Below are 41,732 nucleotides of genomic sequence, written 5' to 3' on the forward strand. Positions count from 1 at the left end.
GAAAATACGTTGGTGAAAATGGTGAAAAATATATTGACGCTAACAGGTGGCTGTGGGCCCTCGGCACGATGTGCCGGGAGGGCGCGGAATAGACATAAGCCCCCGTCCCGGCGAGCCGGGCAGCCTTCGGGGACACCCCCGTTCTCGCTGTGCGCGCGGCGGCCGCCGCATGCGCGAAGACAGACTAGGGGAACCCCGCCGAAGGAGAGGATTGCGGGCCGCCGGAGCGGTATCCGCGGATATGAGACTGAGCCGAAGGCGTCGATGACATGCCGGGGGCGGACCGGGACGGGTTTAACGGCAGGCCCCGCCGACCGATTGCAAGCGGTCGGCGGGGCCATTGTGGCCCTTGACAGTGGATTGGGTCATATGAGCGAGCGGGCTGCATTTGAGACAAGGTGACGTGAAACGAAAGGGCGCTGACCTTCTGGTCGCGCCCTTGAAGTTGAACGTCAGATTGTCCAAATGCGGCCCGCGCAGCGTCGAGCCGTTACGCGGTTCGTAGAACCGCGTAACCCCCTAGTACATCTTCGCGCCGGCAGGGATGGAAGCGTCGAGCTGAATCAGGTTGAGGCGCTCCTCGCCCTCCTCCTCGTGGATGGCGCTGATGAGCATGCCACAGCTGGGGATGCCCATCATCTTGCGCGGAGGCAGGTTGGTGATGGCGAGCAGGGTCTTGCCGACCAGGTCCTCGGGCTCGTAATAATCGTGAATGCCGGAGAGGATGGTGCGGTCGGTGCCGGTGCCGTCATCGAGCGTAAAGTTCAGCAGCTTCTTGGACTTCTTGACGGCCTCGCATGCCTTGACCTTCACGGCGCGGAAGTCGCTCTTGGAGAAGGTATCAAAGTCGACGAACTCCTCAAACAGCGGCTCAACGGCAATCTTGGAATAATCAACCGTGGGCTTAAGCGGCTTGACGAAGGGGCTCGCGGCGTTGCCGGCCTCGGCGGCCTTGGCAGCAGCGGCACCGGACTGGAAACCCTTCTCGGGCTTCATGTGCGGGAACAGCAGCACGTCGCGGATGGAAGCCTGGTTGGTGAGCAGCATGACCACGCGGTCGATACCGATGCCGATGCCACCCGCGGGAGGCATACCGTACTCGAGGGCGCGCACGTAATCCTCGTCGTACTCCATGGCCTCATCGTCGCCACCGGCCTTCTCGGCCATCTGGGCAGCGAAGCGCTCGGCCTGGTCGACCGGGTCGTTGAGCTCGGAGAACGCGTTGGCGTACTCGTGACCGGCGATGACCAGCTCAAAGCGATGGGTCAGGCGCGGATCATCCTCAAAGCGCTTGGCAAGCGGGCTAACCTCGATGGGGTAATCGCACACGAAGGTGGGGTTGACGATGGTGTCCTCGCCCAGCTCGTCATAGATCTCGGCGATGATCTTGCCGGCGGTCCACTCGGGCTTGATCTCCAGGCCCTTCTCGCGTGCGGCGGCAGCAAGCTCCTCGACCGGCGTATCGATGGTGACCTGCTTGCCGAGCACGTCGGAGACGATGTCGGTCATGGGACGGCTGGCCCACTCACCAGAAAGGTCGATGGTCTGGCCCTGGTACTCAATAACCTCGGGGTTGCCGATAGCCTTGTTAGCGGCCTTAATGACACCCTGGGCGAGCGCCTTCATGCCCTCGAGATCGGAGAAGGCGCGGTAGGCCTCCATCGTGGTGAACTCGGGGTTGTGGGTAAGGTCCATACCCTCGTTGCGGAAGATGCGGCCGATCTCGAAAACGCGCTCAAAGCCGCCGACGATGCAGCGCTTGAGGTGCAGCTCGGTGGCGATACGCAGGTAGCACTCCTGATCGAGCGCGTTGAAGTGCGTGATGAACGGCTTGGCAGTAGCTCCGCCCTGGATGGTCTGCAGGATAGGAGTCTCGACCTCCATGTAGCCATCGGACTCCATAAAGCGGCGGAACGTGGAGAGGATCTGCGAGCGCTTGCGGAAGGTCTCGCGAACGTCGTCGTTGGCGATCAGGTCGACATAACGCTGACGATAGCGGGTCTCCTTGTCGGAGAGACCGTGGAACTTCTCGGGCAGCGGGCGAACGGCCTTGGACAGCAGCGTCGCGCTCTTGGGGGCAACGGAAAGCTGGCCACGCTTGGTGCGCACGACCACGCCGGTCACGCCCAGGATATCGCCCAGGTCGAGGGCCTTGAGCGTATTCCAGGCGGCCTCGTCCATATCGTTGATGCGGCAGAACAGCTGGATCTCGCCGGTCGCGTCGCGCACAACGATGAACATGATCTTGCCCTGACCGCGCTTGGCGACCACACGGCCGCCGATCTTCACGACGTCCTCGGTGTCCTCGCCATCGGTGAGCTCGGCGTACTTAGTCTCGATGTCGACGACGTAGTCCTCAATCTCGGAGTGCTCGGGATAGGGGTTCTGGCCCGCCTCGAACAGGGCGGCGCGCTTGGCCAGGCGGGTGGCGCGCTCGTCGTTGAGCGTCGATGCCTGATCGGCGGCGTTCTGGTTCTCTGCCATAAGTTAGCTCCTCAAATTAAAACGCTCCCCAGGATTCGGTCCCAGGGAGCGAAAACATGCCTTTACGCGGGACCGTGGTCTAGCGTGCGATCTTTGCGATGGTGTAGACGCGGGTCTTGCCCGAAGGCGTAACAACCTCGACGGAGTCGCCCTCGCCGTGACCGATGATGGCATGGCCGACCGGAGACTCGTTGGAGATCTTGTGCTCGAGCGAGTTGGTCTCGGTGGTACCGACGAGCGTGACTTCCATGACCTCACCGTTGGGATCGATCAGAGAAACGGTGGAACCGATGGAGACGGTCAGATCGCCCGTAGTGGCAGCAACCTGAGCGTTGGCGAGGATGGCCTGAATCTCGGCAATGCGAGCAGCATTCTGGGCCTGCTTGTCCTTGGCGGCGTCGTACTCGGAGTTCTCCGAAAGGTCGCCGAACGCGCGGGCTTCCTTGATGTCCTCGACGATCTCCTTGGCGTAATCGCCCTCACGCCAAGCGAGCTCCTCGACGAGCTTCTGGCGGCCCTCAGCGGTCAGTACGATCTGGCTTGCGTCCATACGGATATCTCCCCAACTATGATGTAACGATCAACTGTCAACAAAACGAAAAAGACCGGCTAGCCTGCGGGCAAGCCGGTCAGGTGCTCACCCCAAAGGGATGGGACTACTCTGCGTCCGCGTCGCTGTCCTCTGCCTTCTTTTGCTTGGCAGCAGCGAGCTTGGCCTCGAGCTCTGCGATCTCCTTGTCCTCCTTGGACTCCTCGACCACAACGTCCTCGGCCTGCTTGGTTTCGCCCTTATCGTCGCCCTCCATACCCTCGCGGATATTCTTGACGGTAGAGCCGAGGGACTTGCCGAGCTTCGGCAGGTTCTTAGGCCCGAAGATAATCAGGACAACAACGAGAATAATGATGAGCTCAGGAGCCCTCAGTCCAAACATGTAGACCTCCACAATACAGCGAGACAAGCTCGAATGAGTATACCGCGGGTATCGCGGTATCACAACAATAGCTAAAAAAAGGGACCGCAAGAAGCGGTCCCTCCTCATGCTCTGGTCGGGTTGACTGGATTTGAACCAGCGACCCCTGCGTCCCGAACGCAGTGCTCTACCAAACTGAGCCACAACCCGTTAGCTCGACTATATTAACAAAGATTTCCGTCGTGTGCTAGAGAAATTTTTACTTCTTTGGCACTTCGATGCGAACCGTGTTGGGAATGAGCTCCGTCGCGCAGGACCACCAGCCGTTTTGCTGGGCAGCGTCGGCAAGCCTTTCGGCCGTGGCGGCGGTGTCGCAAATGGCAAACGAGCAGGCGCCCGATCCGCACACATCTACAGCAACGGTGCCGTCTTGTTTACGCAGCCAATCGAGAACCGTTTGTATCTGCGGCTCCATCTGTGCGGAAATGACACCCAGGTTGTTATGGATGAGCGCATATGCCGTCTCGGCATCACCAGCATGCAAGGCAGAAGCTATCGCGCCGGGCTTGTCTGCAGGCACCGGAGCCTCGTCAAAACGTCGATAGGCTTCAATTGTCGAAACGCTTGCCTCGCGCGGCTTGACCAACACGACGGGCGTTGCGGGCAGCGCGGGATACTCAGTTGCCAGCACGTCTCCCCCACCTACGTAGAACGCAGGGCTCGCGTGCAAAAAGAACGGGACGTCAGCACCAATACCCCGCGCAATGTCGTCGAGCGCGGGGTCGGTGTGATCAATTCCCCAGAGCTCCGCCAAGGCGACAATGACCGCGGCCGCATCCGTCGAGGGGCCGCCCAAGCCGGCGCACAATGGAATGCGCTTCTCAATCGTCACGCAGATGTTTGCCTCGCGACCATAATGCTCGGCCATAGCAACCGCAGCCCGATACGCCGTATTCTTTTGCATGGGAAAATCTGATGCCGGAACCGTCTGGACGGTCAGCGCCTGCGCCGGCGCGACCGTCACGGAATCGGAAAGACCGACGGCTGCCATCAGGGAATCGACCCTGTGGTAGCCGCGGTCATCGCGCTCGGTATGAACCCCCAGGTAGAGGTTAATCTTTGCCGGCGCGGAAAGAGTCAGGGACCGATCGGTCACCGTTAGTGCTCCTCGAGCTGATTGCCGAGCGGGGTAAAGATATGCTCGCCGCTCTCGGGGTCGAACAGCTCGACCTGACCGGTGAGGACATCGATATACTGGTAGGACTGACGCGACTTGCGCCCGCGGCGCTCGTCGACCTCGACGATAAAGACGGCGGGGTGGACGCTCTTGATGGTGCCCATGCGCTCGACGACGCGGGTGCGGCCCATGTTGGCCTTCACCTTGACGCGATCGCCCACCATATCGGTCAGCTTCTCGTGGATGTCGTCGACGTGATTGACTTCCATCTCTTCCATGAACAGGGCCTCCAGAAGGTGCAATTCAAAAAGGGGATAATACCCCTAACATAGACAAAACTCTAATACTATAGCACCCTGCTGCCGCCATACGCAAGTAGCTAATTTGGCTACTTACAGATTGTCGGTATCGAGGACGATGGTGAACGGACCGTCGTTGACCAAGTCGACTTTCATATCGGCGCCAAAGATGCCGTGCGCCACGTGTTCGACATCTTTGCGAACGAGCGTCAAGAAGTACTCGTAGAGCTCGTTGGCAACATCGGGGGCGCCGGCATCGGTAAACGATGGGCGGCGGCCGTGACGGCAATCGGCGAACAGCGTGAACTGCGACACTACGAGAACCTCGCCGTCGACATCGGCAAGTGCCAGGTTGGTCTTGCCGTTCTCGTCCTCGTTAATGCGCAAGCCGCGGAGCTTGCCCCACAGCTTATCAGCCTCGGCGCGCGTGTCGCCGTGGCCCACGCCCAACAGCACCAGATAGCCGCGCCCAATTTTGCCCACGTACTCGCCGTCGACCGTCACGCCGGCGTTGAGCACGCGCTGAACCACCGCACGCACGGCCTACTCCTCGCCCGTCAGTTTGGCGGATAGGTGCTCGAGCGCATGGAATCGATGGCTGATGGCGTTCTTCTCGTCCGCCGTGAGCTCGGCCATAGTCTTGCCCGGCGTATCGACCGGCAGGAACAGCGGGTCGTAGCCAAAGCCGTGATCGCCGCGGCCCTCGTGCGCGATAACGCCCTCACAGGCGCCCTCGCCATAGGTGACCAGGCCGTCCGTATCGATGAGCGCAACGACGCTCATAAAGCGCGCGGTGCGGTCCTCGTCTGCCACGCCTTCCAGATTCACGAGCAGCTTGGCATTGTTGGCGGCATCGTCGCCGTGAACGCCCGCGTAGCGCGCGCTATACACACCGGGCTCACCGTCCAGCGCGTCGACGACCAGGCCCGAATCGTCGGCAATGGCCATGAGCCCCGTCTCTTCGACGGCAGCCTGCGCCTTGATGATGGCGTTCTCCAAAAACGTCGTGCCGTTTTCCTCGGGGTCCTCAAATTCGCCCAGCTGGCCGAGCGCCACAAAGCGCACCTCGGGCATGACCTTGCCCAAAATGGCCTCGATCTCGGTGAGCTTATGGGCGTTGCCCGTTGCCACGACAATGGTCGCCGCCGGGTCGAGGGTGTCGATGTCGATCTTCTCAAGTGCCATGAGTGGTCTCCTTGTCTCTATAGCAATGCCGCGCCGAGGGCGACGAGGGCCTCCGCCTCTCCCCTCTCAATCAACGGCAGTCTTATACTTCGACGTTTTCCCAGATAAAACCTGCCAAAATAAACCTGTCCCTTTTTGGCAGGTTAGGCGATGGCTTGGCGCTGAAGCTCGATGAGCTCGGCGATGCCTTTGTCGCCCAAGTCGAGCAGGGCGTTGAGGCGCTTACGGTCAAAGGGCGCCTGCTCGCCAGTGCCCTGGAGCTCGATCATCTCACCGGTGTCGGTGGCGACGAGGTTCATGTCGACTTCGGCATGGCTGTCCTCGGAATAATCGAGGTCAAGCAGCGTATTGCCGTCGACAACGCCCATGGAGATGGCGGCCACCTGGCCGGTAAGCGGGATGCGCTCGATCTTGCCCGCCTCGACCCACATGGCGAGGGCGTCGTGCAGCGCCACCCAGGCGCCGGTAATGCTCGCCGTACGCGTACCGCCATCGGCCTGAATCACATCGCAGTCGACGGTGACGGTGTACTCGCCGAGCGCTTTCATGTTGACGACGGTACGCAGGCTGCGGCCAATGAGGCGCTCGATCTCCATGGAGCGGCCCTTGCGGTTGGCGTGTTCGCGCTTGCAGCGCTTGCCGGTCGACGTCGGCAGCATGGCGTATTCCGCGGTCACCCAGCCGGCCTTAGCTCCCTTTCGCCAGCCCGGCACGCCCTCCTCGATGGTGGCGGCGCACAGCACGCGCGTGTCGCCGAACTCGGCCAAGCACGAACCGTGGGCGTGCTTCATGACGCCACGGGTGAGCTTAACGGGACGCAACTCGTTGGCGGCGCGGCCGTTGGCGCGGTTGACCTGCATGTACTCCATAGAAATATCCTTTCGGCAAAAGATGTGGCGAAGGCTTTGGCGGCTGCCTTACATCTATTCCAGCTCATCGATATCGATATGTTCGATGCTCTTGAGCGGCTGACCAAAGATAAAGCTGCCCGCCACCGCAAACTCGGCAATGTTATCGGCCGTCGTGGCAAAACGATGCTGCGGCTCGGCGGCGTCACCCGCCAGCTGCTCGCGGCGCGTGAGGATATCGGTCAGCTCTCGTGTGGTCTCCTCGGCGGAACTCACGACGCGCACCCCAGGCCCCAGCGCATGACGGATAGGTCCCACCAACAGCGGAAAATGCGTACAGCCGAGCACCACGGTATCGATACCGTGGTCGCGCAGCGGCTCAACCGTGGCACCCACCAGCGCACGCACGGCAGGCGTATCGAAGATGTCCTCGTTCTCAAGCCACTGTTCCTGCAGATGTGCACCCGAGGCGAGCTCGTGTTCGACAACCTCGACAAAGCTCGAGGCAGGACAACCGTATACATCGACGCCGGCATCCAGGTCCTGGATGGCGCGCGTGTAGGCGCCCGAGCGAATGGTGAGGTTGGTGGCGAGCACGCCCACCCGGCGCGTGCGAGTGCTGTTGATTGCCGCGCGTGCGCCCGGTGCGATCACACCGATGACGGGAACGTCGAGCACCTGCTGGGCCAGACGCAAGGCCGCAGCGGTCGCCGTGTTGCAGGCGATGACCATAATCTTGACGTCGTGCTTCGACAGCCAACGGCCCGCCTGCAACGCAAACGAGCGCACCTCATCCTCGGTGCGCGTGCCGTAGGGGCAGCGTTTTGTGTCGCCGAAGTAGTAGACGGACTCGTGCGGCAGCGCCGTCGCGATGGCGCGCGCAACCGTCAGACCACCAAGACCCGAGTCGAATACGCCAATAGGGCGCGTGTCCCCGGCCAGATTCTTGATATCGGACATTACCTCACCAGATTCTCTCTCGAAAAGACATATCCAAGTGCGGCGACGCCGCGCTACGAACGCGCCGTGACCAGCAGCTCTGCCGTCGCCGCCCAACCGTCGACAATTTTGCCGCGCGTAACGAAAGCGTTCTCGCAAGCAGCCAGGAACTCGGGCGCGCCGGCGCTCGTCAGGCCATTCTCGACCAGGCAGAACGTGCCCACGTGATCGGCCATGTAGAAGTCGGACTCGGAATCGCCGAGCGCGAGCGTCTCCTCGCGCTCGATCCCCAGGTGCTCGCAGAAGCGCGCAATGGCGACGCCTTTGTTGAGGCCCGCGGGGTTGATGTTGAATGCACGACCGTCCTCGACGCGATCGAGCTCGAGCGTCGTCGGCTTGGACAGATGCGTCAGGTGACCGTTACAGGCCCACACCAGGCCACAGCCGGCCTCGTCGAGGATGGCCTGCGCCTCGTCATCGGGGATGTCGCCGCGCATGCCGACGGTAACCTCGCGGTACTTGTAGCCGGTCGACATGTCGTTGTGATACTCGATCTTGTGCGGCCAGCGGGCGAGGATCTTCTCGCACACGCCAGTCTGCTCGATCACCTGGTGCGGCGTGAGACCGCAAGATGGGTCGTAGGGCATATCGCCGGTCAGATACTCCCAATCGTTGGCCTTGAGATCGTACATGACCAGGCCACCCATCTCACCAATGTAGGAGTTGAGGCCGAGCACGCGCGCATCCTCGTGGATCATGGTGCGGTTGCGGCCCGAGGTGGGAACCACTTGGATGCCGGCGCGGGCAAGTGCCACGACAGCCTCGACGAGCTTGGTCGAGGGGTTGCCGTCGTTGTCGCGCAGCACGCACGAGCCGGGTGCGAGCATCGTAGCATCCAGGTCGGTAAAGACGTACTTAACCTTGGCCAAGCGCTCGCGCATCTCGCCCGAAAGCTCGGCGACGGTCGGCAGGGTGTTGTGGGACATGGTTACTCCGTTTACGTAGAAGGGTTTGGGCTTGGACGGCATGTTTTGATTGAGGGAACACGTTTATGGCGACAGCGCACTCAGGGCGCCTTCGCCATCATGGTTCATTAGTCAAACTGAGTAACATCGATCAGGCGATTGGCCAACGAAAGGTCGCTCTCGATGGGCACGAACTCGTCGCCCACGTGCATGAGCTCCTCGTCACCCTTTGCCAGCAGCAAGACAATGGTGGGAGCATTGGGGTTGACGTACTCCTCGCGCGCCGCCTTGAACGCCGCATGCACAGCGGCTTCACGGTCGAGGATGATCTTGTTCGGCGTATCGTCGGGAACATGCTCGGCAAGCTCGCGACAGACCTTCATCGGGTCCTCGTGAGCCGGGTCCTCGTTGGCAAAGATCATCAGGTCGGAATATGGTGCGGCCTCGCGCGGAAGCTGCTCGCGGCGCTCCTGCGCCTTGCCGCCGGCAGCGCCAAACACTGCAATGACTGGACTAGTGGGAAACGCGCGCTTGACCGACGAGAAAAGCGAACGGAACGAAAGCTGGTTGTGCGCATAGTCAACGACGCAGATCACGCGGCCATCCTTCGACTCCACGACCTCCATACGGCCCGGCACACGCAGTTTGGAGAGGCCCTTCTTGATAGCCTCGATACCGATGCCGATCTCGTGCGCAGCGGCGATAGCGACCAGCGCGTTTTCCACGTTAAAGTCGCCCGCGATGCCCAGCAGGACCTTCTCCCCCGCCTCGGACTCGTCGGCACACAGGCCATGCAGGTTAAACTCGATGTTAAAGCCGACCACGCGGACATCGCTTGCCCACAGGCTTGCCTCGGGATGCTCGACGCCAACGGTCACCAAGCGCTCGGCCGTCGACGCTGCCTCCAGCACACGGTCAACCTCTTCGGTGCCCAGATTCACCACGGCGGTCTTTGCCTGGTCAAAGATCCTGAGTTTGCTCTCAAAATAATCCTCAAACGTGGGGTGTTCGATCGGTGAGATGTGGTCACGGCCGATGTTGAGGAAGCACGCCACGTCAAACGGCAGATTCTCGACGCGTTGGTACTTGAGTGCCTGGCTCGAGACCTCCATGACCATGGACTGGCGACCGGACTCACGGCAGTTGGCGATATGGCGCCAGACCTCGGGGGCCTCGGGCGTAGTATTGGTGCTCTCGTAGCACTCGATGCCATCGTCGGTACTCACCGAGCCGATCATGCCGCAGGATTCGCCCGCTGCCTTGATGATGGACTGGAGCATGAAAGCGGCCGTGGTCTTTCCCTTGGTACCGGTGATGCCCACGATCTTGACGTCGTGGTCGGGACGGTCGTAGACCTCCGGCGGCAACAGGGCCATGGCCGTGCGAACGCTATCAACAACCAGCATCGCAGCACCGCTCTCCTGCGCCAGCGGCTCCAGAGACTCGACCAGCGACTCTTCGCACACAAATGCGACGGCGCCCGCATCGAGCGCCATGCTCAAAAACGCGGGCTTAAAGGCAGCGCCTTTGCAAAAGAACACGTCACCTGCCGAGACCGCACGCGAATCAAACGAGCAGCCGGTCACGGCACGCTCGTCAACCTGCTCTGATGCGCGCAGCTCGCCGCACACATCGAGAAGCTTGGCAAGCGTATCGACCGTGGTCACGGTCGCGGAATCCGAATGGTGCATCTTTCGCCTTTCTCAGCCATTTGGCAGGGACGGTTTTTATAGTAACTGAAACGCACCCACGCAAAAACGGCTCCCGGAGGAGCCGTTACGCGCAGGCGTTCGTAAGCCGAGGCTAGGCAGCCTGAACAGCGGGCTGGTCCTCGTCGATAAAGAAGCGCTTGTACCACACCAGGAACACGAGCGGCGTATAGATCTTGCGCTGGAAATCGCCCTTGCCCGCAAAGTGCAGATCGAGCAGGTGCATGAGCTCGTCGGTATCGAAGAACTCGCTTGCCCACGGCGCGGTGAAGTACTCCTTGACATAGTCGTACCACTTTTGCTCGCGCAGCCAGTAGACAATCGGCACCGGGAAGCCCACCTTGGGACGGGTGGCCCACTCATCGGGCAGCGACTTGTTGGCAGCGTGGCGGAGTACCTGTTTGTTGCCGTTCTCGTTGATGCGGTAGCGGTCGGGAATGTGCTCGGCGAACTCCATGACTTTGCGGTCCAGGAAGGGCACGCGCAGCTCCAGCGAGTGCGCCATGCACATCTTGTCGGCCTTGAGCAGAATGTCGCCCGGGAGCCACATGTTCATGTCCAGGTACTGCTTCTTGACCAGCTCGGGCTGACCTTTCACGCGCGCATAGATGGGAGCGGCAAGCTCGAAGGCGCCATCGCCGGTGTTGTACTCGGGCTTGAGCACGCCGTCGACCTCGCGCTCCGGCCATACCAGAGCCTGTCCCAGGAACGACTTCTCGGGGATCTCGGCACCCTTGACCAGGAAGTTATGTCCCTTGAAGTACGGCATATGCAGCGCCAGGTTACCGAGCGCGCGACGAATGGGCAGCGGCACCATCTTTTTGTATTTGCGGACCGGGACCGTGTCCTCGTAGTAGGCGTAGCCGCCAAAGAGCTCGTCGGCGCCTTCGCCCGAAAGCACGACGGTGACGTCCTTGCGGGCCATCTCGGCCAAGAACCACAGCGGCACGGAAGACAGGTTGGACTGCGGCTCGTCCATGTGATACTGGATGTCCTCGAGCGCACCGAAGAACTCGTCGGCGGTTATCATCTTGCGGACATTCTCGACGCCGAGCTTGTCAGAAAGTTCCTTGGCGTAGTTGGTCTCGTTGAAGTTCTTGTAGTCAAAGCCCACCGAGAAGGTCTTGTCGGGCATGAGGCAAGCGGCGATGTAGCTGGAGTCGACGCCGCCGGAGAGGAACGACGCGACCTTAACGTCGGCGATGCGATGGGCCTCGACGCTCTCGTGCACGACCTCATCCAGCTCGTCGACGTACTCCTCGAACGGCTTCTCGACGGCAGAGTAATCGCAATCCCAGTAGCGCTCGATGTTCATCTTGCCGGTCGGGATGTCTGCGGTAAAGTAATGCGCCGGCGGCAGCTTGTAGACACCCTCGAAGAAGGTCTCCTCGGTTGCCGAATACTGCAGCGTCATGTACGGACGCAGGGCCTTTTTGTTGACCGCCTTGTGGAAGTGCGGGTAGTCCAGGAAGCTCTTGATTTCGGAGCCAAAGAGCACGCCCGGCGCGCCGTCGCCCGCATCGGCCATGGGATAGTAGTAGAGCGGCTTGATGCCAAAGATGTCGCGGGCGCCAAAAAGCTTGTTCTTCTTCTTGTCCCAGATGACGAAGGCGTACATGCCGCGCAGGCGATCGAGTACGGCCTCGCCCCACTCCTCGTAGCCGTGCAGGAGGCTCTCGGTGTCGGCTCCACAGTGGAACTTATAGCCCTTGGCCTCGAGCTCGGAACGGAGTTCTTGGAAGTTGTAGATCTCGCCGTTGAAGACAATGACGACGCTACCGTCCTCATTGGCCATGGGCTGAGCGCCGGCCTCGGTCAGGTCGAGGATCGACAAGCGGCGGAAGCCGAGGGCAACGCGGCCGTCGATAAACTGGCCGCCCATGTCGGGACCACGATGGACGATGCGGTCCATCATCTTGGTGAGCACCTCGGATTGGTTATCCGTCCCACCGACAAAACCGACAAAACCGCACATATACTATCCCCTCTGCTGTTGCTGGGTATCAAATCGAATCAGTAGCTTTTGAGTATACCCGAGGGCGTAAAGAGGGGCGGAATGTTCAGGCAATCTCAACTGAATCAGCTCCGCGCCGACACGCGCCGGTTACCTTTAATGGATATGAGATGAATGAGGCGATTGTTTTGCTATACTCTCTCCGCACGGGCGATTGGCGCAACGGTTAGCGCAGGTGCTTTACACGCACAAGGCTGGGGGTTCGAATCCCTCATCGCCCACCATTGAATTGGAAACGGTCCTCGCAAGGGGACCGTTTTTGTTTGGGCCCAGCGCATGGGATTCGAACCCGACAGGGTGCGAAGCTGAGGAAACGCGAAGCGTTTTCCAGCGCAGCACGCGAGGGCCGCAGGCCCGAAGCGAAAGCGGGCGGCGTCAGCCGCACGCGACATCCCTCATCGCCCACCACTGATTTGATAGGCTCCCAGCAATGGGAGCCTTTCTTTTTTGGGCCCATTTCATGGGATTCGAACCCGCCAGCACGACTGTCACAAAGGCCGTGGCCAGAAAATGGCAAAAATGAGTACTGCCACCTTGCTTACAACATATCAAAAGATAGTATTTGCTTAAGTTACGAAACATATGTCCATTATAAGGACTAGCAATTGGATCAAAATCGTGCATTCATCGCCATTTCGACTTGCCATCTGGTCTTATTAGTCCAAAATTGCTGCGACCAAATCGGTAACAGTACTCATATTTAATGTTATTTGACCAGCAGGTCTCCCCGCCTTAGCAAATCTAAGGCAAAACGGGCTCCAGACCGCTGAATCATGCCACATAGGGCACGTCCGCAGTCCGGAACCCGGTCAAAGTTAAGTTATTTCGCTGTGTTAGGCCAAAACGTCCGACAGGATCTCGATCAGACTGTCCACGTCGGCTTCCTCGCAGACGAGCGGCGGCAAGAAACGCAGCGTATGGGCACCCGTAGCGTTAATCACGGCACCAGCCCCCAATGCACGGGCCACAACGTCGTGTGCATCACCCACAGTATCGTCCAGATCGCAGCCGAGCATCAAGCCGCGGCCACGCACCTCGGTCACGTTCGGCAGCTTGGCGAGCTTTGCCTCCATATAGGCGCCTACCTTGGCAACATGGTCGGCATAATCGCCGTGCACGAGCGCGGAGAGCGTCGCGGCACACGCCGCGATGGCCAAGCAGCTACCGCCAAAGGTCGAGCCGTGGTCGCCCGGCTTAAACACGTCGGCAATCTCCTTCTTTGCCACGACGGCACCCATGGGCACGCCATCAGCAATGCCCTTGGCAAGGCTCATGATGTCGGGTTCCACGCCATAGGTTTGGAATGCAAACGGCTTGCCGGAGCGGAAGATGCCGCACTGGACCTCGTCGGCGATAAGCACGGCGCCCACTTCGTGTGCCAGGTCGCGCGCTGCCGCCATAAACTCCTCGGTCATGGGGTGCACGCCGCTCTCACCCTGGATCGGCTCGAGCATCACGGCACAAATTTCGCTCCCCAGCTGCTTAAAGATCGCACGCAGTTCATCGATATCGTTGGGCGTGCAGGCCACAAAGCCACCCGGCAGCGGGCGGAAACTATCCTGCAGCCAATCCTGCATGGTGGCGGCAATGGTCTCGAGCGTACGGCCGTGGAAGCCGCCGCGCATGCACACGATAGTGTTGCCGCCGTTACCGGCACGTTTGGCGTACAGGCGCGCGAGCTTCATCGAGCCCTCGTTGGCCTCAGCGCCGGAGTTGGCAAAGAAGGTCTCCCAAACCTGCTCATCCGCAGCCGGGGCACCAAGAGCAGCTGCCGTGGTCTCATCGCCGGCGGCAATGGCATCGGCAAGCACGCGCGCACCATCTACGTCGTCGTTAGCAAGCTTGGACAGCAGCGCCGCGACCTGTCCGCGCTGCTCAATGTAGAAGTAATTGGAGACATGCATGAGCTTTTTGGTCTGTGCCTCGAGCGCCGAGAGCACGGCCGGGTCACCATGACCTAGGCTGCACACGCCGATGCCGGCAAGAAAGTCGAGGTACTCACGGCCATCGTCGCCGGTGAGCTTCATGCCGTGACCCTCGACAAACTCGACCGGAGAGCGGCCAAAGGTATGCATAACGTAATTGGATTCAAGCGATTGCTGAGCTGCAAGTGACATGGAATGCCTTTCGTTGAGCGCCGGACGGCGCAGGCCTATGGGTGCAGGAATTGGGCGGCTGCGGTCAGCTAGACCGTCTGGAGCTTCTCGACCTCGTCGAGGTTCTCGGCCAGACGCGCCGCAAAGGTCGAAAGCGGATGCGGATGCGTATCGAACTCGTAGGCCGTCTCGGTGGAATGGATCACGGTGCCGACGCCGGCATCGGTCAGCAGCTCCAGCAGCAGCGAATGCGGCGTGGTGCCGTTGATGATGTGGGCACGAAATACGCCGCCGGCAAGCGCATCGACGGCCGCGCGCAGCTTGGGAATCATGCCCTTATCGACCTCGCCGCCGTAGAGCATCTCATTGACCTCGTCGAGTGTCAGGTTGGAGATAAGTGAATCCTTATCGCTAAAGTCCTTGTACAGGCCGTCGACGTCGGTCAAAAAGATCGCCTTGTGCGCGTGGAGCGCTGCCGCAACGGCACCGGCGGCGGTATCGGCATTGATGTTGAAGAAACCGCCGTCCTCCCCCGCCGCGACGGTAGCGATGACGGGGATGTACTCGCTATCGAGTAAGCGCTCGATATAGTCGGTGTTAACGTGCGTCACTTTGCCCACGCGACCGAGCTCGGGGTCGAGCGGCTCGGCGATGAGCGTGCCAGCATCGCTGCCCGACACGCCCACGGCCAGGTTGCCGTGGTGGTTGATGGCGACAACCAGCTCCTGGTTAACCTTGCCGCCCAGCACCTCGCGCACGATATCCATAGTCGCCGGCGTGGTCACGCGCTGGCCGTTCTTAAACTCGACGGGGATGTCATAGTGGCTCAGCGCCTCGTTGATAGCCTTGCCGCCGCCATGCACGATAACGGGGCGCATGCCGATGATCTTAAGCAGGACGATGTCGCTCATCACGTCGCGACGCAGCTGCTCGTCGACCATGGCGGCTCCGCCATATTTGATAACAACCGTCTTGCCGGTCAGGTTCTTAATCCACGGCAGCGCTTCGAACAGCAGCTGCGCGGTTGCTTCGTTGGATTCGCTCGAACGACAATCGCGTGCGAATTTCATAGTCTGCCTCGTCTTTCGTATCGTTATCGCGCCGTGCTCCGCTGTCCGCAATCGCGGCAAGATGCGCAGCGTGCCTGGAATCTAGGAACGGTAGTCGCCGTTGATGGAGATGTACTCATGCGTGAGGTCGCAGGTCCACACGGTCGTTGCCGCGTCGCCTGCGCCCAGGTCGGCCGAGATCACGATCTCGGGCGCCTCAAAACGTCGTAGAGCCTCGTCCTCGTCAAAGGGAACAGTCAGACCGTCGCGACAGACAGGCATGCCCATCATGTCGATGGAAACGTCTTCCTGATTAAACTTCACGCCGCACTTGCCAAGCGCCATGGCAACGCGGCCCCAGTTGCAGTCGTGGCCGGCGATGCAGGTCTTAACGAGCGGCGAGTTGGCAACGGCACGGGCGGCGATATCGGCCTCCTCGTTGTTAGCGGCGCCGGTAACGTTGACCGTAACAAGCTTGGATGCGCCCTCACCATCGGCGGCGATATTGCGCGCCAGGCTCTCGCACACCTCGTGCACGGCAAATGCCAACTCGTCAAAGGCATTGGAGCCCTCAACGATAGGCTCGGCATCTGCGGCAGCGGCGCCGGAGGCAAGCATGATGCAGGTGTCGTTGGTCGAGGTGTCGGAATCGACCGTTACCTTGTTAAAGGTCTGCTTGACGGTCGAGAGCAGCAGGGCATGAAGTGCCGCAGGCTCGACGGGGGCATCGGTGGTGATAACTGCGATCATGGTGGCCATGTTGGGCATGATCATACCCGAGCCCTTGCACATTCCGCCTACCGTATAGACATTGCCCGCATGACCCGCAGCCTCACTGACGTAGGATACGGCGTACTCCTTGGAGTGCGTGTCGGTCGTCATGATGGCGCGAGCGGCATCGGCGCCACCGTGGGCGGAGAGCGCCTCGTAGGCAGCAGGAATGGCGGTCTCAAACGTGTCGATCGACAGAATCTGGCCAATCACACCCGTGGAGGCAACCAGAATCTGCTGGGGCTCGCAGCCGATGACCTGCGAGGCGATGTTGCACGTCTCGCGCGCGCATGCAAGGCCGGTCTCACCCGTGGCGGCGTTGGCATTGCCAGAGTTGACCGAAATGCCGGCGATGATACCGTACCCCTTGTCGGTACCGCCCAGGTTGGCACGGCTCACCTGCACGGGCGCCGCGCAAAAGCGATTGGTGGTAAACACGCCAGCACCGGGACAGGGTTTATCGGGCACGACGAGCGCGTAATCCAGACGCTCGGGGTTCTTGCGGAACCCAGCGTGGATGCCTGCAGCCTTAAAACCAGCCGCAGCCGTAACGCCACCCTCGACGGCGCGAATCTTGATATCAAACAGCTCGGTATTCATCGTCTTTATGACTCCTTATGTCAAACAAAAAACGGACATCGGTTGGTGCGCCATGCCAGTCGTGATCATGAAACCAGCTTAAGAGTGGCGCCCCACTCGATGCCCGACTACCAAATCGTTAACAATCGAATGTGCTACACCGGGCACGCCACTGTGGGCAAGCCTCGTCGCTCGTCAAAGCCAAAGACGATATTGGCGCACTGGACCGCTTGGCCCGCAGCGCCCTTGCACAGATTGTCGATGGCGCCCGTCGCCACCAGCACGCCCGCGCGCTTGTTGAGCGCGAGGCCAATCTGGGCAGCGTTGGTGCCGACGACCGAAGCCGTCTTGGGCTGCTGGCCGGCATCGAGCACGCGCACAAAGGTGCGACCGGCGTAGAACTGCTTGTAATGGTCGACAACGTCCTCAAGGGTCAAGGTATCGATAGCCTGCGGCGCGAGCGGCAGCGTCACCGTGGAGAGCAGACCGCGCTTGAGCGGTGCCAGGTGCGGGGTAAAGACGACGCGATCGGTCAGGCCAAGGATTTGCTCAATCTCGGGCGTGTGGCGATGCTTGCCCACGCCGTAGGCCTCCAAGTTCTCGTCGGCGCTGCAAAAATGGGTGCGGGCGTTGCAGGACTTACCGGCGCCCGTCACGCCGCTAATGGCATCGACAATCACGGGACCGTTCTCGGCCACCCAGCCCGCGCGCACGGCGGGCGCGGCGGCAAGGCTCGTTGCGGTGGGATAGCAACCGGCGCAGGCGACCAGCACGGGTTTGCCGTCGGCATGGTCGGATGCGGCGGTCTCCAAGTCCTGGCAGAACAGCTCGGGCAGACCGAAGGCACGGGTCTTGAGCAGCTCGGGGCTCGTATGCTCGGCGGCATACCAAGCCTCAAAAACGGACGCGTCGTTCAGACGGTAGTCGGCCGAAAGATCAAAGCAGGAGACGCCCGATGCAAGCAGCGCGGGCACCTGTGCCATGGCAGCCGTGTGCGGCACGGCCAAAAAGACCGCGTCGCAGTTCTTGAGCTCAGGGGCATCATGCGTCGTAAAGACAAGATCGCTTACGCCGGTGAAGCTCGGGTGCACCGCAGACAACGGCTGGCCGGCATCGGCGTTGGACGTAATGGCAGCAAGTTCAAACTCGGGATGACCGAGGACGAGGCGAATGAGCTCGGCTCCGGCATATCCAGCCGCGCCGACGATTCCAACCTTCAAAGACATATCAGACTCCTTGTCTGCGATTTATGCACCGATGCGCATTTCGCAGCGGTCGTTATGAAGTGGGTTGAAACTTTAGCACCAAAAGATGCATTAATACGTAAATGGCTTGCATATTCATGCATTGAAACATTCCCGACACATTCGCTTGAAGGAATTGACAAATGGAGCGGGCCCCGTATTGACCGGCGCTCCTAACGGCGCCGAGCAATACGGGGCCCGCCCATGCGAAAACCAAGTTGTTAGGATGAGCCAGCTGGCTAGAGCTCGACCGGCACCCATTCGTCGTGATTGCAGATAAAAGCCTCGGGATCCTCGACGCTAAAGAAGACGAGCGTGGGGTCGTTAGGCCCCTCATAGTGCTCGCCCAGGCGCTCTAGATGCTTCCACCCAGCTTCGCGCATTTCGCCTAAAGCCCGGTCATCCAAGCCGGCACGCCCGCGCAAGATGAGCCAGCCATGGCCCGGCCACCAACTCGTGGCCTCAAAGCGCTGGTTTTGCAGCAGCTCTTGCCACACATCTTTGGTGCGCGCTGTTACAAACCACAGCTTGCCGTCCTGGATCTGCGCAAACGAAAACGGACGCACATGAGGCTGTCCGTCAACGCTCGTCGCCAAATACCATGCCGGCACCGACGTCAGATACTCCAACACCGTATTCAATCCGTCCATGTGTCCTCCTGGCGCTAGCTAATTCGAAACGGGTAGTTAATTTGAGACGCGCTAGAGCTCCAGGCGCTCCTCGCTGCCGTCGATATCACAGAAGCGCGCGGCAATGTTGCGGACCGAAAAGAAAGCAAGGCGGCCGTCGTTGGCACTCTCGTGTTCCTCGCCGATGCCCACCATGTGCTTAAAACCCGCTTGACGCACCTTGTCGCTCGCAACTGCGTCGTCCTCAAGTGCGGCTTCGCCGGTCAATACGATCCAGCATTCCCCCGGCTTCCAGCCCGAGAGCTCAAACTTGGGATTCGCACTCAGCTCCGCCCACACATCCTTGTCGCGCGACGTGCAAAACCACAGCTTACCTTCATCGACCATGGCAAACGAAAACGGCCTCACGCGAGGCTGATGCCCGTCGGCCACATCGGTCGTGGCCAGATACCACGCCGGAATGCGCCTGAGATACGAGCAGGCGCGCTCAAGCTGAGCTGTGCGGTCGTTGTCGGTCATAGGGACCCCTTTCTTGCGCTCGAATCGCGCCTAAACAAGTTGAAGGTTGACGACGATGACACACGCAAACAGCAGCATCGTCACCACCGCAGCCAGCGCATCCCCGCGGCGAAATGCAAGCGCATGCAGACGCGTGCGGCCCTGCTCGCCGTGATAGCAGCGTGCATCCATGGCGGCAGACAGCGTCTCGGCATGACGGAACACGCCCGTGAACAGTGGAATCGCCACACTGCCGAGCATACGCACGCCGCCGAGCGGGCCACCCGTTACGCGTGCACCGCGGCTTGCCTGCGCGTCCGCCGTCTGCTTCATCTCGGTGGCAAACTGCGGCATAAAGCGCAACGCGATGCCCATGATCATGCCGAGCTCATGCGCCGGAAGCCCCACGCGCGCAAACGGTGCGAGCAGACGCTCAAAGCCCGCGGTGAGGTCGAGCGTCGGTGTGGTGAGCGTAATGGCGCTCATGCCGGCCATCATCAGAGTCAGGCGACACGCCATAAAGGCGGCAGAACGCAGTGAGCCCTCGCTTATCTGCAGAAAGCCGAGCTGCCACAGGATGCGCCCACTCTGATCGGTAAACAAGTTGAGCACCGCGACCACGACGACGATTGCCAGCAGCGGCGCCATCGACGACAGAACGCGACGAGCCGGCACCCGGGACACGACATAGATCAGCACAACGAAAATTGCGACAGGGGCCAATCCGCGGAAGCCGCCGACGGTCAGCGTCGTGATCAAAAACACAAAGCCCAGGAGCAGCTTGGTGCGCGGATCCAGGCGATGGATCGCGCTATCGTTCGGATAGTAGCTGCCAAACGAAAACGCCTCCATCAGCAACCCTCCTCTCGCGCGACCGTTTCGGATTTGGCCTTGTCCGAGACGTTAGAAGAACCGCCTGAGCGACCGATCGGCAAATCTGCCAACTCGTCGGCCAACGACTCAACCGTATAGAGCCCGCCGCGACGCAGCGGCACGCCCGCTTCCGCGAGCGCCAACACCATGCGCTGGGCAGCGGGAACACCCAAGCCGATTGATTTAAGCTCATCCGCATGCGCAAAAACCTGAGCGGGCGTGCCCTCAGCAAACACCGCGCCCTCGTTCATCACGACAATACGATCGCAGCAATTGGCAAGGTCATCCATACTGTGTGAGACCATGACGACGGTCAGGCCCCCATGGTGAAGTCGATCGATGAGCTCCAGGAAATCACTGCGCGCCGCCGGATCGAGCCCCGCCATGGGCTCATCGAGTACCAGGACCTCGGGCTCCATGGCAAGCACGCCGGCAAACGCCACGCGCCGCTGTTGGCCACCCGAAAGCTCAAAGGGACTCTTGTCGCCCACCGTGGCCAAGTCGAGGCCCACGCGCGCGAGCGATGACTCAACGCGGCGCGCGACCTCGGCCTGCGACAAGCCAAGGTTGTGCGGGCCAAACGCCACGTCCTGCGTCACGGTTTCGGCAAACAGCTGACGCTCGGGATATTGAAACACCACGCCGACCTTGGCCTTAACCGCGGCGGCATCTTTCTTGTTTGCCAGGTCGAGCCCCAACGCGTAAACGGAACCCTCCTGGGGGCGAATCAAACCGTTGAGATGCTGGACCAGCGTCGACTTACCCGAACCGGTATGACCTGCTAAGCCCAGGAACTCGCCGCGACGCACCGTCAGCGATACATCGCGCAGCGCCCACGGGCTGCTGGGGTCGTTTCCCCAGAGAGCCTGTTTGCTCGATTTGCCCGCAACGGCCGAGCGCTTATGCCAGCGGCGACGCTCGCGCGGACTGAGCGAATAACTGTACGAAACATGGGATAGCTCGATGACGGGCTCCGACGCGTTGCCCTCGTTGTCTACCGGAACAGTGCCGTCAGCGATTTCCAACTGGGACGCGGAAGGCCGCCCTGCGGTGTCTTCCCCACTCCGGTCGGCATATACCTGCGCAATCTCGGCGACCATATCCGCCTCGCGCACCTGCGCATGAACGGGCACGCCCTTCGCACGAAGCGCCGTGCCCAAGCAGCACGACGCCGGCATATCCAGGTTGAGCTCCGCGAGCTCATCTGCCCGCGTCAGAATCTCCTCGGGCGTACCGAGCATGGCAACGCGCCCCGTCCGAAATACCGCGACACGATCGGCCTCGGCGGCCTCTTCCATAAAGTGCGTAATCATCACGATGGTCATGCCGCGATCGTGCAACGCGTGGCAAGCCTTCATGAGGCCCTTGCGTCCACGCGGATCGAGCATCGAAGAAGCCTCGTCCAAGATGAGCACGCGCGGTTCCATGGCGAGCACACCGGCAAGCGCCACGCGCTGCTTTTGGCCACCCGAGAGCGCGTGGGTCTCGTGGCGCTCAAAGCCCACCAGGCCCACGCCCTTCAGCGCCTCCCGTACACGCTGTGCTATTTGTGCCGATGGCACGCCAAGGTTTTCGGGACCAAACGCAATGTCATCTTCGACAAGCGTTGCCACCAGCTGGTCGTCGGGATTCTGGAATACCATGCCCGCGGTCGAACGAATGTCGTAGACCAGCTCGGGGTCGGACGCATCCATGCCGTTGATGCGTACCGTGCCCGCATCGGGCTGCAACAGCGCATTCAGATGCTTGGCAAACGTCGACTTGCCCGACCCATTGCCACCGAGGATGCAGAAAAACTCCCCGTCCTCGATGTTCAGATCGACACCGTCGAGTGCCGACACGGCACCGTCATAGCTAAAGGAAACGCCCCGACACTCAATCATGCGCGGCCTTTGACCTGGTCCTTTTTAGGCGTGATGAGGTTGGAGACCGCCTTGTACACTGCAAGCGTCAATACCGAGTTAAGCACGGTCTTGATAAGGTTGAACGGCAGCACGGCAGGAATCATGAGCGGGGCGATCACATCGACCGAGCCATACCAGAACCATACGCCAATGGTAAGGTTAGCGACCATAGACAGCGCCGTAGCGGCAATGACACCGAACACTAGGCCAATCACGGCACCCTTATAGGTATGCATCTTCTGGTACACGATAGCCGCGGGCAGAATGTAGCCCAGCGTAGCCACCAGGTTCATAAGTGCGCCGACCCAATCGCCCGTGGTAAGCGCATGGATAACAATCGCCATAGCGGCAACAGCAGTACCGGCGCCAGGACCATACGCAAAACCGCACACCATCGCCGGCACCAGCGACGGGTCATACGTCAAAAACGGCGCCGAAGGAAGGATAGGCAACTGCACGTACATAAACAGGGCGCCCAAGGCGCACATCAACGCCATGGTAACGAGCTGTTTGGTGCTCCACCTATTCGTGTTCTCAAAATGGATATGCTGCGACTGTTCAGACATAAGATCACCTGCCTCTTTCATCCGGACTCTAACCGTTGGTACTGGAATCTCACCAGTTCAGCCGGCATGCGAACCAACGCACACACGGGTCGCGGACTCCTCGGCTCGGCCGCAGGCATCTCGCCTGCGCCACGGCGCCCCTTTGACACCGCCCGATTTACCGCCAGTGGGGAATTTCACCCCGCCCTGAAACAGCAATTGCAAGTGTAGCACGAGCAATCGTTCGCGCAAGTATGCCAAGGGTAATTTATGGCGGGGGAAACGCTCTAGAAATGCGGCCGGGACAGAGCAGCGCGACAATAACGTACCCGCCCATCCCAAAGTGCTGCGCTTTTCGCGGCAAAGCCGCGAAACAGCAAAAGGGAAAAGCCACCGCAACAACCACGTTCCCCATCCATCCCAAAGTAGCGCGCCTTTCGCGCAAAGCGCGAAACAGCGAAGGGGACACGTATCCCTATCGACCACGTCCTTCTCCGCCCGCCGACCTCAAGGCCGTAAACGCAGGGAATCCGGGGGCGTGACGGGGGCTTCTCTCCGGAACATTCCGCAGGACGCAAAGAGGCTCCGCAGCGCGAAGCGCGATGCGGAGCCTCTTTGCATGTCCGAGGACGTTCCGGAGAGAAGCCCCCGTCACGCCCCCGGATTCCCGGTGGGAGTTCTAGACCTTGTCGGCCTTAGTACATACCGCCGCCCTGCTGACCAGCGGTAGCAGCAGCGATAGCGTCCTCAAGCTGAGTGTTTTTGGGCACATCGGAGACGGTAGCCTCGGTGATGAGGATCAGGCTGGCGACAGAAGCAGCGTTCTGCAGGGTGACGCGGCTGACCTTGACGGGGTCGAGGACGCCCATCTCGATCATGTCGCCCCACTCGCCGTTGGCAGAGTTGAGACCCTGGCCGGCGGGCAGCTCGGCAACCTTGTCGACCACGACAGCGCCCTCAAAGCCAGCGTTCTTGGCGATAGTAGCGACCGGAGCGGTCAGAGCCTTCTTGACGATATCGACGCCGATCTTCTCCTCGGGGTCGTCGATCTCGACAGCATCGAGCGCAGGAGCAGCGTCCATGAAGGCGACGCCGCCACCGGCGACAATGCCCTCCTCGACAGCAGCGCGGGTAGCCTGCAGGGCATCCTCGACGCGGTGCTTGATCTCCTTGAGCTCGGACTCGGTAGCAGCGCCGACCTTGATGACGGCAACGCCACCGGAGAGCTTGGCCAGGCGCTCCTGGAGCTTCTCACGGTCGAAGTCAGAGGTGGTGTTCTCCATCTCGCCCTTGATCTGAGCGATGCGGGCGTCGATGGCCTCCTTGGAGCCAGCGCCGCCGACGACGACGGTGTTGTCCTTGGAGATAGTGACGGACTTAGCGGTACCGAGCATATCGGCGGTGATGTCAGCGACCTTCACGCCCAGCTCGTCCAGAGCGGCCTGGCCACCGGTGAGGACGGCGATGTCCTCGAGGATGCGCTTGCGGCGATCGCCGTAGCCCGGGGCCTTGACGGCGCAGACGTTGAGAGCGCCACGAATCTTGTTGAGGACCAGGGTCGGCAGAGCCTCGCCGTCGATGTCCTCAGCGATGATGAGCAGGCCACGGCCGGCGCGCTGGACAGCCTCGAGAACAGGCATGATGTCCTGAACGCTGGAGATCTTCTGGTCGGTGATGAGGATGTACGGATCCTTCATCACGGCCTCCATGCGGTCGTTGTCCGTGACGAAATAAGCGGAGACATAGCCCTTGTCGAACTGCATGCCCTCGACGGTGTCGATGGTGATGTCGAACGTCTGGGAATCCTCGACGGTGATGACGCCGTCCTTGCCCACGACCTCCATGGCCTCGGCGATCTTCTCGCCGACCTCGGGGTCACCGGCAGAGATGGTACCGACGGAAGCAATCTGCTCCTTGGTCTCGACCGGCTTGGCCTGCTTCTTCATCTCGGCGACGGCGGCGTTGACGGCCTTGTCGATGCCGCGACGGATGGCCAGCGGGTTGGCGCCAGCGGCGACGTTGCGCAGGCCGTCGTTGACGATGGCCTGGGCGAGCAGGGTTGCGGTGGTGGTGCCGTCACCCACGGTGTCGTTGGTCTTGGTGGCGACCTCCTTCACCAGCTGGGCGCCCATGTTCTCGATGTTGTCCTCGAGCTCGATCTCCTTAGCGACGGAAACGCCGTCGTTGGTGATGGTCGGGGCACCGAACGTGCGCTGCAGCGCAACGTAGCGGCCCTTGGGGCCCATGGTGACGGTAACGGCGTCGGCCAGGGTGTTGACGCCCTTGGCGAGCTTAGCGCGGGCATCGGTGTTGAACGTAATGTTCTTTGCCATAGTGGGTAATCCTCCAAAAGAAATGTGACTCGCGTCGCCGCTTCCGAGTCCTATGCGGCGGGCGCGCTCAAAGACGAATCAGAGATTCTGACGAGACTAGGCCTCGACGACTGCGTAGATGTCGTCGGCGCGCATGAGCAGATACTTCTCGCCGTCGACCTTGACCTCGTTGCCACCGAACTTACCGTAGATGACAACGTCGCCGACCTTGACGTCCATGGGGATGCGCTCACCCTTGTCGTTGACCTTGCCGGCGCCCACGGCAACGATGGTGCCACGCTGCGGCTTCTCCTGAGCGTTGCTGGCGATGTACAGACCAGAGGCGGTCTTCTGCTCGGCCTCGTCGGGCTTGACCAAGACGCGATCTGCAAGCGGCTTCAAAGACGACATGCTTGTTTCCTCCTTTGTGGGCCGCGCGGTCATGCCGCGCGGGTTAACCCTTTTTGTTTGCGTACGCGTTGAATGGTACCCACGAATGGCGGGTTATACAACACGGAGTCAAAAAATCTTATTTTTTGGCACTTAGATTTTCTGAATGCCGGGGGATAACCTAACGGTGGCTCCCGGGGCGGACCGGAGGGCATGTAGTTTGCTGCTCTACAGTCCTGCGCAAGACGGAAAGCACATTAAGTGCTTTCCTTTGCGTGCGGAACTCGCGACAAACTTCATGCCCTCCGGTCCGCCCAGGGAGCCAGGTTAACTAATTCAGGCCCGGCATTCAGAAAAGTCAGTGCAGCAAAATGGCGATGCAGATGGTGCGAACAAGAAAGGGGCACGTTGCAGAAACGCGCCCCTTATGGGTGGGGTATGGGGCTAGCGCTCGTAGATCAGGTTGCCGGCTAGGTAGGTGGCTTGGACTTTGGTGGCTTGGAGTTCTTGGGGGTCGATGGTGAGCAGGTTTTGGTCCAGGACTACCAGGTCGGCGTATTTGCCGGGTTCTAGGCTGCCGAGGTTTTGCTCGTCGCCCGCTGCATAGGCGCTGCCCAGGGTGTAGTTGCGCAGGGCTGTTGCTGCATCGATGCGCTCGCTCGGCAGCCAGCCGCCCTCGGGCCAGTGGCTTTTGGGGTCTTGGCGCGTGATAGCCGTGTAGAGCACGTTCATGCTGGTAACGGGCGTGATAGGGCTGTCAGTACCGAAGGCTTGGCGAATGCCGCGCTGCTTATAGGTTGCAAACGGCCACATGATGCGGCTGCGCTCCATGCCCAAATCGCGCTCGGGGCCGCCCGGGTCGAGCGTAATGTGACAGGGCTGACTCGAGGCAATCACGTTGAGCTTGCGCAGGCGGTCGATGTCCTCGGGCAGGAGGTTCTCCAGATGCTCGAGTGTGTTATGGCCGTGCTGGGGCAGGCCGTACAGGTCGGCGGCCTCCTCGAAGATATCCAGCGCGGCATGAATCGCACCGTCGCCGATAACGTGGATACGCACAGTGTGGCCGCGCTCCGCAGCCGCCAGAACCAGCTTACGCATGCGCTCGGCAGGAACTGTCAGACGGCCCTGGTCGCCCGGGAAGCGCGGATTGGTATAGGGCTCGGTGAGATATGCCGTGTGTTCGCTCGACACGCCGTCGAAGAACTGCTTAAAGCCTGGCGCCGAGAGCAGCGCGTTGTTCGCGTAGCGGGTCTGCAGCTCTTCCAAGCGCAACTGGTCATCCAGCAGCGTGGGGAACAGATGGGCTCGGATGCCCAACTTGCCGGCTGCCTGCAGTTTGTCGTAGACGTCGTCGCGGATAAAATCGCAGCCCGGCATGGGCATGAGCGACATATCGCATATCGAGGTGATGCCCTGCTCGGCCATACGCCTCATTTGATCGGCGTAAGCGCTTGCAATGCGATCCTCCCCCAGCCACTCAAGGCAGCGCGGTAGCAGCTGCATGGCAGCCGCCTCGTGAGCAATGCCCGTGAGCTCGCCGCTTGCGTCCTTGTCGTAGCCACCGCCCGCTGGCGGCTCGCTGTCGCGCGTGACGCCGAGCGCCTCGAGTGCGCGGCTGTTGAGCCACAGCGTATGGCCGTCGCCCGAATACATAACGCAGGGGCGATCGGGGAATGCCGCATCGAGCGACGCCTTGGTAGGATGCTCGGGCGGGTCCCAACGGTAGTCGCGCCAGCCCTGAGTCACAACCCAAGCGTCGTCGGGCAGGTCCTGGGAAAACTCGAGCGCGTGTTGCACCAGCGCCGCCTCGGACGTGCCCATATCCATGAGCATGTACGGCGAGGAGCCGACCGAGGTATGGAAGAAGTGCAGATGAGCGTCATGGAAACCTGGGCAGACAAACTGCTCGCCGTAGTCGATAACCGGCGTGGCGGCAGGCGCGGCGGCAATCACGTCATCGGGCGCACCGACTGCGACGATACGGTCGCCTGCGATGGCAATCGCCAGCTCGCGGGCGGTATCGATGCCGTCTTGCGCGGTAAAGACGTTCTTGGAGCGGATAATCCGATCGATATGTTGCATGGGCATCCCCATCTCTGGCAGGAAATTCAACATCCCCGAGTGTACTCCCCCGTCTCGGTTACAAAATGCCAAGCGGCAAACGGCAGCTTTGCCAGGCCAAGTGGCAGGTGGCATACTGGAATGAGCCTGTACGATTTTGCAAAAACCAGCAAGGAGCAAATCGACCATGACGAAGACCAAGGCACAGCAGATTATGGCGGCGACCGAGGCTCGCGCGGCTGACGACGTCACCGCAGCCATCAAAGATATCGCTACCGAGTTTGAACCCTATATCATCAAGCAGCGCCGGCACTTCCATAAGCACCCGGAGCTGAGCCTTGCCGAGGAGCGCACGACCTCCGACATCGCCAACCAGCTCGACGCCATGAATATCCCCTACGAGCGTCCGCTCAAGACCGGCTTGGTGGCAACGCTTCGCGGTACCGCGTCGGATGCCTACCACGAGGACGGCACGCCGCGCCGCCGCATCCTGCTGCGCGCGGATATCGACGCCCTGCCCGTCACCGAGCAGACCGGCGAGGAGTTTGCCAGCGTCAACGAGGGCTGCATGCACGCCTGCGGCCACGACTGCCACATCGCCATGATGCTCGGCACGCTGCAAATCCTGCGCCATATGACCGACGACATCCACGGCGAAGTCCGCATCGTCTTCCAGCCCAGCGAGGAAAACGGCCAGGGCGCCAAGCTCATGATCGGCACGGGCGTGCTCGACGGCGTCGATGGCGCCTACGCCGCGCACATCTGGAGTGAGGTCGACGCCGGCACCGTGAGCTGCGAGCCCGGACCGCGCATGGCCAATACCGACTGGTTCCGCATCGACGTCCGCGGCACCTCGTGCCACGGCGCCATGCCCCAGCGCGGTCACGACGCCGTTATGGTTGCCGCCGAGATCGTCAACGCTCTGCAGACCATCGTTTCGCGCGAGATCAGTCCCTACGAGCCGGCCGTCATTACCGTCGGCGAGCTGCACGGCGGCACCGCGCGCAACGTTATCGCCGGCACGGCCTACCTCGCCGGCACGGTGCGCACCTACGGAGATTCGACCCACGAGGAAATGCCGGAGCTCATGCGCCGCATCGTGGAGCATACCGCGGCCGCCTTGGGCGCCGAGGCAGAGCTCACCGACTACACCATCGCCAATTACAAGGTCGAAAACGATGCCGCCTCGAGCGAGCGCTGCCGCCAGGCAGTAATCAAATGCCTGGGCCCCACCGGCCAAGGCCATTATCGCGGCACACTCTCGGGTGAGGATTTTTCGGAGTACCTGCGCCGCGTACCGGGCGTGCTCGCCTTTGTTGGCACGCGCAACCCCCAGATTGGCGCCACGTACGCCCAACATTCTTGCTTCTACAAGATTGACGAGTCGGTACTGGCCAAGGGCTCCATGGTGGCCGCCCAATATGCCATCGACTTTTTGGCCGAGCCCACACAAGAAGAGCTCGACGGCCCCACGATTGCCGCGGTCGCCGAGACCAATCCCGACCTAGCAGCCAAACTGCGCTCTGCCAAGGCCACGGCCGCCGAGGCCCGCGACGCCATGCACGATGCCCGCACCGCCCGACACGCCGCAATCAAGGGCATCCACGACGCTCGCGCCGCCGCCCGCCGCGAGGAGAAGCACGACGAGTAGTCGATCCACGACCATCTCGCAGTCATAGCCGCATCGCGATATCAAAGCGGGGGCGGACGCTTCGGCACGTCCGCCCCCGCTTATTTGTCAAGCGCTATTTCTACCGTTTCTACCCCGTCCCCAAATGGCAGGTGGCAGGGTTACTCGTCCTGCGGGTCCTCGTCGGAGCTTGGCGCAGGCTCGGGCTCAGGTGCAGGCTCGGGCTCCGGTTCCGGCATGGGCTCGGGCTCGGGCTCAGGCACGGGCGCGGGCTCAGGCTCAGGCTCAGGCACGGGCGCGGGCTCGGGCTCGGGCGCAGGCGCCGGCGCCGCAGCGGAATCGGATACGGGCGCTGCGTCGGCGCTAAAACCAGCCGGAGCAGACTTCTTCTCAAACGGCAGCACAAAAGTCAGGACGTCGTCCTTGTCCTCGTCGGCCCACTCGCTTGCGTAGCGCGCAACCCAATAGCCAACGGCACGGTGCTTGAGCATCTTGCCAAAGACCGTGAGGAATACCGTGACAAACGCCGTCAGCACTAAGAACAATACGAGCGTGATGCCACCGCCGGTAACAAGCGCCTCAATAGCCGTAGGACGGTAGTAGTAGCTATACATACCGACAGAGGCAATGGTGCCAAAGACGAACGTCAGGATCCAGGTGACAACGTTGGCGACCAGGCCCGTCAAAAACTCGGGAAGGAACGAAGCGCAGAACAGTTTGGTCTTGTTGTGCTTAAAGGCCGCCCAGACCTTATCGAGCGAAAACGCGCTCTCGACACGACCGGTCACCGCAAAGTGCATCACGGCAATGTCGGCGAACATCTTAAAGAAGACCCCCAAGACCGCCGTGGCAATCATAGCCAGGACAAGCAGGCCAAGCGAGCCGAACAGCGCTGCCTCGAGTGCATAAGAGCCGTAATACGAATACGAGCCCGCGGCGCCAATTACCACGCTCTCCACCAGCGAAAGCACTACACCGATAACGGGAATGGCAGCAATAACCTCGAGCACGACCGAGATAACGCTCGAAAAGACTCCGAGGCCAAACGACGTGGAACGCATGAGTGGACGATCCATACCGTCATCAACCTTGAGCGACAGATCTCGACCCCACTCAATACCAAAGCCGGAACCACACACGCTCGCAATGCAAGCTGCCAAAAAGCCGATGGCAGCTGCAATGCCGCCAATAACGGGAATAAACAGCACGAGTACCGACACAACACAAATCAGCGCCGGTAAAAAGGCAATCTGGCACACGCGCTGCAGCACGCCCGGAGTCTTGGTCATATCCTCAAACGCCTGAGCCACACAGCCCTTGGACGCATTCGCCACGGGCGGTTGCGGAACAAACTGCTGGGGCTGACCCTGAGGGGCAGAGGCTGCGGCACCGGCATTGGGGGCACCACACGCGCCGCAGAACTTGTCGTTATCGCCCATGGGGGCACCACACTGCGAACAGAACATCGAGATCATCCCTTCGTATCTTGAGCGAACCATCTGGATCGCAAACGATGTCTTTGGCATCATTATCACCCAATGTGGGGACAAATACTCCAACATGACGCATTTGCAATGCGCAGGGCGCTATTCGATTGTTTGATGAGCTCGACCGCGTTAGTTCGTTCCGCGGAAACCCTTGCCGACGATCTCGGAGCTGTCGACAATCGTGATAAAGGCACCCGGATCGATCTCGCGCGCGTAGCGACGCAGTTGCACGGCCTCGCGACGACTCAGCACGCTCATAATCACCGTCACGCACTTGCCCGAGAAAGCACCGTAGCCGCGGCTGATAGTCGCCGTACGGTTGAGATGCTTGACGATAAACTCCTCGACCTTAAGGGGCTCGGAACAAATGACCGTGCAGACTTTGCGCAGGTGAATGCTCTCAATGGCCTTGTCGACCACGAGCGTCTTGGCAAACAGGCCGAGCACGCAGTACAGACCGACGCGCGGACCGTACAAGAAGGCCGCGATGGTCACGATGCCGATATCGACCAGCAGCAGCGCACGGCCGATCTCAAGCGTCGTGCGGCGTTTGAGAATCATGGCGAGGATGTCCGTGCCGCCCGTCGAGGCGCCAATATCGAAGACGATGGCGCTGCCGAGGGCCGGCAGAATCACGGCAAAGCACAGGTCGAGCCACATATCGCCCGTCATCGAGACATCGGTCGGGATAAAGAGCTCAAACAGCGAAACATAGGCGGAAAGCGCAAACGAGGCGAAGACGCTCCACAGAATTGCCTTGCGCTCCAAAAAGATAAAGCCCAGAACGACCAGGACCGCATTGATAATCCACATAAAGACGCCGACGGGCAGGGTCGGGAACAGCGTGGACAGAATGACCGACACGCCCGAGGTGCCGCCAAAAGCAAAGTGATTAGGGGTTTTAAACGCGACGATGGCAAAGGCCGTGAGGATCAGGCCCAAATTGAGCTCGGCAAAAAAGCGCGGAAAGCCCGGCTCCTGGCTGCGCTTGCGACCAGCGCGCTCGCCCCGCTCGATAACATCGCGATCGACCACGCGTTCCATCGGCACTACGGGAGGACGATGCACCTCCTCGGCAGCACGCGACGCCGCCTCTGCCGCAGCGGCCTCAATTGCCCATGCCTTGCTTTCTGTTTCGTGCTCGTCGGCCATTACGGCAACCCCTCGTTAACAATTTGGAAACAATGCGCCCATTAGAGTAACGCGGAACGTGGGGATTGCAACCCTTAGTTAGACGAGCGGTATGACTATATCGGGAGCGTACAAAAACGGCCGGCCACGCTTTTGCTTGCGCGGTCGGCCGTTTAATGTTTTCGCAGATAAAACCTGCCAAAACAAACCTGTCCCTTTTTGGAAGGTTATTCGTGCTGGCTGGTGCGGTGCTCGTACTCCTCGGGGGTGATGACATCCTCGATGCGCAGGTTGACGCCCGCCACCTCAAGGCCGGTCATCGCGGCAAGGCGCTCGGTGACACGTGCCTTAACATCGTCGAAGATCGCGGGCGCATAGGCGCCGTACTCGATGATGACGGAGATGTTGACGACCACGCGATTATCGTCGGTGACCTCGACCGTCACGCCCTTGGTCAGATTCTCGGCACCAAACTGCTCCTGCACAAAGTGCATGAGGTTACCCTTCATGCCCAGAACGTGCGGAACCTCGCGGGTGGCCATGGCAACGATCTTCTCGATCACGCCGTTGGAATAGGTCAGCGAGTCCTCGGACTCATCCGCCTCCTCGTCGTCCTCATCCTCATCGGACTCGGCCTCGACAAGAGCCTCGTCCTCGAGCGTCACGTCCTCGGCTTCGGCGACGACCGCTTCGTTCTCCTCGAGCTCGGTATCGGTCACATCGACCTTCGTGTTAAAAGCCATGGTTCCTCCTTATGCCTGCCGCGGATGCGACAGTCGAATACATATTAGCGGCCGCTAAACAGACGGCCGAAGAAGTTGACGATACCGTTCTCGCCGTCGCGAATCTGGCCGATCACGGCGCCGATCAGCACAAAGAATGCGATGACGAGCGTGTCCCACAGGCCCAACGTAAGTACCAGCACGGCGAGGATAAAGCCTGCCACGGCGCCGAGCGTAGTGTTGGGGTGGCGCACGGCGTAGCTCCAGATAGCAGCGCCCGTACCTTTGATGAGACCCATGGCCTCGTCAAAGTCGTTGGCGGCGCTGTCGTGCTGCTCGCCGGCCTCGGGCTTGGTGTCGGCGGACTCGCCTGCCGGCATAGCGTTCTGATCGATCGTCAGGCGCGGCGTACGAGCGGTCTTATCTTGATTGGTATCACTCACCGGAAACCTCCACGGTCTGGACGGTAGTCTTGGACGGCAAAAAACGGACGCGCGCGGTCGTACCCGGCGCGCCGAGCATGGTATCGCAGGCTTCTTCGATGCGCTGCTGCATCGCGGTAGCCAGAGATGCCACGTCCTTATCGTCAAGCGCGATAGCCTCGACCTTAAAACGGACGTGCGAATCGTCGGGGCCTTGGACGCGAGCCTCGACATGCTCGACCATCACGCGGTCGTCGCGCTCGGCAGCAACCCTGGCGCACGAAGAAAGCGCCGCAAGGGTAACCTCGATATTGCGCTCCCCCGCCGGATGCACGCAGGACGGTTCGCGACGGGCGAACATCAGGCGGAAAAAGCTCAGCAGTACGCCGATCGCCACGACGCCGGCGCACGCCGTCACGACGATGCGCGGCATGGGGTCGCGCATCAGCAGCATAAAGCGATACGTATACGGCCCCCAAAACTGGCAGACAAGCGTACCCAGTGCCACGATGGTGGCGGCAAGATACACGATCGCTAGGGCTCGTTTGAGTACGCGCACGCGGCGCTCCCTTCAAATCTCGGCTCTCGAAATGCAGAACGGTTCGCATCATTATAAAAGAGCCGGGTCCGGTGCTCTACGCACGCGGATCCGGCTCATCTATTCCACGAGGCTTGCATGCTCGCTTCATTATGCCCAGATATGCACGGCTCAATCCGTGCTGGCGCTACTCCTCCTCGAGGGCAGCGATGACCTCGTCGGTCATGTCCATGGTGCTGTAGACGTCCTGGACGTCGTCGAGCTCCTCAAGACGGTCGATGAGGCGCTGGACCTTCTTGGCGTCGGTACCAGAGACCTCGGTCGGGGTGGTCGGGACCATGGTGGTCTCGGAACCCTTGACCTGGACGCCCTGCTCCTCGAGCGCCTTGGAGACAGCCATGACGTCGTTGGCAGCAGTCCAGACGATCCACTCCTCGCCGGCATCCTCGTAGTCCTCGCCACCGGCCTCGGCGATGGCCATCATGAACTCATCCTCGTCACCGGCAGCACCGTTGGCGATCATGGTCTCCTTCTTGGCGTTCTCGTCCAGGATCTCCTTGGCGACGACAATCTGGCCCTTGCGCTCAAACTGGAAGGCGACGGAGCCGGAGGTGCCCAGGTTGCCACCAGCGTGGGAGAAGGCGGAACGGACATCAGCGGCGGTACGGTTGCGGTTGTCGGTCAGGCAGTCGACGTAGACGGCGACACCGGCGGGACCGTAGCCCTCGTACACGATGTTCTCGTAGACGGCGGCGTCAGCACCCGAACCAAAAGCCTTGTCGATAGCGGACTTGATCTTGTCCTTAGGCATGGACTGAGCCTTGGCCTTGGCAACGGCAGCGGCGAGGCTGGCGTTGTTCTCGGGCAGCGGGTCACCGCCGAGACGGGCAGCAACGGTGATGTTGCGGCTGAGCTTGGAGAAGAGGGCGGAACGCTTGGCGTCCTGCGCGCCCTTACGATGCTTGGTTGTGGCCCACTTAGAGTGTCCGGACATACGTGTCTCCTATCGGTTTCGACCTAAAGCCCAGCGCAGATGCTCGGGCAATATAAACAAACGTCGTTATGATATACCTACTAGCCTGCGAGATAAACCCCAAAATGAAGGCGTCGTGATGATGTCCCCTTTGGTGCAAAGAAACCTGACCCCAATGCACCAAGTTAGGACCAGAGGAAGTCGCTGCGGGTGACGGTGGCGCCGATGGCGAAGGGCATGCAGGCGATGACCGGATACAGGTAGCGCATGTAGGTCGAGCCGTTGCACGGACCAATCAGGCACACGGCGAGCACGCCCAACAGCGGCACCCAGATCGCCAGCGCACGCCATGAATGACGACGCAGCAGGTAGACCACCACGGCAATCATGATCCACACATAGGTGGCCGAGCTCATGGTGAGCGAAATAAACGGGATGCGCTGCACCGCCACACGGTACAGATTGATCAGGTGGTCACACCAGCGCACCACGTTGCTGTCAACCGGATGGAAGTCGAAGTACTTGAGGTTGTCGGGACGCGCCATGATCTCGGCACTACGCGCCGTGCTGTAGACCCAGGCATCGCGGGCACTCGGATAAAAGTAGCCGTAATAGTTATTGATGAGCGCCGAGATATAGCACTCGGGATCCTTTTTGAACATCTGCGCCCAGACCTCAAAATAGGCCTTGATGTCCTCCTGCGAGGCGTACTCGTTAAAGCAGTTCTTGACGGCATCGGACTTGTCAGGGTTGTAGCGGCGGCCCAGGTTCTCGTACTTGAGCACGCGATCGATCACGACGCGCTCCTCGTCGGTCACCAAACCGTCGCAGGGCGCCTCCACGATGGTGCCGTCCTCCTTTACCGTGGGGTTGACACCCGAGTTGAGGCCATCGTGCTTTTGAACGAAACGAGCCGTCTGCTGGAACGGAATCGAGAGAATTTCGCGCTTGGAGCCGGGCGTGATGTCGTGCGCCGGCATAAAGACCTTGGTGAAGTACATATTAGAGGCAAGGCAGAGCGCGAGCACCGCGAGGACGCCAACCCAGCGGAATCGCGGCGTGACGCATGAGACCGCGGTGCCCGTCTGCTTAGCCGCACGACGAGCGACATGTACATCCCATGCGCAAAACGCCGCCGCGATCATACACGCCGCCAGCGGAAACACCAGGCCTCCATTGCGCAAAAACGTGGAACCCATGGCAGCAAGCGCAAACAACAGCCAGTCATGGCGCGCAAAGAGCACGGGGGCCTTCTCGCCCGCACGCTCGGCATTGGCATCGCGACGGGGCAGGCCGCAGGCCACGAGCTTCACGGTCTGCACCAACAGCACCAAAAACGCGTCGGCAAAGAGCACGTCTTTGGTGAGCAGGGCCGCGTAGTTAGAGAACATGGGCATAAACACAAAGAACAGCAAGATCACGCCGCGGACCGGCAGGCTCACGCCCAGTTTGCGCAGCGACGAGACGGAATAGGCCATGCAGGCGGCCGTAATGACGAACTGAGCGCAGGTGTAGATGGCAAGCCCCGCATTGGCGCTGTTAAAGACCGAAAGCCCCAGTTGAACGCACGAGCCGATAATGGCCGTGTGCACGACCGGGTGATGCCCGTTGAGCAGGACATTGGGGTTGAGTAGGCGCAGGTAGTCGCTCGTGCCGTTGGGATAGTTGAACCACTGGCGAATCTGCGCACCCGTATCTCCCATAAAAAGGCCGGGCAGCGAAGCGATGAGCGTGGGCGCCCAGGCGATCATAAGCACCAGGAAGGGCCCGGCAAAGGGATGGGCCGAGAGCACGGCGTGAGCCACACGCCATACGCGGCCAAAGTGCGCTTCGGAAAACGGAATGCGCCGAGAGCTCAGCCAATCTAGACACTCAAAAGCCAGGTAGAAGGCAACGATCGCCAAGAGCATCCAGCCCGCGCCGCCAATCCAGGCACAGATGATGCGGGCCTTGTCGCCAAGAACAATCTCGGCCGAGTCGGTGAGGTCGTAGCTGCGGCCGAACACCATGCAGATGGCGAAAAACAGCGACGGCAGAATGATCGACGGGCGCCAGGTGTCGCCACGGCCAAAGAATACGTAGCGAAACGGCAGCGTGAGCAGGCAGGCAAGCGCAAGCAGCATGACCGCGTCGGTATGGCCGGCAAACGAGAGGAGCACCTCGTAGCACACGTACAGCATGCCCGAGGCTTTGGGGTCAATCGCCAAGACTGCGTTGCTCGACACCGGGGCGGGATCGATGGAAAACGCCGTGGTCGCCAACAGCGCGAGCAGAAATGCGATGAGCGTCTGCTTGGCGGGGTAGCGCTTAAACCAGACGATGCGGGCCGCGTCGCGCGCAGCCGTTGTGGAGAGATCGGAATCCTTCACAGTCCAAAGAGCCTTTCTAGAAACCTGCCAAAAAGGGACAGGTTTATTTTGGCAGGTTTTATCTGGGGAAACGTTACGGTTCTGTCATCGTTGCCCAGCAAACCACCACAAAAGTGCCTGTCCCCTTTGTGGTGGTTAGGAGTCGAGGTAGATGCGCTGGGGACGGTTGCGGCGGAGGGCAAAGATGACGAGCGCCAGGCCCGCAATCACGAGCGGAAGGCTCAGCAGCTGACCCATCGTGATGACGCCGCCCAGCAGATAGCCCAGCTGGGCATCGGGCACGCGCACGAACTCGACGAGGAAGCGGACGATGCCGTAACCCATCACAAACACGCCCATAAACGTGCCCTGGGGCAGCAACGGCTTTTTGCGGCTGAGCACCTGCAGGATGCAGAAGAGCACAATGCCCTCAAGAAATGCCTCGTAGAGTTGGGAGGGGTGACGCGGCATATCGCCCGCAGTCCCGCCAAAGACTACACCCCAGGGCAGATCGGTCGGCTTGCCCCACAGCTCACCGTTGACAAAGTTGGCACAACGGCCCAGACACAAGGCCAGCGGCGCGCCGATGACAGCAAGGTCTGCCAGAGTCCATGCGTCGAGCTTATACATGCGGCAAACGATGATGCCGCCGATAATGCCGCCGACCAGGCCACCGTGGAAGCTCATGCCGCCTTCGTTGGTGGCAAAGATCTCGAGCGGATGTGCCCAGTAGTAGCCGTCGCCGTAAAAGATGACGTAGAACAGGCGGGCGCCGATGATAAGGCCAAAGACCACACCGACCACGACGCTCGTCAGGTCGTCAATCGTGATGCTAAAGCCCCAGCGACGCTGCGTGCGATACATGACGACCGCCGTGAGCAGAGCTCCGACCACATAGGCCAGACCATACCAGTAAATCGTGATGGGCCCCGCCGAAATCGCGACGGGATCAAGCATATGGTAGAAGTCGTTGAGCATGTCGACCCTCCTACTCCCTACATACAAATGCGGCCGCGGGCCTTGCGCTCGCAGCCGCATATTTGGGCGTAACGTCTATGCGGAGTATGCCGTCCGCAGCTTTCGCATCTTAGAACGGCGCGTACTCGTCGTACAGGTCGTCGGTCTCGCCGGAGGCATTAACCTGCTCGACACGGGTAACGCCGGGCACATGCTCCTTGAGGATACGCTCGATACCCATGGACAGGGTCAGCGCGCTCATAGGGCAGCCGGCGCAGGCACCCTGCAGCTCCAGTTTGACGACGCCCTCGTCGTCAACACCCACATACTCCATATCGCCGCCGTCGGCCTGCAGGTTGGGGCGAATCTCTTCAAGAACCTTCTTAAGCAGCTCTTCGTTAACAGCCACAGGGGCTCCTTTCTCACAATAACGCGGGCACGCCCGCGGACAGGGGCTATGTTACTACAGCCATGTACCCGCTCACGAGCCATCCATGCGCGCGGACACGACTTTCACGAGCAGTCAATTTGGGACGGGGATCTTTTAGCTGCCTGTTGTTACCAGCTGGCATTGTCACGCGCTACTGCTGAGCCTGCCCCTCGGTACCGATGTGAACATCGACGATAACCTGGCGGTAGCTAATACCGCAGGAGTCGAGAATGCGGCGGCTGATGCGGCCGTCGTCGGTGTCGGCGTACTTGTTGTCCAGATAGACGACCTCGCCTACACCCACCTGCGCCAGGATCTTGGCACAATCGTGGCACGGGAACAGCGTGACATAGACCGTGGAACCCTCGAGATCCTTGAGTGAGCCACGGTAGTTGAGCACGGCGTTTGCCTCGGCATGGACCACGTAGTTGTGCTTGTCCTGCAGCGGATCATCGCTCGTACCCCACGGGAAAAAGTCGTCGTTGAGCGCCGAGGGTGTACCGTTGTAGCCCACCGAAAGGATACGGTGGTTGGTGCTGGCGATGCACGCACCCACCTGCGTGTTGGGGTCCTTGCTGCGGCGCTGCGCGGCGATGGCCACGCTCATAAAGAACTCGTCCCAGCTAATGACGTCCAGGCGCTTGCCTGACGAAGTTTGATGAAGATCGTCCGACATGGCAGACACCTCCGTAATCGCAATAGTTTGACCCATTGTAGCAGGTGAAAGGTGGGGGCGTTTGTCCCACCGGCGCCCTCACTTTTACACGCGGCGGGGCTTTTGGTTGATGCGGTAGAGCTCGGCGAGACCCCGCAGCGTCAGTGCATCATCTACCGTCAGGCTGTGGCCGACCAGCGACGCGAGTGCCTCGGCATCGTCGCCGGTAATGACGATGGGCACGTCGCCCTCCCCCGCGGCCTTGGTCGCACGCATCTCGGCAAGCACCATGTCGAGCATACCGTCGATGCGGGCCACCTCGCCCAAGACCACGCCCGAGCGCATCGCCTCGCGCGTGTTGCGGCCGATGACATGCGTGGGTGCCGAGGGCTCAACCTGGGGTAGGCGCGCCGCAGCGGCCGAGAGCGAGCGGGCGCCAAGCGCCAGACCCGGCGCGATGACGCCGCCCACAAAGGTGCCGCGCGCGTCGATGACCTCGATATTGGTCGTGGTACCCAAGTCGATCACGATGCACGGAGAGCCGTAGACGGCACGGGCCGCCACGGCGTCGGCAATGCGGTCGGGGCCGATCTCGGCCGGGTCGTCGTAGCGGACGGGCATGCCGGTCTTGAGGCCCGGCCCCACGGTGAGCACGCGCCCCGTGCAGGTGCGAAAAAGTGCCGCCTTCCACGGACGCTCGAGCGCCGGCACCACGCAACTCAGGACTGCAGCTGCGGGAACGAGCGCGCCGGGCATGCCCGCATCGGCCGCCAGCGCGGCCATGACTTGAGCGAGACGCATACGCGCTTCGTCGGCCGTAATGCTCGACGGCGTCGTGATCTCGCACGTCGCAAGCGGGCATTCCTGTGCCGCGGCCGAATCCTCGGCAAACAGGCCAAAGCGAATGAACGTGTTGCCCACGTCGACCGTCAATATATATGCGCACCCATTAAGCATCGTCGGCACTCCTTTCGTCTGTCCAGCAGTATATCGCCTACCTAAACCAGTCATCCCAAAATGACTAGCTTGCGGCTATACTGGTGCGCGGTCGTTTGCGAGCTCACGCGGCGGCCCTTGGTAACCCGACTTCCCGCGCCGTATCCGTAACGGCGCTCCCGGGGGAAGCGGATATACGCAAAGGAGTTTTATATGAGCAATCCCTCGAACCGCGCTTCGATGCGCGGGCAACTCACGCTGCGCGGCGTCGTCATCGGCGTCCTTGGCTGCGTGATCATCACGGCAAGCTCGGCCTACACCGCCCTCAAGATGGGCGCACTCCCCTGGCCAATCGTCTTCGCTGCCGTCATCTCGCTGTTCTTCCTTAAGCTCATGGGCAACGCCAGCCTCAACGAGGCAAACGTCACCCACACCATCATGTCCGCAGGCGCCATGGTCGCCGGCGGTCTGGCGTTTACCATCCCGGGCGCCTGGATGCTGGGCTATGCCAACCAGATCAGCTGGCTCGACATGTTTATCGTGGCACTCGCCGGCACTATCCTGGGCCTGTTGGCCACGGCACTCATCCACCGTCACTTTATCGTGGACGCCGCGCTTGAGTTCCCCACTGGCAACGCCGCAGCTCAGACCCTGCGCGCGACCGAGGCCGGCGGCAAGACCGGCAAGCAGCTCTTTGGCTCCATGGCCATCGCCGGCATCTATAGCGTGCTGCGCGACGCCCTGGGCATTGTGCCCAGCATGCTGTGCACGCTCAACATTCCCGGCGTGACCTTTGGTATCTACAACTCGCCCATGCTGCTCTCCGTCGGCTTCCTCGTGGGCTTCGCCCCCGTCGCCTTCTGGTTTGCCGGCGCCCTGCTGGGCAACTTTGGCATCATTGTGGGCGGCACCGCTGCCGGTCTGTTCGACGTTGTGACTGCGCAGGGCATCGTCAAGTCCCTGGGTATGGGCCTCATGATGGGCTTTGGTGTCGCCGTCGTCCTCAAGGACATCCTGCCGCAGGTCGCCGGTATCGTCCGCGGCCTCGCCGCCGACAGCTCCACCGACACCGACGAGCAGTCGCTCATCTCGGGTTCCCTTAAGCTCGACGCCGGTATCATCGGCCTGGGCGCTGCCGCCATCGCCGTGATCATCGCCATCGTGCTCGACCTTGGCCCCGTTCCGGCCGTCATCGTCACGCTGTTCACCTTTGTCACCACCATCATGAGTGCGCAGAGCTGCGGCCAGACGGGCATCGACCCCATGGAGATCTTTGGCCTCATCGTCATGCTCATCGTTGCCGCCTTCGCGCAGCTCGCTCAGGTCAAGCTGTTCTTTATCGCCGGCATCGTGGCCGTAGCGTGCGGCCTTGCGGGCGACGTCATGAACGACTTTAAGGCTGGCGCCGTGCTGGGCACCAACCCGCGTGCGCAGTGGATCGGCCAAGCCATTGGCGGCATCGTGGGCGCCCTGGTCGCCGCAGCCGTCATGGTCGCGCTCGTCACCGCCTATGGCCCGGACGCCTTTGGCCCCGACAAGAGCTTTGTTGCCGCGCAGGCAAGTGTTGTCGCCACCATGGTCTCGGGCATCCCGAGCGTGCCGTGGTTCGTTGGCGGCTTTATCGCCGGCATCGTCATGTACTGGCTCGGCATTCCGGCCATGATGATCGGCCTGGGCGTGTACCTGCCGTTCTACATGTCACTCACGGCATTCCTGGGCTCCTGCGTCAAGCTCGCCTACGACAAGTGGTCCGCCCACCGCGACGCCACCGCTGGTCTTTCTAACGAGGAGAGGGCTGCCAAGGACGCCGCCTTCCAGGAACAGGGCCTGGTCGTTGCCAGCGGCCTGCTGGGCGGCGAGTCCATCGTCGGCGTTATTCTGGCGTTTGTCTCCGTGGGCTTAAGCCTGCTGGGCTAAGCTGAGCAGCTGCTCGACAGCAACCATATTGCCTACGATTTGCCCGGTCGGTAGCTTTGAACTGCCTCCCATTTCTTGGACATGAGAAATGGGAGGCTTTCTTT

General features: G+C 61.1%; 37 protein-coding genes, 2 tRNA genes and 1 riboswitch. Of the genes, 3 read left to right on the forward strand and 36 right to left on the reverse strand.

The annotated features are described in order from the left end of the window. Window positions 1-519: 519 nt before the first annotated feature. The 13 genes from lysS to asnB all read right to left on the reverse strand — a co-directional run bounded on the left by lysS (window position 520) and on the right by asnB (window position 12,492). Entirely contained in the window at window positions 520-2,484 is a 1,965-nt protein-coding gene (lysS, locus tag DXB86_RS09170) for a lysine--tRNA ligase (RefSeq protein WP_117736902.1), read from the reverse strand. Between the two features lie 79 nt (window positions 2,485-2,563). Further along, window positions 2,564-3,034, reverse strand: a complete 471-nt coding sequence (greA, locus tag DXB86_RS09175; protein WP_006234960.1) for a transcription elongation factor GreA — start codon at window positions 3,032-3,034, stop codon at window positions 2,564-2,566. Window positions 3,035-3,140: 106 nt separating this feature from the next. Next, window positions 3,141-3,416 carry a twin-arginine translocase TatA/TatE family subunit gene (gene tatA, locus DXB86_RS09180; RefSeq protein ID WP_152073393.1) on the reverse strand — a complete coding sequence of 92 codons (276 nt, stop codon included), beginning with the start codon at window positions 3,414-3,416 and terminating at the stop codon, window positions 3,141-3,143. Window positions 3,417-3,528: 112 nt separating this feature from the next. Then, window positions 3,529-3,605, reverse strand: a tRNA-Pro gene (locus tag DXB86_RS09185). Between the two features lie 49 nt (window positions 3,606-3,654). Then, window positions 3,655-4,551, reverse strand: coding sequence for a 4-(cytidine 5'-diphospho)-2-C-methyl-D-erythritol kinase (gene ispE, locus DXB86_RS09190; RefSeq protein ID WP_233504190.1), 897 nt, complete (start codon window positions 4,549-4,551; stop codon window positions 3,655-3,657). 2 nt (window positions 4,552-4,553) lie between these two features. Then, window positions 4,554-4,850 (reverse strand): Veg family protein, encoded by a 297-nt coding sequence (locus tag DXB86_RS09195; RefSeq protein WP_006234957.1) that lies wholly within the window; start codon window positions 4,848-4,850, stop codon window positions 4,554-4,556. 114 nt (window positions 4,851-4,964) lie between these two features. Then, window positions 4,965-5,411, reverse strand: coding sequence for a D-aminoacyl-tRNA deacylase (gene dtd / locus DXB86_RS09200; RefSeq protein WP_117563802.1), 447 nt, complete (start codon window positions 5,409-5,411; stop codon window positions 4,965-4,967). A gap of 3 nt (window positions 5,412-5,414) precedes the next feature. Continuing rightward, window positions 5,415-6,056 (reverse strand): RdgB/HAM1 family non-canonical purine NTP pyrophosphatase, encoded by a 642-nt coding sequence (gene rdgB, locus DXB86_RS09205; protein WP_117635961.1) that lies wholly within the window; start codon window positions 6,054-6,056, stop codon window positions 5,415-5,417. A gap of 143 nt (window positions 6,057-6,199) precedes the next feature. Continuing rightward, on the reverse strand, window positions 6,200-6,925 hold the full coding sequence (gene rph, locus DXB86_RS09210; protein WP_117563804.1) for a ribonuclease PH: 726 nt from the start codon (window positions 6,923-6,925) through the stop codon (window positions 6,200-6,202). Window positions 6,926-6,979: 54 nt separating this feature from the next. Then, window positions 6,980-7,864, reverse strand: coding sequence for a glutamate racemase (gene murI, locus DXB86_RS09215; protein ID WP_117736904.1), 885 nt, complete (start codon window positions 7,862-7,864; stop codon window positions 6,980-6,982). 53 nt (window positions 7,865-7,917) lie between these two features. After that, window positions 7,918-8,829, reverse strand: a complete 912-nt coding sequence (locus DXB86_RS09220) for an HAD family hydrolase (RefSeq protein ID WP_117736905.1) — start codon at window positions 8,827-8,829, stop codon at window positions 7,918-7,920. Window positions 8,830-8,936: 107 nt separating this feature from the next. Continuing rightward, window positions 8,937-10,499, reverse strand: coding sequence for a Mur ligase family protein (locus DXB86_RS09225; RefSeq protein WP_117736906.1), 1,563 nt, complete (start codon window positions 10,497-10,499; stop codon window positions 8,937-8,939). Window positions 10,500-10,611: 112 nt separating this feature from the next. After that, window positions 10,612-12,492 (reverse strand): asparagine synthase (glutamine-hydrolyzing), encoded by a 1,881-nt coding sequence (asnB, locus tag DXB86_RS09230; protein WP_117736907.1) that lies wholly within the window; start codon window positions 12,490-12,492, stop codon window positions 10,612-10,614. Between the two features lie 187 nt (window positions 12,493-12,679). Here asnB and DXB86_RS09235 point away from each other — a divergent pair. Then, window positions 12,680-12,755: transfer RNA gene (locus DXB86_RS09235), tRNA-Val, on the forward strand. 609 nt (window positions 12,756-13,364) lie between these two features. Here the strand turns inward: DXB86_RS09235 and DXB86_RS09240 are convergent. From DXB86_RS09240 to DXB86_RS09295, 12 genes are all read right to left on the reverse strand, one after another. After that, window positions 13,365-14,648, reverse strand: a complete 1,284-nt coding sequence (locus DXB86_RS09240) for an aminotransferase class III-fold pyridoxal phosphate-dependent enzyme (protein WP_117563809.1) — start codon at window positions 14,646-14,648, stop codon at window positions 13,365-13,367. Between the two features lie 68 nt (window positions 14,649-14,716). Then, a complete protein-coding gene (argB, locus tag DXB86_RS09245; RefSeq protein ID WP_117655914.1) occupies window positions 14,717-15,697 on the reverse strand; it encodes an acetylglutamate kinase in 981 nt (326 codons plus the stop codon). A gap of 81 nt (window positions 15,698-15,778) precedes the next feature. Continuing rightward, window positions 15,779-17,047 carry a bifunctional glutamate N-acetyltransferase/amino-acid acetyltransferase ArgJ gene (argJ, locus tag DXB86_RS09250; protein ID WP_199411034.1) on the reverse strand — a complete coding sequence of 423 codons (1,269 nt, stop codon included), beginning with the start codon at window positions 17,045-17,047 and terminating at the stop codon, window positions 15,779-15,781. 134 nt (window positions 17,048-17,181) lie between these two features. After that, window positions 17,182-18,252 carry an N-acetyl-gamma-glutamyl-phosphate reductase gene (gene argC / locus DXB86_RS09255; protein WP_117637583.1) on the reverse strand — a complete coding sequence of 357 codons (1,071 nt, stop codon included), beginning with the start codon at window positions 18,250-18,252 and terminating at the stop codon, window positions 17,182-17,184. A gap of 257 nt (window positions 18,253-18,509) precedes the next feature. Further along, the gene (locus tag DXB86_RS09260; RefSeq protein WP_117637582.1) at window positions 18,510-18,920 is read right to left on the reverse strand and encodes a pyridoxamine 5'-phosphate oxidase family protein; all 411 of its coding nucleotides are present in this window, start codon (window positions 18,918-18,920) and stop codon (window positions 18,510-18,512) included. Between the two features lie 51 nt (window positions 18,921-18,971). Further along, complete coding sequence (locus tag DXB86_RS09265) at window positions 18,972-19,418, reverse strand: pyridoxamine 5'-phosphate oxidase family protein (protein WP_117637581.1); 447 nt, start codon at window positions 19,416-19,418, stop codon at window positions 18,972-18,974. A gap of 30 nt (window positions 19,419-19,448) precedes the next feature. Then, the gene (locus DXB86_RS09270; RefSeq protein ID WP_117736909.1) at window positions 19,449-20,249 is read right to left on the reverse strand and encodes an energy-coupling factor transporter transmembrane protein EcfT; all 801 of its coding nucleotides are present in this window, start codon (window positions 20,247-20,249) and stop codon (window positions 19,449-19,451) included. Beyond that, window positions 20,249-22,153 carry an energy-coupling factor transporter ATPase gene (locus DXB86_RS09275; protein ID WP_117736910.1) on the reverse strand — a complete coding sequence of 635 codons (1,905 nt, stop codon included), beginning with the start codon at window positions 22,151-22,153 and terminating at the stop codon, window positions 20,249-20,251. The genes DXB86_RS09270 and DXB86_RS09275 overlap by 1 nt, the downstream gene beginning before the upstream one ends. Further along, window positions 22,150-22,740: an ECF transporter S component gene (locus tag DXB86_RS09280; RefSeq protein WP_117563816.1), complete on the reverse strand. Its 591-nt coding sequence runs from the start codon at window positions 22,738-22,740 to the stop codon at window positions 22,150-22,152. Before DXB86_RS09280 ends, DXB86_RS09275 begins: the two co-directional genes overlap by 4 nt. Window positions 22,741-22,745: 5 nt before the next feature. Beyond that, window positions 22,746-22,938, reverse strand: a riboswitch (FMN riboswitch). Window positions 22,939-23,414: 476 nt separating this feature from the next. Beyond that, the gene (gene groL / locus DXB86_RS09285) at window positions 23,415-25,052 is read right to left on the reverse strand and encodes a chaperonin GroEL (protein ID WP_006234938.1); all 1,638 of its coding nucleotides are present in this window, start codon (window positions 25,050-25,052) and stop codon (window positions 23,415-23,417) included. A gap of 96 nt (window positions 25,053-25,148) precedes the next feature. After that, window positions 25,149-25,442, reverse strand: a complete 294-nt coding sequence (gene groES / locus DXB86_RS09290; RefSeq protein ID WP_022094351.1) for a co-chaperone GroES — start codon at window positions 25,440-25,442, stop codon at window positions 25,149-25,151. Between the two features lie 423 nt (window positions 25,443-25,865). Then, window positions 25,866-27,509, reverse strand: a complete 1,644-nt coding sequence (locus DXB86_RS09295; protein WP_233504191.1) for an amidohydrolase — start codon at window positions 27,507-27,509, stop codon at window positions 25,866-25,868. A 160-nt stretch (window positions 27,510-27,669) separates the two neighbouring features. Here DXB86_RS09295 and DXB86_RS09300 point away from each other — a divergent pair, with 160 nt between their 5' ends. After that, entirely contained in the window at window positions 27,670-29,133 is a 1,464-nt protein-coding gene (locus tag DXB86_RS09300) for a M20 family metallopeptidase (protein ID WP_055252003.1), read from the forward strand. A gap of 140 nt (window positions 29,134-29,273) precedes the next feature. Here DXB86_RS09300 and DXB86_RS09305 read toward each other — a convergent pair whose 3' ends face one another. The 11 genes from DXB86_RS09305 to DXB86_RS09355 all read right to left on the reverse strand — a co-directional run bounded on the left by DXB86_RS09305 (window position 29,274) and on the right by DXB86_RS09355 (window position 39,732). Next, the gene (locus DXB86_RS09305) at window positions 29,274-30,578 is read right to left on the reverse strand and encodes a zinc-ribbon domain-containing protein (protein WP_158555311.1); all 1,305 of its coding nucleotides are present in this window, start codon (window positions 30,576-30,578) and stop codon (window positions 29,274-29,276) included. Window positions 30,579-30,728: 150 nt separating this feature from the next. Next, a complete protein-coding gene (locus DXB86_RS09310) occupies window positions 30,729-31,751 on the reverse strand; it encodes a YitT family protein (RefSeq protein WP_082435553.1) in 1,023 nt (340 codons plus the stop codon). Window positions 31,752-31,957: 206 nt separating this feature from the next. Further along, entirely contained in the window at window positions 31,958-32,473 is a 516-nt protein-coding gene (locus tag DXB86_RS09315) for an Asp23/Gls24 family envelope stress response protein (RefSeq protein ID WP_117736912.1), read from the reverse strand. Window positions 32,474-32,517: 44 nt separating this feature from the next. Continuing rightward, window positions 32,518-32,895, reverse strand: coding sequence for a DUF2273 domain-containing protein (locus tag DXB86_RS09320; RefSeq protein ID WP_233502694.1), 378 nt, complete (start codon window positions 32,893-32,895; stop codon window positions 32,518-32,520). Then, window positions 32,888-33,433, reverse strand: coding sequence for a hypothetical protein (locus DXB86_RS09325; RefSeq protein ID WP_117640268.1), 546 nt, complete (start codon window positions 33,431-33,433; stop codon window positions 32,888-32,890). The genes DXB86_RS09320 and DXB86_RS09325 overlap by 8 nt, the downstream gene beginning before the upstream one ends. A 166-nt stretch (window positions 33,434-33,599) precedes the next feature. After that, entirely contained in the window at window positions 33,600-34,406 is an 807-nt protein-coding gene (locus DXB86_RS09330) for a YebC/PmpR family DNA-binding transcriptional regulator (protein ID WP_055251993.1), read from the reverse strand. A gap of 164 nt (window positions 34,407-34,570) precedes the next feature. Beyond that, window positions 34,571-36,754, reverse strand: a complete 2,184-nt coding sequence (locus DXB86_RS09335) for a DUF6020 family protein (RefSeq protein WP_233503175.1) — start codon at window positions 36,752-36,754, stop codon at window positions 34,571-34,573. A gap of 135 nt (window positions 36,755-36,889) precedes the next feature. Then, window positions 36,890-37,711, reverse strand: a complete 822-nt coding sequence (lgt, locus tag DXB86_RS09340; protein WP_117637655.1) for a prolipoprotein diacylglyceryl transferase — start codon at window positions 37,709-37,711, stop codon at window positions 36,890-36,892. Between the two features lie 109 nt (window positions 37,712-37,820). Beyond that, window positions 37,821-38,099: a NifU family protein gene (locus DXB86_RS09345; protein ID WP_117637654.1), complete on the reverse strand. Its 279-nt coding sequence runs from the start codon at window positions 38,097-38,099 to the stop codon at window positions 37,821-37,823. A gap of 172 nt (window positions 38,100-38,271) precedes the next feature. Beyond that, on the reverse strand, window positions 38,272-38,796 hold the full coding sequence (locus DXB86_RS09350; RefSeq protein WP_099432128.1) for a dCMP deaminase family protein: 525 nt from the start codon (window positions 38,794-38,796) through the stop codon (window positions 38,272-38,274). Between the two features lie 84 nt (window positions 38,797-38,880). Then, window positions 38,881-39,732, reverse strand: a complete 852-nt coding sequence (locus DXB86_RS09355; RefSeq protein ID WP_117637653.1) for a type III pantothenate kinase — start codon at window positions 39,730-39,732, stop codon at window positions 38,881-38,883. Window positions 39,733-39,924: 192 nt separating this feature from the next. Here DXB86_RS09355 and DXB86_RS09360 point away from each other — a divergent pair, with 192 nt between their 5' ends. Continuing rightward, window positions 39,925-41,628 (forward strand): OPT/YSL family transporter, encoded by a 1,704-nt coding sequence (locus DXB86_RS09360; protein ID WP_117736913.1) that lies wholly within the window; start codon window positions 39,925-39,927, stop codon window positions 41,626-41,628. Window positions 41,629-41,732: the final 104 nt, after the last annotated feature.

Origin of the sequence: Collinsella sp. OM06-18AC, assembly GCF_003438785.1 — a bacterium.
Taxonomy (GTDB): Bacteria; Actinomycetota; Coriobacteriia; order Coriobacteriales; family Coriobacteriaceae; genus Collinsella.

Coding starts and splice junctions, on each gene's coding strand:
- lysS (WP_117736902.1), bottom strand. CDS start 2,484: ATGGCAGAGAACCAGAACGCCGCCGATCAGGCATCGACGCTCAACGAC.
- greA (WP_006234960.1), bottom strand. CDS start 3,034: ATGGACGCAAGCCAGATCGTACTGACCGCTGAGGGCCGCCAGAAGCTC.
- tatA (WP_152073393.1), bottom strand. CDS start 3,416: ATGTTTGGACTGAGGGCTCCTGAGCTCATCATTATTCTCGTTGTTGTC.
- DXB86_RS09195 (WP_006234957.1), bottom strand. CDS start 4,850: ATGGAAGAGATGGAAGTCAATCACGTCGACGACATCCACGAGAAGCTG.
- rdgB (WP_117635961.1), bottom strand. CDS start 6,056: ATGGCACTTGAGAAGATCGACATCGACACCCTCGACCCGGCGGCGACC.
- rph (WP_117563804.1), bottom strand. CDS start 6,925: ATGGAGTACATGCAGGTCAACCGCGCCAACGGCCGCGCCGCCAACGAG.
- murI (WP_117736904.1), bottom strand. CDS start 7,864: ATGTCCGATATCAAGAATCTGGCCGGGGACACGCGCCCTATTGGCGTA.
- DXB86_RS09220 (WP_117736905.1), bottom strand. CDS start 8,829: ATGTCCCACAACACCCTGCCGACCGTCGCCGAGCTTTCGGGCGAGATG.
- DXB86_RS09225 (WP_117736906.1), bottom strand. CDS start 10,499: ATGCACCATTCGGATTCCGCGACCGTGACCACGGTCGATACGCTTGCC.
- asnB (WP_117736907.1), bottom strand. CDS start 12,492: ATGTGCGGTTTTGTCGGTTTTGTCGGTGGGACGGATAACCAATCCGAG.
- DXB86_RS09240 (WP_117563809.1), bottom strand. CDS start 14,648: ATGTCACTTGCAGCTCAGCAATCGCTTGAATCCAATTACGTTATGCAT.
- argB (WP_117655914.1), bottom strand. CDS start 15,697: ATGAAATTCGCACGCGATTGTCGTTCGAGCGAATCCAACGAAGCAACC.
- argJ (WP_199411034.1), bottom strand. CDS start 17,047: ATGAATACCGAGCTGTTTGATATCAAGATTCGCGCCGTCGAGGGTGGC.
- argC (WP_117637583.1), bottom strand. CDS start 18,252: ATGTCTTTGAAGGTTGGAATCGTCGGCGCGGCTGGATATGCCGGAGCC.
- DXB86_RS09260 (WP_117637582.1), bottom strand. CDS start 18,920: ATGGACGGATTGAATACGGTGTTGGAGTATCTGACGTCGGTGCCGGCA.
- DXB86_RS09265 (WP_117637581.1), bottom strand. CDS start 19,418: ATGACCGACAACGACCGCACAGCTCAGCTTGAGCGCGCCTGCTCGTAT.
- DXB86_RS09270 (WP_117736909.1), bottom strand. CDS start 20,249: ATGGAGGCGTTTTCGTTTGGCAGCTACTATCCGAACGATAGCGCGATC.
- DXB86_RS09275 (WP_117736910.1), bottom strand. CDS start 22,153: ATGATTGAGTGTCGGGGCGTTTCCTTTAGCTATGACGGTGCCGTGTCG.
- DXB86_RS09280 (WP_117563816.1), bottom strand. CDS start 22,740: ATGTCTGAACAGTCGCAGCATATCCATTTTGAGAACACGAATAGGTGG.
- groL (WP_006234938.1), bottom strand. CDS start 25,052: ATGGCAAAGAACATTACGTTCAACACCGATGCCCGCGCTAAGCTCGCC.
- groES (WP_022094351.1), bottom strand. CDS start 25,442: ATGTCGTCTTTGAAGCCGCTTGCAGATCGCGTCTTGGTCAAGCCCGAC.
- DXB86_RS09295 (WP_233504191.1), bottom strand. CDS start 27,509: ATGCCCATGCAACATATCGATCGGATTATCCGCTCCAAGAACGTCTTT.
- DXB86_RS09300 (WP_055252003.1), top strand. CDS start 27,670: ATGACGAAGACCAAGGCACAGCAGATTATGGCGGCGACCGAGGCTCGC.
- DXB86_RS09305 (WP_158555311.1), bottom strand. CDS start 30,578: ATGTTCTGTTCGCAGTGTGGTGCCCCCATGGGCGATAACGACAAGTTC.
- DXB86_RS09310 (WP_082435553.1), bottom strand. CDS start 31,751: ATGGCCGACGAGCACGAAACAGAAAGCAAGGCATGGGCAATTGAGGCC.
- DXB86_RS09315 (WP_117736912.1), bottom strand. CDS start 32,473: ATGGCTTTTAACACGAAGGTCGATGTGACCGATACCGAGCTCGAGGAG.
- DXB86_RS09330 (WP_055251993.1), bottom strand. CDS start 34,406: ATGTCCGGACACTCTAAGTGGGCCACAACCAAGCATCGTAAGGGCGCG.
- lgt (WP_117637655.1), bottom strand. CDS start 37,711: ATGCTCAACGACTTCTACCATATGCTTGATCCCGTCGCGATTTCGGCG.
- DXB86_RS09350 (WP_099432128.1), bottom strand. CDS start 38,796: ATGTCGGACGATCTTCATCAAACTTCGTCAGGCAAGCGCCTGGACGTC.
- DXB86_RS09355 (WP_117637653.1), bottom strand. CDS start 39,732: ATGCTTAATGGGTGCGCATATATATTGACGGTCGACGTGGGCAACACG.
- DXB86_RS09360 (WP_117736913.1), top strand. CDS start 39,925: ATGAGCAATCCCTCGAACCGCGCTTCGATGCGCGGGCAACTCACGCTG.